This is a genomic window from Vibrio sp. 2033 (assembly GCF_033339735.1).
The window spans coordinates 57,672-108,342 of sequence record NZ_JAWOVC010000018.1; the positions used below are offsets into that span (position 1 = coordinate 57,672).

The following is a 50,671-nucleotide window of genomic DNA, read 5'->3' on the forward strand; positions in this document are numbered from 1 at the left end:
TTTGTGGATTCCTTGTAGGAAAGGCAGGTTCTCGTAGATCGCTTTGGTTAGCTGGTAAACGTCTTCTTCCGAGATATCTTCACGAACTGCCAAGAAGTTAGGCTGTGCAATGGTGGTGATCGGCTTATCTAGACCCGGGTACGTGTTCGCTGGGATCTCGTACTTCGTCCATAGGTTGTAATTGCCGTTCGCCTCTTTGATTTGTTCGTCAGTAAACGAAAGAATCGAAATGTCTTTACCCAACGCAGCAAAAGCTTGAGTGACCGCACCAACAGGTACACCCGCAGGCGTGTTCATGCCGTCAATGGTGCCGTTTTGAAGTGCGCTCGCACTGCCGCCGTAACCCATGTAAGCAAGATTGAATTTATCAGGGTCGACCTTCAGACCTTTCATGATTTGGCGACCCGAGTTCTCAGTACCAGAGTTCTTCTTACCGATAGAGAACTTCTTGCCATCTAGGTTATTCAGATCAGTCACTGTGCCCGTTTTTGCTAGGTCAGAGCGAACAATAAAGTGCTCAACGTTTTGCCACAGCATAGAGACTGAACGCAGCTGCTCTTGGCGACCGCTCTTCTCATAAGGACCTTCACCAGACCAAGCCCATGCACCGTAAAGACCTTGCAGAATCGCGAACTGTGCTTCGTTTTCGTTCAGCAGTTTGACGTTTTCACCAGAGCCCGCAGAGCTGATTGCAGAAAGGGAGAAGTGGTGCTTTGGTGCCAATTTCACTTTGCTTAACGTCGCCAACGCTACGCCCACAGGGTAGTAAGTACCACCTGTCGATGCCGTTGCAAGAATGTAGCTACGATCTTCTGCCGCAGCGTTAGCAGCAATACCAAAAGAAGTCACAGCGACAGCCAAAGCTTTTACCAGCTTATTCATTTTCATTATTACTCTCCGTGTAGTCGTTTCACGATTGGGGATTTACATCATGTTAAACCTTTATTAACAACACATTCCCTAGAGCAATTGAAATGCCAACTTTTAACCCTTTGTATTTATTGAACTAAGCGCTGAAAGACATCAAAAATGAGCAAAATCATGCTGATTTGATAGCAAAGTAATGAGCAAGATCTTGCTCATTGAAGAGAAGAAGGTTGCACGCCTAGATCGCAAAAGGTTAATAAAATGTGATCAAGACAAAATAAATGCACGATTCACTAATAAGCAATATTTTGCCGATGCAATTTTGGATTGAACTGCAACTAATGATCGTCTTAACAATAAGAAGAAAAAGCGCATCATTCTAAACTGCTCACTTGATCAGCGGAGGTTTATAGCCTAAACGACTACAAATAGCACAAAAATACAGCAAAACAAGTCATGTTACAGAAATGAAAAGTCATTTATTCTAATTTTTAATTTAAAAAGCAGTTCGATCCACCAGTTCAGAAACAAACATTGACCGTATCAACTTATTTTCTACTTCGGGGTTGTGCCAATAGCCCTATGTTCGTTAGGGTAACAACACGCCAAGGCAAACGTATTCCTTGGTATTTTTTCGTCTTCAAGGATCACCCATGTCAGCAACTGCGCAATTACAATTCGCTTTAAAACGCCCATCTGGCGTTGCTGCTGCGATCCTCCTGCTCTCTCTGGAACTGATTCAGAGCTGACAGGCTATATCTAAACTTTCTGTCAGCTTGAGAAGAAGCTGACGGGAACACCACATACTCCTCCCATTCCTTTCAGTTTCTTCCAAGCGAAACATAAGAGGAATAACAATGTTAAGCGCACGCAATATCGCCGCTTTGGGCTTCATGACTTTCGCCATGTACTTAGGCGCGGGTAACCTGATCTTCCCTCCATTTTTGGGTTACCAAGCAGGTGAAAACTTTCTGAGCGGGATGTCTGGCTTCCTCTTGACGGGTGTAGGTCTGCCTGCGATGGCACTAGTGATGGTGGCTATCGTAAACGGTTCAGACAAATTAACCGCTGCCCTACCTAAACCTTTGGCGACCAGTTTCTGGGTAATGGTATTTATCGTAATTGGCCCTGCGTTCGTGATTCCACGTGCAATTACCGTGGCTTACCAATTCAGCTTTGCGCCAATGTTTGGTGATGCAGCTTTGGTGCCTTTCACTATTGCCTTCTGTGCTATCACCATTCTATTTGCCCTATATCCGGGTAAATTGGTCGACAACCTAGGCAAGATCTTAACGCCTGCCTTGATGGCAATCTTGATCATCATGTCTGTGACGGCTTTGGTTTCTCCTGCAGGCGAGCTAACTGCCGCAACGGGACCATACGTATCTGGCGCATTTGCTGAAGGCTTGACCCAAGGCTACATGACCATGGATGCGCTAGGTTCTATCGGTTTTGGTTGGATCATCTTCCGTGCGATTCGCAGCATGGGTGTAGATTGCCCGAAAGCGACCGCAAAATACACGCTAATTGCAGCTTTGATGTACGCGGTTGCCATGGCATTTGTTTACATCTCATTGGCTTACATTGGTTCGACAAGCTCATACTTGGGTTCTGAGTTCAGCAATGGTGGCGACATTTTAACGGCATTCACCTTCAGCCACTTCGGCGCATTTGGCTCACTATTACTAGGTGCCGTGATGGTATTGGCGTGTTTGACTACTGCTATCGGCGTAACCACAGCAGGCAGTGAGTTTTACGACAACACTTTCAGCAAAGTGAACTACAAAGGCTGCGTTATCACGACCATGGTATTGGCTGGTTTGATCGCCAACGTAGGTCTAGAGCAACTATTGGCTATCACATTACCAGCGGTTGTGGCGCTTCACCCAGTAGCGATTGCATTGATGATCATGGCACCAGTGCGCGACAAGATGTCGCAAATCATGGTCGTCGCAACCGCGTTCACTGCTCTAATGTTTGGTTGTGTTGATGCGCTGCACATCCTAGGTTACATGCCAAGTTCCACTGATGAGTGGATGGGTAATTACATGCCTCTGTACAATGACTTTGCTAGCTGGATTGTGCCTAGCGTATTTATGATGATTGTTGGTCTGCTGTTTACGACGAAAACCAACCAAACCGAACAATTCGAGCTGGTGAATGAATAGCCGTTTAACATAAGACATCGCTCAATAAGTGCGTTACTATGTAGCTCGCTTATTGATATCAGGCAAAGGAGTTGCCTGAATGAAAGATTGATATGGGTCGCCTATGGATAATCAGTATCTAGACATCAGAACACTGAACTTTATCGTTATTCTGTTCTCTTGCATTTACTCTATTAGTCTGCTTTGTTATCAATACACTCAGGGTAGAGTCAAAGGCTTAAAAACCTTCTCGATATCACTACTGTTTATTGGTTTAGGCCCTTTTTTACTTGGCTTTAGAGGCTCTGCGCCAGACTGGCTGACCATCGTCATAGCCAACACTCTCATATTAGTCGGCTTCTTGCTTACGCTATATAGCGTAAGCATTTTTCGTCAATATCCTTTAAAATTGGCTCACTGTCTTACCTTGTTAACACCTGTTTTCAGTGGTTCATTTTACTATTTCACCTTCCATGACCCTTCTATCAAAAGCCGCATTATTTATCTGAGCATGTATATTTGTATCGTCACCTTCTTTAGTGGTGTCGCCATGCTTAAAGGTACCCAAAAGGACTTAAAGCTCCCTGTTAAAGCAATGGCTTACTCTTTCTTTGGATTTAGTTTTTTTATGGGATTTAGGGCGCTTTGGAGTACTTTTTCAGGTGAGTTACCAAGTTTTATGGTCGCAGGCCTTATCCATCAGCTGACTTTCTTATTTAGCATCTGCCTGATCGTTGCTTTGAGCTTTAGTATGCTGTGGTTAATTAACGGACGCTTGGTGCAATCCATAAATGATCTCTCTCATTTAGATGCACTCACAGGGCTATATAATCGTCGAGCCATGGAAGAAATCGTTCCAAACTTGGTTAGTAAAGCACATAAAAAAAGCCAAGCAATCAGCATTATTATGACTGATGTCGACAAGTTCAAAGCGATTAATGATCACTATGGTCACACGGTTGGCGACTCCGTCATGGCAACGATCTCCACTATTTTTAAAAAGCATCTTCCTGAGTCAGCCTGCATTGTGCGATTTGGTGGTGACGAGTTCATGATTGTTTTGCTCGAAAAAGCACAACAAGCCAAAATTGTCGCAGAGCAAATTCGCCTTGCGGTCGAAACTGAAACCGCTTTGCGATCATTTAAAACTGAAGTGACCATGAGCTTTGGTATCAGTCAGTTATCTGAGGGGCAATCACTTCAAGAGGCGCTTGCTGAAGCAGACGAAGCGCTATATAGCTCTAAACATACTGGAAGGAACCTCGTTACCTTGTTTGGAGAAGGTAAAGACCTAAATTATAAGTTTGTCCCAGCTCCTGCCAAAAGCGCATAACATGTTTGTTATGCCAATGATTTTACATTAGCTAGAAATCGTACTAAGTATAGTCGGAGCGATTCAAACCAAACTTCTGCATCTTTTGGTTAAGGGTTCGACGTGGTAAATCCAACTCCTGCATCACCTCATTGATGCGTCCATGATGCCTGACTAAAGAATCATGTAGCACCTTACGTTCAAAGTTATGTAGCTGAATCGCCAACGGCACGCCCGCATGCGTCTCTTCGGTTGTTGAGGATGGTCGACTAGAGAGAATTTCCATTACGGAGACGGTTTCATCCAATGCAAAACGCATCGCTACATTCCTAAGCTCACGCACGTTACCGGGCCAAGCGTAAGCAAGAATGGCTCTTCTATCGGCTTCACTAAGCGGACGACTCTCAGGGTTACTTTTCAGGGCAAAGTGTTCGAACAAGATCAACGCGTCTTCTTCTCGCTCACGTAGTGGTGGCAAATAGATCTGCGCTACATTGAGGCGATAGTACAAATCCTGACGAAACTCATCATGATCATTGAGATCTTCTTTCGCGGCGGCGATCACTCTCAAATCAACTGAGATCTGTTGATTGCCTCCAACGCGCTCTACTGTATGTTCCTGTAATGAACGCAGCACTTTCACTTGCATGGACAGCGGCATACTCTCGATTTCATCAAAGAATAAGGTGCCTTTATCCGCGTATTCCAATTTACCAATGCGCTTTTTACCCGCTCCAGTAAATGCCCCAGCTTCGTGCCCAAACAGCTCACTTTCAAACAGATTCTCAGGAATAGCACCACAGTTGATTGGCACAAAATGATGGGTTCTACGTTGGCTTTCATTGTGCAAACTGGTCGCTACTAGCTCTTTACCACAACCTGTTTCACCGTAAATGATCACGTTGGTATCAATGCGTGCTAACTTGGCTACTTGTTCTCTAAGCTGTTGCATCACTCGGCTTCGCCCAATCAACACTTCTTCTAAGCCGCTAACACTAGATAGGTACTCTTGGCGATCTTGAGTAGAAGTTTGTGCGCGATAACTCTCGACCGCTTCGGTCACTCGTTGGGATAAGCGCTCAGGTTGAAAAGGTTTCTCGATAAAATCGAACGCACCGTTTTGTAATGCGCCTACCGCCATATCGACATCACCATGTCCGGTGATCAAGATAACTGGTGTTGGAATATGATTGGCAATCAGGCTTTCTAGTATCGACAAGCCATCGGTGTCTGGCAGGCGAACATCACTGACAATCGCATCAAATTCTTGGCTAAGAATGGCCGCTTTGCCCTCTTCGCCTAAACTGAATGCGGTCACATCGAACCCAGCCAGTTGCAACCATTGGCTGGTAGCCTGACGAACAATGTCATCGTCTTCGATAAGTGCAATTTTAGGGGTGTCGTCAAAAGCCATGAGTTACTGCCTGCTTTATGGGGGAAAGAAATCGCTCTTTATTAACGGTAGCAAAAACCACTGAGGAGAAAAGGAGCTAGATCTCACTTCTTGCTTACAAGTCTTTAACATCCAACCAGTTAGGCGCACTCTTTAATGACTGTTGGTGAGAACGCACTAGCTGAATGGAGTCGGTATGCAGCGCAAAAGGAATGGCAAAACATGGCTTGTGGTCGCAATTGCGGCAGTGCTGATGTTGTCTTGCTATAGCGCCAGCAGAGAGGTGGCTCGTCAGTGGTTGAGCGTACAAACTCAAACCGAAGCTCAACAAAAACTGCTCGACTATATTGGTGAAGTTCGCCGTGCACTCAAACGCTTCTATCACCTGCCTTACCTCGTCACCAATAACCCAGAAACCATCGCTTTTGTGAAAGGGAATCTGACTTATTACGAACCGTTGCAAACCCAACTGACTCAACTAGATAAAGCCGCCAATACGGAAGGTTGGCTAATCCTGTCTAACTCTGGCGAAGTATTGGTCTCAAGTCTAATCGAAGAGCGCTTTAGCTTGTCTGACCGAAAAGCCATTGTGGAACAAATTCACAATCAAGGCGGTGGGGTTTCCTTGGTGAACAAAACCAAAGGTTCGAGCCCGTTGTATTATCTTGCAGCCCCTATCTATGACGGTCTAGATATCGCAGGTATTGTCGTGGTGCAAATCAACCTCAGCCTGTTGACCGAACAGACCATTACCAGCCAAGACATCATTACGTTGCAAAATCGCCAGCAACGCTTTTTTCTATCGAGTAGCTCGCTCTATAACGCAGACTGGTTTAACGAACCAAGCAACACCGTTCAGTTAGAAACGCAGCGCTTATACGACAACACCAACATCAGCGTGTGGACGCTCAACCAACAACGCTATTTTGCGCACACCGTAAAATTGGATGATTTGAATTGGTACGTAAGCTATCTCACCCCTTCTAAGCCGATTCAGCAAACCATCAACGTAATTGGTTGGAGCGTAGCAGCGCTACTCTTATTGGTTATATTACTCGTCATCATTGGTCTACAACGTCGCCAAAAGCACATCAATCAACAGCGAATTCAAGCCCTGTTGGAAGAGTCCCAACGCCGCTTGAAACAGATGATCAATAAGACCCACGTTGGTTTGCTATTGATTGATGAACAAGGTCAACTGTTCGATCTCAACCCAATGGCGAAGCGTTTGTTCTGTTTACCAGAAAGCGTCAATCGACACGCTTTTGCTTGGGAGTTATTCGATGCAGGCAATCCCAATTCCACCACACTTAAGTTGCTCAAGGATTTACCTAAACATAAAGAGCTCGCAGAGATCAGCACGGTCGAAACCATTGCCAGACGCAGCGATGGAAGCGTCTTCCCTGTCCTGTTCTCGCTAACCAGTTTCCCTTGGCATGGCGAGCAGTATTTCCTTGCGACGATCATCGACATCAGCAAGCGGAAAAAAGCCGAGCAGTCACTGCAACAGGTCAACCAAGAACTGGCGCAACGGGTAGAGGAACGAACTCAAGCGCTAAAAGAAGCGCAAAGCCAGTTAATTGAGTCGAGTAAAATGGCCGCCTTGGGTCGCATGTCGAGCGCGATTACTCATGAGCTCAATCAGCCACTGACAGGCTTGCGTACCCTGCTCACAACAAATGAACTGTTAGCAGAACGTGGCGAAACCGAGATGATGAAAGCCAACAACGTATTGGTGCAGAAGCTGATTGATCGCATGGCAAGCATGACCAGCCAGTTAAAGACGTTCGCCTATAACAAACCAGAAAGCCTACAAGCAATTTCTCTTACCTCCGCACTCGAAGAAACCCTACGCGTTTATCAAACCCAATTAGACAAAGTGGATGTGCGTGTTCGTGTTCCTCATGACTTACCTAATATCATGGGTGAAGAACAACGACTGCTTCAGGTGCTCGGTAATCTTGTCTCGAATGCGCTAGACGCAATGAACCATACCACCAACCCGCAGCTCAGCTTGATCGTCAACCCAACCGACAATCAGGTCGAACTGATCGTCAGTGATAATGGCTGCGGCGTGTCGAATGAGATGCTTGAATCCATGTTCGAACCCTTCCAAACCTCAAAGAAAATTGGTGAAGGATTGGGGCTGGGTTTAGCGATTACGGCCAACAATATGCGTGATATGCAAGGGAAAGTCAGCGCACAGCTCAACACTACTGAAGGAATGTCCTTCATCTTAGTATTTAAACTCGCTCCTCACCGAAGCTGACCCAACTTCTCCCATATCTCAATCCTTTTCTCTCAATAAGAGAGCAATATAAACCCTGTTCAACTTTATAAAGCGAGTTGCCTAACCTACGCTTAACTTGATGAATCGCCACATACCATTCATCAGAACAATTTTTGGTGGTTGACACCAGTTTTAGCTCCCACCGTCTAATTTAATGATAAGTAATTATTTAAAATAAGAATGGATGCGTTATGAGAAAAATAACTTTAGCTGCAGCAGGAGCGCTTTTTATATTATCACCTTACGCTTTTTCTGCACCTTACGCTGCCGACGCTCGAAGTCATGGTATGGGAAATACAGGCGTCGTTTCTGCTGACTATTTGACCGCACCCCTACATAACCCAGCCTTAGGTGCCCTCTATCGAGAAAATGATGATATCGGTCTGCTCATTCCGGCTGTCGGGGTTAATATCCACGACGAGGATAAAGCGTTGTCAGCCGTAGATGACGCCCAAGACCTTTATGATAGTATTCAGGGCATTCCTACTCCAGCGAACGAGGCCGAGCTTAATCGCCTCCTCGATCAGTTGGATAAGAGCGTCCCAGTTGTCATTAACGGAGGGCTAAGCCTCGCAATTGCTATTCCGACGCGCTACATGTCTGTAAACCTGTTTAGCACTGGTTATGTGGAGATACTTGCTGCACCCGATATCTCAGATTCAACAAACACCGCAGATCGATACCTCAATTCTGCCGTTAACCTAGCTGCTTTCGGTAATGTGGAATATGGTATTGCTCTATCTCGTGCTTACACTATAGGCGAACAACAATTCGCATTTGGTATTACACCAAAATACCAACAACTTAAAACCTACACACAACGTACAACACTAGACGACTTTGATATCGAGGATTACGACAAAAGTGAAGTATCAAAGAATACTTTCAATATGGATCTTGGGGTCGCTTGGTATCACAACGCATTTAGAGCAGGCCTTTCATTAAAAGACGTCTTCGAGCAAGATATTGAAACAAAACTGGGCAACTATACCTACGAACTCACACCACAAGCGACAGTTGGCATCGGTTATGTCGGGAACTATGTAGCTCTGAGCTTAGACGCCGATCTCACCAAACAAAAGCGCTTTAAAGAGCTCGACGATGACACTCAGTTTATTCGTGTCGGTATCGAGGGGAATGCTTGGGGGTGGGCACAACTTCGCGCTGGTTATGAAATTGACCTAGAAAATAATCTCGATGACTCAGTGACAGGTGGCATTGGCATCAGTCCTTTTGATGTGATCAGTTTAGACCTCGCTGGCTCTTACGCTGGCGATAACCAGTTTGGTGCGGCGGCGAATTTAGCATTTACGTTTTGAATATGAATGCCAATCTAAATTCACTTAGGTTGGCATTGTTAACAACCATCCTATATATCAATGTTTATCATTACTGACGTTTGGTGATGAACTGATAAAAATACGATCTCGATACAAGTATCGAGGTGTCTCCTACACTATTCTCAAGCAATAAATCCACAAACATTTCCTAAATATAAAGAGTGAGAAGCATGATTAAGTTTCCTGAACATTTTCTTTGGGGTGGTGCCATTGCTGCAAACCAAGTAGAAGGGGCGTACAACCTTGGGGGTAAAGGGTTATCGACATCAGACATGCTGCCAAACGGTATTTTGAGTCCGCATCAAACCCGTGAAGAGCGTACACCGGGTATCAAAGACGTGGCGATCGACTTCTACAATCACTACCCAGAAGACATCGCGCTGTTCAAAGAGATGGGCTTTAACTGTCTGCGTCTCTCTTTAGCTTGGAGCCGCATCTTCCCGAACGGGGACGAACTAGAACCTAACGAAGAAGGTTTGGCGTTCTACGATAAAATTTTTGACGAACTTGCCGAGCACAACATCCAACCTTTCGTGACCTTATCTCACTACGAAATGCCTTACGCACTGGTTGAAAACTATGGCGGTTGGGGCGATCGTCGCGTCATCGAATTCTTCGAACGTTATGCTCGCACAGTGCTGGAACGCTACAAAGACAAAGTGAAGCTGTGGTTAACCTTCAACGAAATCAATATGTCTCTACACGCACCATTTACTGGTGTTGGTTTGCAAGAAGGCGCCAGTGAACAAGAGATTTACCAAGCGATTCACCACCAGCTAGTCGCAAACGCAAAAGCGGTAAAACTGTGTCAGCAAATCGTACCTAACGGCAAAATTGGTAACATGCTGCTTGGCGCAATCAACTACCCATACACCTGTAACCCTGATGACGTGCTTGCTGCAATGCATGAAAACAACAAGTGGTTGTTCTTCGGTGATGTACAAACACGTGGTCAGTACCCTGGCTACATGAAGCGTTACTTCCGTGAAAACGGCATCGAAATTCAGATGGAAGCAGGCGACTTAGAAGAAATTGCATCGGCAAGTGTCGATTTCATCTCATTCAGCTACTACGCAAGTGGCTGTGCAAGTGCGGATCCGAAACAGAAGGAAGTGGGTAACATTGTCGATAGCGTACCAAACCCATACCTTGAAAAGAGCCAGTGGGGTTGGTTGATCGATCCAAAAGGCCTTCGCGTTCTGCTGAACTTCCTTCACGATCGCTACCAAAAGCCACTGTTCGTCGTAGAAAACGGCTTAGGTGCACGTGATGAAATCGATGAAAACGGTGAGATTCAAGATGATTACCGCATCGCTTACTTGAACGACCATCTTGTACAAGCACATGAAGCAATTTTGGATGGCGTTGAGCTGATGGGCTTCACCAGTTGGGGACCAATCGATTTGGTCGCGAACTCAACCGCTGAGATGAGCAAACGTTACGGCTTTATCTATGTCGATCGTCATGATGATGGGCAAGGAACGCTAGAACGTAAACGTAAGAAAAGCTTTTTCTGGTATCAAGACGTGATTCGTACTTCAGGCGGTTCATTGAAAAGCTAAGCCTGTTGTTTAGGTACAAAGTGCAACTAGGCATTCGCCTAAACCATCAAGCCCTGCAATTGCAGGGCTTGAATTTTAAGGTGTTTATTCATTTAGAGATTAAACTGCAATCTCTCCACCGTCTTCACGGCGAATAACCACTGTCGCCGCTCGTGGGCGCACAGAAACACCAGCAGGCGTTTCTTCGGCTGCATCTTCACTGTATGGCCAGTTGCCTGGGTGCTGAATATTCACAAACAATGATTTGTAATCAGGGCTGATGGTAAAGCCTGTTACTTCACAACCATTTGGTCCGACAAAGAAGCGTTTCAATTCAGCTTGATTATCCGCACCAATCACAGCTTGATCACCATTCTCATCTGTTAGCTTAGATGGCACAACAGCCAACATTTGATCATTGGTGTAAGATGTAACTTCATCTGCGCCGTTATCAGTCTGAATCCACAAAATACCACGGCCATCAAACGCTAATCCGTCTGGACTCGCAAACTGGTTTAACTCATTCAAGCCAGAACGGTTGGTATCTGCATCACCATTTGCTGGCGAACCAAACACAAAGATATCCCAATTAAAGTCAGTTGCTGAAGCACCTTCATCCCAACGAATAACATGACCAAACTTATTATTCAAACGTGGATTCGCAGGATTGGTTTCATCTGTACGGCGCGTATTGTTCGTCAATGTTAAATATACTGAACCCGTGAATGGATCAACCGTACACCACTCTGGTCGATCCATTGGTGTTGCCCCAACTAAATCCGCCGCACCCGCAGTATTGATGATAATTTCAGCCAGTGAATCAAAGTGATCCGCTAATGTACCACCAGCGGTTGTTACGCTATCAAGCGTTAATGGTAACCAAGTACCTGTGCTGTCTTCATTGAAGCGCGCCACATACAGTGTGCCTTCGTCCATGTACTTGTCACCCATCGCCAAGCGGTTATCAGGGTTAGCATCTGCTGGATCCCACGCTGCCGCAGATTCAAATTTGTATAGGTACTCAAAGCGAGAATCGTGACCAGAATAAAATACCACTGGTTTGCCTTCTTCAAGCTTACCGAAAGTACAGCCCTCGTGACGGAAACGACCTAGCGCAGTACGTTTCTTCGCACGTGAGTTTTGCGTGTAAGGGTCAATCTCGACAATGTAACCGTGACCATTGGCTTCATTACGGTAATCATCCATCGCACTTGCTCCTGTTGGAGCCACATTAAAGCGAGAGAACTCATCAAGACGCTCTTCTGCATTTCCTGCTAATGTCTCCCACAAGTAGCGTGTGCTTTGGTCATCAACACCAATGCGATCTTGCTCTTCTGTACGAGTCCCGGCGTTAACAAAGTAACCAGGCCAGTTCTCTTCACACGTTAAGTACGTGCCCCACGGCGTGTAGCCGTTGCCACAGTTGTTTAACGTACCACGCGCTTGGCTGCCATCTGGTGAGAAACGAGTGACAGTTAAAGATGTGTAGGCCACCGGGCCAGACAAATCCATGACTGTCGCACCAGTATAACGACGGTTTAGTGGGTCGGTATCAACCAACTTCCACATGTTGTCTTCCAGTTGAATGCGAACCACTGACACACCGTGCGCGTTAATCTCTTTACGCACTTCATCTACAATGGTACGTACGCCATTTTCAACCGTCGGACCATTTGGATGCAGTGCTGATGTGTCGATGTACTCGTGGTTAATACATAGCAAGCCATCTGTAGTACTATCGTTCAATGGGAAAAAATGCATGCCGTCATGGTGCATGCCTAGCGCATTTAACTGATCGGTACTGGTGTTGGTACCATCATTTTGCCATGCGCTGCCTTGCGCATTAAGTGGTGTTCCCCAAGGTACTAGTACTTGTGCGGTGTAGCCTTGTGGAATTGAAACTGCGTCAGTGAGTGAGCCAGGGATAGATTCAAAGTTAAGAACGGCTTTAGATGCGCCCGAACCACTGCTTACTGTACTCCCTGAGTCAGACGAGTTACAACCAGCCAATCCGAAAGCACCAAACGCTGTCATCGCACTGATACCTAAACCACCTTTCAGAATGCTGCGTCGAGATAGGCTCGCTTCTAATACTTCTTCAAATGGTTTGTTTTCACTTTGGTTATAACGCGTCGCGTCAAAGGTTTCCTTGCTCATTTTTACTTTCCCGATCTTATAGTTTAATTAATAAATAAGTGATTAGTTGAACGGCAAGAAGTTTGGATAAGAAAAATGACAAAAGTGCTTAAAACATATGAAACTTGTGTTTCAACAATACTGCAAACCAACCAACACAGCTAACGAAGCAATTAAATTCTGGTCACATAATCACCAACTGTATCGCTTCATTCTGATTTTACTTGGGCTAAAGTGTGATAGAAGGTATAAGGTGTACGAAATCAAATCATCTACGAGAGATAATCATGAAATTAGACAAGATCGATAACAAGAGCCGTCGTATCCGTAAAAAGCTGTTCTTAGGTGAGTTCGCAATCCTAGGTTTCGAGATCAGCTGTGAAACAGACATTAACGACTTCGACCGTTACGATGCATTCGTTGATGACTTTATCGACTACATTGACGAGCTTGGTCTTTGCTTCGGTGGCGGTGGTCTAGAACTGTTTGAAGGCTTCCTATGTTCTACTGACCGTTACGGCAGTGCGACTGAAGAACAGAAAGCGCAAGTTATTAAATGGTTAGAAGCACGTCCAGAAGTGAAAAGCGCGCAAGCGGGCGAACTAGTTGACGCCAACTACCTGTAACTAAAGGGCAACCTGTAATACGCAGAGCTCAGTAAATGGTAGAGAAAGCTGGTCTTAAGACTGGCTTTTTTATTTTTTGAAGAATGCGATAGTAAAAATAGGGGTTTGGGAAGTTGCGCGGAGTGAATGTGATTGTGGTGTTTTTGAGCTGGCAATCAACGGGAAACTGTGTTCCACAGCCAGCTCGTGCCTTTAGGTATAATTAACTATGATTTTTTAGCTGGGGCGTCTTTCGTGTCTTTCCAGTATTGAATACGCACACGATGTAGCTGAGCTCTTCTAGTCTTTTTCATAGTAAAGTCCCTCATCTTATATAAGTAACGCTCCTCATGGAGCTTATTGTCTAAGGTCGTATCCCCTTCAATCTATAAGGGAATCAATCATTTAACCGTGACATATTTCACAACATAATGATAAATACCGGTTTCTTGCAGCCTGTTTTTACTGGCAAACGGCATATTATCTATCTGACACGGTTAACTTACTCACCAGATATGACAGAAAAATGGCAATCAAGTTCCCTACTTATACTGTCATTGAATCTTAATAAGGATTAACAAGGTGGGCATTTCAGATTTACCATACTGTTTATAAAAACCGCAAGAATTTTTATTTCTTTTCAAACAAATCTCTACTCAAGATCAATTCACTTTCATCTTTATCGTCTCCCTTTTAACGCATTGTGATCCAGTTCAATCCACAGAACTCGGAACAAAAAGCGCACATTAATACATTCACCACCAAACTTGTGCGAGATCTCTTACAAGAGTTGTAAGCAAATAGATTAATCACCTCTAAGAGCAATGCCAGAAAAAACATTAAATATATGATTTAAAAGTAATATTTAAATTCACTTAAAATAATAAGTAAAAATAATTTAGAAAAGTTAATTGAGTCAAATCAGCAAAACATCAATACTCAATTTGTCGACAGGATGTTGGCGGGAACAGGAAAAAAGCCTAAAGGATTGGGTATCTTCAGGATGAAGATTTGATAGCTTAGGATGAGTTGTCAGCAAGGATGTAGTTAAGCTCTAGGATAGAGTTCGCCCGTCAGGATGATAGGCAAGAATGGACACCGCTAGGAAGGCGATGAACAAGGAACTCGGTTAAAGGACTTAGCCACAATCAAGGATAGATGCAGGGAGCACCTATTAGTAGCTGGATTGCTGCGAAAAAGAATAAGCCCCGTCTGGGAAACCAGGCGGGGTTTTATTTTGTCTGTAATGTATTGATAGCGATTCATCTTTATCGTTTAAGTCTTCTCTGTTTTCATAAAACACCGTGCTATCATTTTCTTTACGTCTCCCAACAAAGCTCTCAGAAAATCACACACTATGCTTAATCCTGTTTGGTTACATACATTTAAGACATTGATTGAAGTCGGTCATTTTACGCAAACGGCAGAAAAACTTTTTATGACTCAGCCTGGCGTCAGCCAACACATCAAAAAATTAGAGCAAAGTTGTCAGCATGCCTTGATCAAGCGCGAAAACAAAAGCTTCGAATTAACCGAGCAAGGCAGGATTGTCTACGCATATGCGCTCGAGTTAGAAGATAGAGAGAAGAAGCTGCTCGAAGAGCTCAGTTTTGATGATGCGTTTTCAGGCCACTGTAAACTGGCTTGTTCTGGTGCAATGGCGTTAATGTTGTATGGGCCCATTTTGGAGAAGCAAAAACAGCACCCGAGCTTATCGTTACATTTAGAAGCCGCGCCAAATCAATCTATTCTCAACGCCATAACGCAAGGGCACATCGATATTGGTATCGTGACTGATGTTCCCAACAAAGGTCTGTTTCACAGTGAGCGAATTGGTAAAGAGAGGTTGTGCTTGGTTCTGCCAAAGCATTATCAAAATAAGCAGATAACGCCACAACTCTTGCATGACTGTGGTGTCATTAGCCACCCTGATGCCGAGCATTACATGACGCTGTTTTTTGACCAATGTGAAGAACCACAGCTCCAAGAAATTAAGATGAGCGATTTACCATTATCCGGCTACGTAAATCAATTGAGCCAAATTTTGCTGCCTGTCAGCAAAGGACTTGGCTTCACCGTGCTGCCTCAAAGTGCGGTCGACAATTTTCCATTAAAAGACACGTTATACATTGCTCAACTGAAAAACACTGTATGTGAAGAGCTATTTCTGGTTCGTAAGCGCAGTCGTGCTCTACCTCTGCGCTATCAGACCATCAAAGAAGTGTTATTGGATGTGATCGGTGGTGCGCATCAATGATGCTAGCCACTCTTCGCTGGTAATGCGTTCCTCTTGGCAATCCACCCAATATGGTTTGCCAGATAACCAACTTTTCGACGCAACTTCTTTTATAAACACATCCACGGAATCAACGTCATCTTTGGCGTAATCCCATTTATTGCGCATGTGTTCTGCTGCTTCTTGATTAGTGTACGACTTGCCGTTGCGGATAAAGGTGCAAGAGGATTGCTCAACTCGTGTTATCAACGTCGAGATATCTTGCTCTACTCCTGCTAGTGCAAAGGTAGGCAGAATGCTTAATGTAAGTAACAACGTCCACTTTGCTTTCATCGCACCTTTATCCTTATCCCTGACCAAGTAACTACTAATAAGTGACTTAACTATTCTGATGTTTGGCTGTTTAGCTCAGCCATTATTGCCACCATGCCTTCGCAGGCTGAGGCTCCGCAATCGCCAAGCGTTGACCAATCTCAGGGCTCACTAACGTTACACCGCGCTCTTCACTGATATCTAACGCGCGTTGCATCGGCTCATTCCAATCATGCATCGATAAATCAAACGTACTGTTGTGAATTGGCATCATCACTTTGCCCTGCACATCAATGTGTGCTTGAACGCTTTGCTCTGGGAACATGTGAATGTCTGACCAAAGTTCATTGTATGCGCCGGTTTCGATCATAGTGAAGTCAAACGGACCGTACTTTTCGCCAATCTCTTTAAAGCCATTGAAGTAACCAGAGTCACCACTGAAGAACACTTTATGTTGCTGTGCATTGATAACCCAACTGCCCCACAGCGTCGTATCGCGGTCTGTCAAACCTCGACCAGAGAAATGCTGAGTCGGAGTTAGTGTATATTCAATGCCGTCAACAGAGTGTGACTCCCACCAGTCTAGTTCGATCACTTTCTCTTTGGGTACACCCCAATTCACCAGTAATTGGCCTACTTTTAACGGCACCAAGAAAGTGCCCACCTTGTCGCCTAGCACTTTAATAGAAGCTTTATCTAGGTGATCGTAATGGTCATGACTGATCACCACCACATCGATAGTTGGCAAATCTTCTATCGTGATGGGGGTTTGGTGAAAGCGTTTTGGCCCTGCCCATTGTACAGGAGACGCGCGATCACTGAATACAGGGTCGGTCATTACCAGTTTTCCATCGAGCTTCATTAATACGCTTGAATGACCCAGACGATAGATGACGTCATCTTGCTCTTCTAACAGTTGCCGCGCTGTGATCGCATGCACTGGAATTTCAATCGTTGGTGTTGGGTTAAGGCGCTCAGTCGTAAAATACGCTTTCATGATTTCGAACATGTCGCCCAAACCGCTTTTGTATTCCAACTCTGTATTTGCAAATTTGTCCGGGTATGTTGGCGCTTTTTCAGTATCAACATTAGAACAAGAAATCATTGATGTACCCATCGCGAACGCTCCTACTGTGGCTAGCAAAGTTTTTTTCATAAAAAGTTAACCCGAACAAAAGTAAACTACACGGTGCAGTTTACATTCTAATTATCAAAAGTAAACTACTTAGTGTAAAATAGATCAAGAAATGATCTTCTTAACTTAGCAAGCTTATGAATGTAAAAAGAAAAAGTCGTAGCGAAACCAAAAGAGAAGCCATCTTGTGCGCGGCAAGGCAAGCGTTCCAAGAGTTTGGGGTGCAAAACACCAGCATGGATAAGCTCTCTGCAATCGCACAAGTCTCTAAGCGCACGGTCTATAATCACTTCCCTTCTAAGGAAGCGATCGTGACGGAGTTGCTGACTGAGCTTTGGCGTTCGTCAATAATGGAAAGCGATATTAAACGCTTGGCCACTCTGCCACTCAAAGATCAATTGATTGAATTACTCTACAGCGAGATCATTGTGGTGACGGAACCAAACTATATTGAGCTGGCAAAAGTGGCATTTGGGCACTTCTTATTTAAGCCAGAAGATCTCAAAGAACAAGCAGAACAAATGTCGAAACAGGAAACCGCCCTGTACCGCTGGCTTACGGAGAAATCGAACAGTGGCGCTTTGCAAATTGATGATGTACATATAGCAAGCACTCAATTGCACAACTTACTTAAAGGCAGTGCATTCTGGCCGCAGTTAATGGGAATTCGCCCCTCTTTGTCGAATGAAGAATCTAGGCTGTTAGCTACCCAAACGGCGGAACTTTTTTTAAGTCACTATCAAAACAGCTAAAAACAGCGGTCAAATTGGCCGCTTTTTTAAGCGATAATTCGTGACAAAGCGATGAAATTTTTGCTCAATTTTATTTATCTCACCCTTGACAGTCTCATACCGCAAGGCGTGAGCGTTCGATAAAATATTTTTGTCGTGTCGACGATGCTTTTTCGTTTTCATCTCACAAAAAAACGCCCTAAGGTGCGCACCTCTGACGACGTGGTTGTTCAACCACAATTCTAAATCGTTGAAGTAAGTAGGTTATGTCATAACATGATCACCTGCCTACTGCATTCTATGCTCTATACTTATATTTTAATTTGGTACTGACTTACTAAGGAATTGCCATGCGTATTGCTATTCTCTCTCGTAATGAGAATTTATATTCAACCATGCGCCTAAAACAGGCGGGTGAAGAACGTGGGCATCAAATCGATGTGATCGACACGCTTCACTGTTATATGGACATTACGAGCAACAACCCTAAGATCCGCTACAAGGGTGAAGAATTACCGCAATACGATGCTGTTATTCCACGTATTGGGGCATCTATTACGTTTTACGGCACTGCTGTTGTACGTCAGTTTGAAATGATGGGTACATTTTGTGTCAACGAATCTGTCGCGATCAGCCGCTCTCGTGACAAGTTGCGCTCATTGCAACTGCTATCACGTAAAGGCATCGGTTTGCCACGCACTGGCTTTGCTCACCATCCTGACAACATTCAGGACGTGATCAAAAACGTTGGTGGCGCACCTCTAGTAATTAAATTGCTAGAAGGCACTCAAGGCATTGGTGTTGTACTTGCTGAAACAAATAAAGCGGCAGAAAGCGTGATTGAAGCTTTCATGGGTTTGAAAGCTAACATCATGGTGCAAGAATTTATCGAAGAAGCAAAAGGCGCGGACATCCGTTGTTTTGTTGTCGGAAATAAAGTAATCGCCGCAATGAAGCGCCAAGCAAAAGAAGGCGAGTTCCGTTCTAACCTTCACCGTGGCGGCTCTGCACAACTCGTGCGTTTGAGCAAAGAAGAGCGTGCGACCGCTGTAAATGCAGCGAAAGTGATGGGCTTGAACCTTTGTGGTGTGGATATCCTTCAATCTAAAAATGGCCCAGTGGTAATGGAAGTGAATTCTTCCCCTGGTCTAGAGGGCATCGAACTAGCAACGGGTAAAAACATTGCAGGTATGATCTTCGATTTTATCGAGAAAAACGCTAAGCCAAATTCAAACCGTACTCGCGGTAAAGGTTGATTTTTGTTTAACGCACAAGAGAGCCAAAAACCGGCTCTCTTGTTACTCGTCGCTAGGATGACACTATGAATCAGAAAATGATCATTGGGAATGCCGAAGCTATTTGCTTGCCAGAGTTAGGGATTACTCACCTTGAAGCGCGTATTGATACAGGCGCTCAAACCTCTTCATTACATGTAGACAATATTGATTGCTTTGAAAAAGATGGTCAGTCTTATGTTGCATTCGATCTGCACCCAGATGTATACCATTTAGAACAAGTGGTTCGCTGCACAGCGAAACTAAAAGCAAACCGTAAGGTTAAATCTTCTAACGGTACTTTTGAGCACCGCTGCGTGATCACAACGATGCTGCGTATGGGCGACCAACAATGGCCAATCGACATTACGTTGACTAACCGTGAAAAAATGACTTACATGATGTTGTTAGGTCGTCAGGGCATGGCAGACAAAGTGCTCGTTGATCCTAGCCAATCTCACTTATTGGCATCTTAACCCCGTAGCTTCAGATGAGTGATCGAACGTTTTTGTTGAGCATCACTCGTCTGGCTTTATCTTCGCCTATTTCCTACGAAATAACGCAAACAACAATCCCTTCGCTTTAACTTTTGTCACTCGCCAGTGCGTCATTGGCTTAGTCGGCGCTGTATTCAAAATGTGCTGATACGCTTTTTCATCCAAAGTCACCTCTCCCCCATGTGCCAAAAGCAAACATTGCGGATTCATCTCAAACACACGCTTTAATGATTGCCGATATTGATTCGGATGAAATATGGGAAACGGCGCAATCAGATGCTTTTTCACCTGCACCATTAAATCCGCCACATACAGCACATCTTGTTCAGAATGATAAACCGACAGATCTCGGTCGGTATGCCCAAGCGTTTCTAGCACCTGCCAATCATCAAATCCAGGAATAAACTCTCCATCAATAAGTTCAATATCTGGATTTAACTTGCGGGAATACCAAAGGTTTTGCTTTGGTTTACGCATCCGATTCGCCATCCAGCGTGCTAACATTAAATCGGTCAAATGCATTAGCCAACCGTCTACACCGCTATACCACTGGCTCTCTCGCTTTGCGGCCAATAGCTTACATCCTGTTAAATCACGTAGTTTGTGCGCACCACCAGCATGGTCTGGATGCATGTGGGTCACAACAACCAACTTTAGGTCAGAAAAAGGACGATGGAGTTGATGTTCAATAAAGTCTTTAAGATGAGGAATGTCTGCTCGACTGGCACCATCAAGCAACAATAATTTATCGGGATATTCGGCGAGATACATGGTCTGAATGTACCCCTGAATTCTGTGCAGCTGCAAAATATGTCCTTATTTTAGTGAGATGCTTCATGACCGAATCCTTACTGGTCAGACCAACTATAACAGCAGAATGGACGCTTCGGTAAACAAATATTCACACGTAGCGACGACAACAAATCATAATCGAGATGATAGATTTTAATCATTAGACTCAAGGGCCCTTTTATCCGTTAATGCGCGCACACGGAGTTCGTGTCAGGGTATGAGGTAAATACCTCATGATTTGCTTTTTTGTACTTTTCCTTCTAATTAATTAAGGAGTTAAGTACATTTTTGTGAGAATCGAGTTGGAAAAAGCAACTAAATTAGACCGCATCCGCGCGGACTACAACGTTCACTACTGGAGCCAAGGTTTCTACGGCATTGATGACCAAGGCGAAGTATATGTATCACCACGTAGTGATCGTGCACATCAAATCCCTTTCAGCGCTATTGTAAATGAGCTAGAAGCGAAGCAGTTAAATCTGCCTGTATTAGTACGCTTCCCGCAAATCGTGCACCAACGTGTGCATGGTATTTGCCACGCATTCAACCAAGCAATTGAAGAATACCAATATCCAAACAAATACTTGTTGGTGTACCCAATTAAAGTAAACCAACAACGTGAAGTGGTGGATGAAATTCTAGCGAGCCAAGCTCAACTAGAAACCAAGCAGCTTGGTCTTGAAGCGGGTAGCAAGCCAGAATTGTTGGCGGTACTTGCATTGGCTCAACAAGGTAGCTCCGTGATCGTGTGTAATGGCTACAAAGACCGTGAGTATGTGCGTCTTGCACTGATCGGTGAAAAGCTGGGTCACAAGGTATTCATCGTACTAGAGAAGCTTTCTGAGCTGGATCTGGTACTAGAAGAAGCGAAAAGTTTGGGCGTAAAACCGCGCCTTGGTTTACGCATTCGCCTCGCCTCTCAAGGCGCAGGGAAATGGCAAGCAAGTGGCGGTGAAAAATCGAAGTTTGGTTTATCAGCATCGCAAGTGCTTAGCGTTATTGAACGTCTTAAACGCGAAGGCAACCTAGACGCGATGCAACTGGTTCACTTCCACCTTGGTTCACAGATGGCAAACATCCGTGATGTACGCAATGGTGTGAACGAGTCTGCACGTTTCTACTGCGAACTACGCGCACTCGGTGCAAACATCGAGTACTTCGATGTGGGCGGCGGCTTGGCAGTGGATTATGACGGCACACGCAGCCAATCATCGAATTCGATGAACTACGGACTTGCAGAATACGCACGTAATATCGTCAACACAGTGGGCGATGTGTGTCTGCAATACGAACAACCAATGCCAGTGATCATTTCGGAATCGGGTCGCTCGCTAACAGCGCACCACGCTGTATTGATTTCTAACGTAATTGGTACCGAATCGTACCTACCGGAAGAAGTACATGAGCTTGATGATGACGCTCCGCTTTTGCTACAAAACATGTGGCGAAACTGGGAAAACTTACAAGATGGTACAGACGCTCGTGCGTTAATTGAGATTTACAATGATACCCAAAGTGATTTGGCAGAAGTGCACTCTCAATTTGCTACAGGCGTGCTTAACTTGGAGCAACGTGCGTGGGCAGAACAATTGTCACTGCGCATTTACTTCGAATTAAGCCGCAAGATGAGCACTAAGAATCGCTTCCACCGTCCGATTCTGGACGAGTTGAGCGAACGTCTTGCGGATAAGTTCTTCGTGAACTTCTCTCTCTTCCAATCTCTACCAGATGCTTGGGGTATTGATCAGGTGTTCCCTGTTCTGCCACTTTCTGGTCTGGGCGAGGCGGAAGAGCGTCGTGCAGTGATGTTGGACATCACATGTGACTCTGATGGCGCGATCGATCACTACGTTGATGGTCAAGGCATCGAGAGCACGCTACCTGTACCAGCTTGGAGCAAAGACAAACCGTACCTAATGGGCTTTTTTCTAGTAGGCGCATACCAAGAAATCCTTGGTGACATGCACAACCTATTTGGTGATACCCACAGTGCTGTAGTCAATGTTGATGAACACGGTCAATTTGAGATCAGTTACATCAACGAAGGTGATAGTGTAGAAGACATGATGCGCTACGTTCATATCGACGTGGATGCGATTCGTGACAATTATAAACAATTGGTTTCACAGCGAGTTGAAGCCAATGAACAAACACAAATCCTAGCAGAACTAGAACAAGGTCTAGCAGGATACACCTATTTAGAGGACTTCTGATATGAATGATTTGTTTACTAAAACTGATTATTCGCTTTACTCCAACTCTATGTCGTTTTTACGTCTGCCGTACATTCGTAACCCGGTATCGGCAGACGCAGACGTTGTGGTGTTGGGAGTCCCTCTGGACATGGCAACATCTGGTCGTCCAGGTGCGCGTATGGGTCCAGATGCAATTCGCCGTGCCTCAGTCAACTTGGCATGGGAAGGTAAGAAGTTCCCGTGGAGCTTCAACGTATTGGATAAACTGAAAGTGATCGACGCAGGTGATCTCGTGTTCGATTGCGGTGATGCGGAAGATTTTACTTACCGCCTTGAAGCGGCAACCAGTGAAATTCTAAAAAGTGGTAAAACCATGTTGGGATTGGGCGGTGACCACTTCATCACGCTACCTATCCTACGTGCCTATGCGAAGCATCATGGCCAAATGGCGTTGATTCACTTTGATGCTCATACGGACACCTATGCAAATGGCAGTTCATACGACCACGGTACGATGTTCTACCATGCGCCGAAAGAAGGTTTGATCTCAGCAAAGAACTCAATACAAATCGGCATTCGTACGGAGTACAAACAGCAAGATCACGGCTTCAATGTGATTAATGCGATGCAAGCGAATGACATGTCGGTGAACGAGATCCTAGAAGAAATTCGTCGCACCGTCGCAGACAAGCCAGTATATGTCACTTTTGACATCGACTGCTTAGACCCGGCCTTCGCACCGGGAACTGGTACACCAGTTTGTGGTGGCTTGAACTCAGACAAAGCGCTGAAAATTATTCGTGGTTTAGCCGGCATGAATATCGTGGGTATGGATGTTGTCGAAGTATCGCCTCCATACGACCACAGTGATGTTACCGCACTAGCGGGAGCAACCATCGCACTAGAAATGCTTTACGCATACGCATCTGAGCGCGAATAGACATAATCATTTCTAAGGGAGCTTCGGCTCCCTTTTCTTTCTGATGCCTTCCTCCACCTTTTATTCACTCGTTTCATCTTGAACTCAGATCAACCGAGCAGACGCTTTATTTTTGCACTTTAACCATTAAAACCAGTTACCTATAAGGCTCATTCTATTCACGAAAAGTAAAAGATTTAACTTAATTAGACAAAGAAATGCATCTCTTTTTGAAAACAAAATCGGATTAGTTTTTCTAATTGAAATCATAGATTTTTATCTTGCTCAACTTCACACTTTTCGATTGCTAATTATACAAGCAAGCACTATTATCTCGCGCAAATACCCCCGCAACACAAGAATTCAGTTGGCACTCTATAAAAGAGCGCTAAGGGTTTTTACGTCTTAAATTTTTTGGAGAGATACGCAAATGTCTGCTTCGTTTCCATTAGCGAAACTTACCTTTTTAATCGCTATATTGACTGCCGTGGGTCAAATGACCCAGACAATGTACGTGCCTTCAATCGGTCATATGGCGGGCGAGTTTTTGGTATCTGCGTCATCACTTCAAGCTGTGATGGCTTGTTACCTAATCCCATATGGCTTGTCGCAATTTGCGTATGGCACACTATCGGACCGCTTGGGACGCAAACCGATCATCATCGTCGGGCTGCTTATCTACATCGTGGGTACACTGGTAGCATTATTTGCACATCAATTTGAATGGTTCTTGATTGGTAGCTTTATCCAAGGCTTAGGTATTGGCTGCGGCGGTGCGATGTCACGCACTCTGACTCGCGATTGCTTTGAAGGCTCTGATCTACACAGAGCAAACAGCTTAATTAGCATGTGTGTGATTTTCTCACCATTAATGGCACCAGTATTAGGCGGTTACCTAACAGAAGCTTTCGGATGGCGGTCGAGCTACTTGTTCTTAGCGCTATTTGCTATCGCGGTTGTGATCACCATGATGACAAGCATGATGGAGACGCTACCAAAAGAGAAACGCAAATTCGAACCAGTAGCCAAAAGCTACAAACACGTTTTGTCTGACCGTCGCTTTCAAGGCTTTTTGATTTGCCTGGTTGCAACATTCGCTGGTGTGGGTGTATTCGAAGCGGCGGCTGGGGTGTTGTTAGGTGGGGTATTAGAATTACCAGCAACAACGGTAAGTTTGCTGTTTATATTGCCGATCCCAGGTTACTTGGTGGGTGCAGGCTTATCTAGCTACATCGCAAGACATCGCTCTGAGCGTCGTGCTCTAAATGTAGGCTTGGTCTCTATTTTTGTAGGCTCTGCTATTGTGCTCATCCCAGGCTTGTTTGGTTTAACCACGGCATTAACGCTGGTTGGAGGCGCAACCGTGTATTTTTTGGGTGCGGGTATTCTCTTCCCAGCAGCAACAACTGGAGCGATTGCGCCATTCCCATACCATGCAGGAACAGCAGGCGCGACATTGGGTGGCATGCAAAACTTGGGGGCAGGTGTCGCAACTTTGCTCGCGTCACTATTTCCAGCGCATAACCAGATGCCTTTGGGCATTTTGATGATGGTAATGTCGGTAATTGCAATGCTTGGGTTAATGTGGGTGAATCGAGCACACAATCACTCAAACGAAGTACCGCAAGTTATCTGATCATTATCAGCTTACTTTCAAAATCCAAAAGGGACACACTCAACAAGTGTGTCCCTTTTTTCATATCACACTATATCGATTTCCCGATGAGAATGATTTAACTTTCGAATTGATATTTGTTAAAAATAACAGCTGCTTACACAATGTGTTTTCAGCTTCCTTCAAATTGAGTATCCAACTCGGAAATATTGAGGATTCTCACTTTTTCGGTATACCCCATAACAAAGAATGGACAACTGAAAACCACTAACAAAATGAAAGCCCAGCCCTCAGGATGAGGCCACTTGGGTGTACAATAAGGATAAAATCAGATGCGTTTCACTTTAACTACGTTGGCCGTCTCGGTCGCGCTTGTCGCCGGATGCAGCAATCAAGGAATCCCCAGCATGACTCAATACTCCCAAACACAGATCGTTGCTCAACAAACTCAAGCTCCGGTTGCGAAAAAAGTCCCTCACTCGATGACTATTCATGGCGATACCCGCGTTGATAACTACTACTGGATGCGTGACGACGAACGTAAAGACCCTGAAATTTTACAGCACCTAGAGAAAGAAAATCAGTACGCAGAAACCGTTCTAAAGCACACTGAAACACTTCAAGATACGCTATTTGAAGAAATTAAAGGGCGCATCGCAAAAGACGACAACTCAGTACCTGTTCGTAAAAGCAACTACTTCTACTCCAGTGAAGTGACCGGAGATAACGAGTACGAAGTCCATTTGCGAGCTAAAGACTTTGCAGGCAAAGACAAACAAATCATTTTAGATGTCAATGAACTTGCAAAAGAACATGAATTTTTCAGTATCGGCGGCCTATACGTTAGTCCGAATGAAAACTTATTGGCGTATGGCGAAGACACATTAAGCCGCCGCGTGTACACCCTTAAGATCAAAGACCTGACAACAGGCAATTACCTACAAGATGAAATCGAAGGGGCCTCAAGCGCTGTCGCATGGCAGAACGATAACAACGCCTTTTACTACATCAAAAAAGATCCACAGACCTTATTGGGCTACCAAGTTTATCGTCATGTATTGGGCACACCACAAAGCAGCGATGAGCTGATTTTTGAGGAAACCGACAGCGCCTATTACACCTCACTAAGCAAAAGCAAAGATGGCGAAGATATTTATATCTGGCATTCGAGTACAGAAACCAGTGGGGTCTCTATTATTGATGCGAACAACCCTAAAGCAAAGGCGAAACCGTTCTATCCTCGTGAAGATGGCATTGAATACAGTATTTCTAAGCTAGGCGATTGGTACTACATTTATACTAACTACCAAGCCGTCAACTTCCGTTTGATGAAAGTTCATCAAAATGACATGCATGACCGCTCTAAATGGCAAGATGTGATTGCCGCAGACGACAACACTCAACTTGTCGACTTCGAGTTATTCGATGATCACATCGTCTATGAGCAGCGCTCTAACGGCCTAGCAAGCGTCACTGTACGTCAGCTTTCAACAGGAAAAGAATTCGCCCTCACATTTAATGACGATGCGTTTGCTGCCTATTTGACAGGTAACCTAGAGCTGGATAACGAGAAAGTTCGTATTTATTACAGCAGTTTAACCACTCCAGGAACCTACTACGATTTCGATCTAACAACGGGCGAGTCAGAAATCATGAAGCAAACACCTGTACTTGGTGATTTTAATCCTGACAATTACCAATCAGAACGCATCATGGTCACAGCCCGTGACGGTAAAGAAGTACCCGTTTCTTTGGTGTATCGTAAAGACTTATTTAAGAAAGATGGTACGAATCCACTCTACCAATATGGTTATGGATCTTATGGCGCAACCATTGAGCCAACTTTCCGCTCGACACGTTTGAGTCTATTGGATCGCGGCTTTGTTTACGCCATTGCTCATATTCGTGGATCTGAAATGCTTGGCCGCCCTTGGTATGAAGACGGTAAAAAACTAACCAAGCAAAACACATTCAACGACTTTATTGATGTGACTAAAGGTTTGGTTGAACAAGGCTACGGCGCGAAAGATAAAGTCTTCGCTGTTGGTGGCTCTGCAGGAGGTCTCTTAATGGGGGCTATCATCAACCAAGCACCAGAACTGTACCGCGGTATCGGTGCACATGTTCCGTTTGTAGACGTGGTAACCACTATGCTAGATGAATCAATTCCATTGACCACCAATGAGTATGATGAATGGGGTAACCCAAATAACTCAACATACTATGACTATATGTTGAGTTACTCGCCTTACGACAACATCAAGGCGCAAAACTACCCGAACATGTTGGTAACGACTGGCTTGCACGACTCTCAAGTACAGTACTTTGAACCAATGAAGTGGGTCGCCAAACTTCGTGAAATGAAGACAGACGATAACGTCTTGTTGTTCAAAACCGATATGGAAGCCGGACACGGCGGCGCATCTGGTCGATTTAAGCGATTAAAAGAAGATGCGCTAGAGTATGCCTTCTTCCTCGATTTACTCGATAAAAAATAAGCGTATTAATAAATACTGTATCTCTAACAACAAAAATGCCCGCAAGTTGCGAGCATTTTTTATAGACGCACTCTCTAAACAAGGAGTGGGGTTACCTAAGCACAGAATGACCAGCGTCTCTTATAGCCAAAGGATAGCAGAAAGAAAAACGCCTACTCACAACGAGTAGGCGTTAACACAATAAATGTGTTTAGGCAGTAGAAACTGGCCTATTTATTAGAAGTAGTAACGAGCACCTAGAGTCCAGTAGTCGTTCTCTTCATTGTTGTAGTCGTTACCTAGATCAAACTGGTAAGCTGCAAACGTTACGAAAGCAGGAGTTACAGCGTACTCTGCTTGTAGCGCAGTTTCGCTTGAAACTGTCTTGTTGTCTTCTTCGTCTTCTACGCCTTCGTAGTTAACGCTGAATGTCCAATCGTTTACGCCGTATGCCAAAAGAGCTTCAAGTTGAGAAGTGTCTTTACGCATTTGGTAGAAGTACTCGTTCATACCGTATACTACCGCTGCGTAAAGGCCTGAACCGTATTGACCGTAGTTTACAGAGAATAAGTGTGATTCAGCTGTCTTAGTACCTATAGAAGAGTTCTCAACATCACCGCCGCTGTATACGTAGCCAAGACCGAAGCCCGCAACAGAACCGCTTAGTGCGATTTGACCACGATCTTCAAATACTGTTTCAGGCTTAATTTGATCTGTTACTTTGTATTCGCTAGTTTGCTTACCCTGCCAACCTAGACCAAGGTTGAAAGCAAAACCTTCACCAAATTCAAAACCTTTACGGTAGCTAAGCATTTTATCAGCACGAGCTGAACCTAGGCTACCGTGGTTGCTGTACAAGAAATCGTTCGCAAACGCGATTGGTAGATCCGCAACGCCAGCTACATCGTAGTACGGTGACCATTGAGTACCCGCAACAAGGCGACCGTACTGCTCATGAGTTGCACCGATGTAACCTAGACGCGTAGAAAACGACTGGCTACCACCATTTAGGTAGTTAAGTGCCCATTCGCCTTTAGCATCGATAGTAATACCGTTGCCAATGTCTTTCTTACCCGCAACGTTAATACGTGGAGATACTTGGTGAACTTTTACTTCTTCTTCGAAATACTCACCCACGCCAACTGAAACGTGACCGCCGATCGATAAAGATGTACCATCGCTGTTGTAAACTTCTGCTGCGAAGGCCTGTGAACCACATGCTAGTGCCGCCACTGCAACGGCTAGAGTTTTCATTTTCATTGTTAACATCCGTATAGTTGTTTGTACCGGTTCGCTTAGAAACAGATTAAATCCGAATCAATCGCAACGAACACATAACAAAGTAGTAATGAAATAGAAATGAAACAAACACTTTCTTATGCAACCAGTGGTATTAATGCTCACGTTTTGAATTAAATCACAAAAAAATAGGGAACTTTTCATTCCCCATCATAAAATCTGTGGCTTTTTACGTGTCACATCTCCCAACGTGCGAGTGGCTTCTCAGTTTTGATACCCTTACCGCCCCAGCGGTCAATAACATCAATTTGCAGTATGCGGCTCGGTTTAATAAGCGATGTCAAGGTTTTCGACGGTCGTTTATCCGTCACTAACCACAGCGTTTTATCTTGTTCAAACTGAGCTTTTAAAGATAATTTGTCTTCTTCTGTCCACTCGAGTTCCGGCTTAAATTCGCGCCCAACCACAAACAATTGGCTGCCAGAGGCAAAATCCTCTAGTGACTCACTCATCAGTACCACTGAATCGATGCCTTTATCGAAGATCTCTGCCTGTTGTTGGTTGATCAGTTCACGCACATTGAGCATAAGAGCCTGTTGATTCGTTTGAATCGTCTTTTGGTGTTCAGGATATACACGTTGTAGATCCTCTCCAACAATGCCCGCCATTCGGATTAAGTTTGTAGGGTTAAGCCACGCGTACTTCGATGTTGACCCGTTTTCCAATGTCAGTACTGCAACTCCTTGAGCTCTAGGAGAAATGGCCTGCGATGCATCGATTTCAATCAAGTGAATGTTGCCCTGTCGAGCGTAAACATAAGTCGGGTCTTGTTTCCAAATCGCACCAAGAGTAATAGCAACCGTCGCGGCTTGACCCGCTTGCTTAACTTGCTCTGTACCTTTATTTGCGAACCAGTTTTCAAGACGCTCAACGCCGTAACGCTTTGGAGGCAGATACTGAGTCTCTATCCCTGTACCTTTCATGAGTTGCTCAGACAACATGTACGTGACGGGAGTGCTGGTTAAAATGTCTTTGGCGCTTGCCAACGATGGAAGTGTCGTCGCTATAACCAAACCAAAAGTTATCGCTAATTTTTTTATCTTCATGTTCATTACTTTATAAAAAGGGTTACGCTTTTTGGATAATTCGGTAAACCGTTGCTGTTAGGAAAAATGCCGCAGAAACAATGATGATGGATGCGCCTGATGGCACTGGTAGCTCAAGCTCCATCGGCAGTATGGTTCCTACTAAACACGCAATGGTTGCCAATAAAGAAGAAAGGAGAACAAAACTGCCCATGCGTTTAGTCAATAACCGAGCCGTTGCACCAGGAATCAGTAGCAATGCACCAACCAATACAGCGCCAATAATCTTTACCGCGGCGATGGTGACCAAGGTGATCATCATGACAAATAAGTAATCATAAAAGCTGGTATTAAAGCCGCGTACACGTGCAATATCCGGGCTAATACAAGTCAGCAAAATGCGGTTAAACGTTGGAATAAGAAGCAGTAATATGATCAAACAACTGATCGCTAAAATAAGGATATCGTTGTCCGTCACAGTCAAGATCGAGCCAAACAACACGTTCTCCAACATGTGAATGTTGATCTTGCGAGCAACGTACATTAACAGCGCAGCACCAACCGCTAACGCTAGTGCAAGAAAAACCCCAACCAGTGTGTCGTAAGGTACATTCGTACGATTACGAACAAAGTGAAGCAACAGCGCAAAAATCATACAAAAGCTAAACAATCCGATGATCGGATTCTCTGGCGGCTCACCGAGCAACACACCAATCGCGATTCCGGTAAGCGCAGCGTGCCCAACCGCTTCAGAGAAAAAAGCCAGTCGCTTGGCGATGACTAATGTCCCAAGACCACCAAGTAATGGTCCTAATATCAGCGCTGCCACAATTGCGTTCACCATGAAAGCATAAGAAAAGCTATCGCTTAACCATCCAGCTTCAACGCCGCTAACCGCTAACTCTCGTAACCAATCCATTATGCAGCCTCCACTTTTGCTGTGTAGTGCTTGAATAATGTTTCTATACGATCAGGACTTAACACATCTGAGTGGTGCCCTGACGCCACAATTTGACGATTTACGACATGGACCTGCGCGTCTAAACGGCGCACTGCGGTGACGTCATGGTGTACTGCCAGTACCGTTTTGCCCTCTCCAACGACTTCATGAATCAAACCTTCAAGATATCGAACACCTTGCTCATCCATGCCAGTTGTAGGTTCGTCTAAAACCAATAAATTGGGCTCATCCAGTAAAGCTTGCGCAAACAAAACACGCTGTTGCTCACCGCCAGAGAGTTGCCCCATACGACGGTCGCTACGCGTTGCCATACCCACGCGATCCAGCTGGGCCAGGGCATGTTGAGTTTGTTTCGTTTTACGTCGCCAAAATAGAGGGATACGAGTTTGGTTAAGCAGTACAAAATCCATCACGGTTAACGGGAGGCTTGCTTCAAACATCGCTTTTTGTGGCACATACCCTATCTTCCCCGATGCAGCTGATGGTTCTGGCCAATTGAGCGCTATGTTTCCCGAAAATGGCGTGAGTCCAAGTACCGAACGAAGCAAAGAGGTTTTACCACCGCCGTTCGGTCCCATAATCACGTGACATTTCGCGTTCTCGAATTCGGCGCTGATGTTCTGCAAAATGATATTGTCGGCGTATTTTAGGCCCACGTTACTTAAGGAAACGGAAGGTCCAGTCATTACGCCTTTTCCCCTGCTCGCTTACTCGCCACAAACTTCATGGCTTCGATTAGTGTTTCCACATTATCTCGCATCTCAACCTCGACTTTATCGGCCTCATACTCACCGTGAGTCATGTGAGAAAAGCGATAAAGCTGCACCCCAGTCGCCTCTTCGATGGTATCAACAAAGCGATTCGGCATATTGAGCTCATAAAACAGAACATCAATGCCCGATTCACGAATTTTCTCTATCGTTTCCTGTAGCTGACTTGCACTTGGTTCTACACCATGAGCAGGCTCAATGACAGCGGCAACGTCAACACCAAACTCCTGAAGGATATATCCGTAAGCATTGTGGGTTGTCGCCACCTTCATACCAGCCGTGTCCAACTCACCAAGAGACAACATTGCATCACGCTTCATCAGGCGAAATGTTTTCGCGTATTTACGAGCATTTTGGCGATAGAACGTAGCATTGTCTGGGTCCAATTGGCTTAGCTCACTCGCGATGGTGTAAACCTTTTGAATGGTTGTTGATAGACCGACAAAGGTGTGAGGGTTCACTGCTCCTTGACCAACAGACTGCCCCATAGCGGGCAATAAAGGCACTTCTTTGTTCGCTTCGATAACCACGAGATCATCACGCTGAGAAGCCTTGATCACTTTCAGTGCAAAATCGTCATGACCAATACCATTGATCACTATTACGTCCATTTCATTTAAGCGCTTAAGATCATTAGGTTGTGGCAAATAGTTGTGAGGATTAAAACCAGCATCAACCAAAGGAACGATGTCCGCCTTCTCACCAACAACGGCTTTAACATAGCTGTAATAAGGTTGAAGCGTAATACCAATACTGAGTTTATCGGCAGCAAAGCCAGTAGAAGACACCGTCAATAACGCGGTGGCTGTAAGAATACGACGTAAAAGAGAGCGTTTGATCATAGTACTTATCAATTATGTTGTCTTAATGGGCGTGAGAGTGGGAAGAAGAGTCTGACAGAATGATTTGTTTCCAGCCGAAATCGTGGCGTTTAGCTAGATCGCTTAGTCCCTCCACATTTAACGAACGGCTAGAATCATTAAACCAAATATCAGCTAGAGAACTGCGGCTATCCAACAGCATGGAAGCAGAGCCTTGGGCACTGGTCTTCACGCCAATGTAGACACCGTCATCAATTCGTTGCCACTGATGAGAACCTTTACGCTTCCAGTTTTGGTCTTTCACGAAAGGAGCAATCCAAAGAGCCTCCATATCAGATATCTCAGGCCAAGTTCCGGTATCTAACTGCAAATCACGAATCTCTTCATGAGCGAGCTTAAGTTCAGCGATCAACCCCAACTCGTTTTGATGTAAATCCGTGATTAACACTTGATGAGACTGCATGTCTGGCTTTTCAGTCGCGACCTGATGGTAGGGCATAAGTATGGCTGCTGAACTGAGAATCGCTGCGATTGTCAGTGCGACCCACTTTCCTTCTCGGTTACCATCATCAGGGCGAACTTTCTTTACACTCATTTCTCTTTCAGCTCAACGATATCCACTTCCACCGGGCTTTCATGTCCGGCATCAAATACCAAATAGAAATCTGTTTCAGGGTGAGTAAATTCTGCGATGGAACGCTTATCTGTTTTTTCTTTGGCGATCAGATTGTCGTCGTAATCGTACATTTCGACATCGTAGTCGACCGCTGTCGATCCATCCGAGTAGCCCGCTTCACAAATCACTTTATCTTGCGCCAAGTGACAGCTCATCAGAGGAAAATGTGCAGCAGCGTGAAAGGACGCAAATCCAGAAAAAAGCAAAACCGCTTTTAGAAGAGAAGTGTTATTCATGATAATTCCAAAATGGCCCAGCAATTGCTGAGCCTAATTCGATTAGTTAAGTTGAGTTTCAAACGTAAGGTGAACATTGGCACTCGCTTTATCCGCCAATGGATTATCTTTCAATTCACCTTTGTAGTTCGCTTTCATTAAGTAGCGCCCGGCGACTTCTGGCGTGAAGATCACTTTGCCATCTTTATCGCTCACCACATCGATTTGTTCTTGATGGTTTCGGTACATGGTCCCTTCACGTGTAATCTCAGCAGTAACGCCCTCTTTTGGCTCTCCGTTAAAGAAAAACTGGAAAGTCACAGGCTCACCTTCAATGATGTCCGATGGATGCGTGATCGGTTTCATCTCCAGCATTTTGCCTTCAATCTCCAACGCTTTGTCCGTTGGCATACCAACCGTAATGTAGCTTTCTGCTCGGGTGTAACTTAGTTGAGTAACCACATCACGCGCTTGCTCGGGAAGCACATCACCACGCTCAGCTTTGCTTGCTCGCGCCCATTTCACCGTATCACGACGGCCCGCTTTGTATTGTGTGTAGTAGCTCGGCTGATTATTAATCGCAACTTTGTGCGTGCCTTCTTCTGTAAAAAAGAAATCAAACATAGAGCGACGCTTGCCACGAACAACAAAGTTAGGACGCTCAGAGCGGCCATCCGGCATCACCACAAATGCCTGGTCACTACCCGCAGGCTTATCAAAAACAAACGTTCCGTGAGAGGCAGTAACATCAAATGTCAGCCAGTCACCGCCTTCTTTAGAAACCGTAAAGTGAGAGGGCAGAACCCAACGTGGATGTGCTTGTGCGGTGGTGGTTACAGCCAATCCCATTGCCATTACACTCGCCAATGCCACTGTTTTCATTTTGGTTTTCATTGTTGTGTCCTTTAATCACTTAACTTGATAATTGACGGTGATGACACCCGTCTCTTGTGTTGGTTTAAGCTCATAGCGCACGTCACTGTCCGCTAGCGTTATTTTTTGACGTAAGTAGTTTCGCCCACCGTGTTCACGAACGACCTCGACGTACAACGTGTAATTTCCTTGTTCCAAACGCTTCCCTGCGTCATTGGTTCCATCCCAGACAAAGCGGTATTGACCAGCAGGACGTGTTGCAGAAGTCACCGCATCAACAAGTTCACGATCATAACGACCCGCTTTTCTCCACCAGCTGCGTAGATCTTTTAACCATTCGTCTTTCCCTACCCATAACTGAATGGTTTTAACCGGTTTACGCTGATCGTTTTCAACCCAAACCGCCACATAAGGGCGTGCATACATTGAGGTATCTATCTTTGGAAGTTCGAGTTCGAAGTCGACCTTCGCGTTATCTGGTATAGGCGCCGCGGAAAGAGAGAAAGGAGCAAAAGCCGCGATCAAAGCGGCTTTACAAAAGTGATTACGGCGGAAAAATCTTCCTGTGTTCAACATAAGTGTTCTCTAAAAAAGCTGTTATGGAACAGCAACAAAATAAATTACGAGCGACAGTAACGTACCAAAGCTCATCCATTGCATTGACGTTCTGAGCGTCTTCTTCTTAGGCAGTAATAAGCACACGCCTGTAAGAACAAAAAACACCATCAAAAGCGCAGTGACGTCGATAAACCACTTCCAAATCCCACCACTGTTGCGTCCTTTATGTAGATCGTTCAGCAGCGCAACAATACCGTAGTGCGTCGTTTCGACGTCTGCTGCACCAGTAGTCATATCAATAAAGACCGTAGCGTTATAACCCGGGCCTTTAAAATCCATAGAAAGCTCTCCGAGTAACAACTCACCTTGCTCAACTTCGGTATACACATCTAGTGCGGAGGGAGTGCCGCGAAGCTCGGTTTCTTTAGTCAAGAAAGCCACCAGCCCTTCACGATTAGGTTGAAAGGTATCTGAATGTGAGAATAGAACTGAGTGCGGAACCGTCAGAGTATGTTGTTGAATGATAGGTTCACTGCGTTCAAACAATTCGGGGCGATTGAGGGTAATACCAGTTACTGCAAAAAACAGCGTAACTAAGAGAAGAGCCATCGAAATATAGATATGTAGGCGGCGAGCCCAAGTTTGAACACCTTTGCTTTTAAGCAACATAGAAACAATCATCACCAATAAATGTGGGGCATAATTTAGGTGATAATCATTCGTATTGGCATTTAATTTACATTGTTTACTTTAAACAAAAAAATACCCGAGACTGAGCTCGGGTATTTAATAAAAATGTTCGCTATGAGTCCTGCGTCGATTCTACTTTGCGTAGCTGAGATAGATACTTAACCCAACTTTTTGCCTGATTCGATGGCTTAATCTCATTCGCTCTTTTGGCATTAGCGAGCGCATCGTCAAACCGCTTAAGTTTGTAGTAAGCGCGAGTTTTGATAAGTGCAACATCCGCTTTACGACCTCTGACATTATCGAGCGCGGCAATGGCATCTTTATAATGGCCTTCTTGCACCAGCAGTTGAGAATAGTTCCAGTAATACTGCCTATCTAGCTGAGCTGCAATACGCCAGCTATCAATAGACTCTTCCCACTCTTTTGCCATTTGCCAATACGTTGCTTGCTGAGCTTTTAGCTTACTATTCGAGTTTACATCCTCTAGCTCGTTCATCACCAACGCAGCTCTCTCAGGAATACCTCGTTTCGCGTACAATTGTGCCAGCAGCTTTAAGTCATCTTGGCTAAGTTGTAACCCTTTCAGTTTTGCCAACGCCAAAGAGTCTAGGGCACGTTTGTTGTCATCAACCCGTAGGTATAGAGCAACAAGCTGACGCCACCATTCAATTCGCTCAGGTTCAATCACTATTAAGCGTTTGATGGTCGAGATTGCCGGCTTCCACTTTTTCAGTTCTAGCTCAGCAGAAAGCTTTATCGACAATGCGCCAAGCTTGTCTGGCTGACCAAATTTCTCATAACGAGCCATTGCTGAAAGCACTTTTTGCCACTGACTCAGTTGATAATGAGATTGGGAAATACGTAGCCATAGCTCATGCGCTTGTTGACCTTTAGGAATGTTTTGGCTCAAGGCATAGTAATGAGGTAACGCCTTAGAAAAACGTTGCTCGTTCAGCAGTATATCAGCCAACATTTTTCGGGTTTGCCATGCTTGCTCATCTTGTAGCAAACCACTATTGACTGCCAACTCAAGTTGCTTAATCGCCGCTTGAGTTTGCTCGTTCTGCCAGTAAAAAATACCCAACATTCGAGCGACATAAGCTTGGTCATATCCACGAGAAAGCTCCATAGCTTCAAGAGATGAAATCGCTTCTTTTAGTTTCTCCTCTTGAGCCAAGTTGTGTGCTCGTTGAACTCTCGCTGCGGTGTATTGGCTTAACTCACTGGCAATGGTTGAGAGTGCACTCAGGCTTAATACCGTACCGATTAAGAATTTTTTCATCATTTGGCTAACTTGAACTCCACTTTAGCGGTTTGTCCGAACTGCTCAATTGACACACCATCCTCAACTTTTGGCTGATACTTCCATTTTTTAAGCGCACGGATTGCTTCCCTTTCAAACATGCGCTCGGGCTCAGCCTCGATCACTTCAATATCTTTTGGTCGTCCAGTTGCATCGATCGTGAAACGCATAATGACATAACCTTCCACTCTACGTTTCAGCGCCTTACTTGGATAGCGAGGATCAACACGATACAACGGCAGTGCTTGCTGGTTGCCCATTGTTCCCTTCAAGTTTGGGGCACTGATCGCGATACCTTCAAGGGCAGTGTTTAAACCTAAAGCACTGACTGGCGTCATCTGACTCATTGGTTCCATTTGAGTGTCAGCTTGAGACAGATCCATTGGCTCCGGCGCTTGAGGTGGTTCTGGTTGCTCCGGCACTGAACGTTGACGACGCTGCACGTCTGCGTCATTCTCTACCATCACCATATCAAAACGAACGGCTTCTGAAGCTTCTGGTGCACGCTGGTTGCCTTTATCAACCATCCACGCCATAAAGCTAAACAAGCTCACAGAAATTAACAGTGATGCTGGTAGTGCAAGTAACAGCCTGCCCATTAAGGTTTCTCCGCCGCCAATGCAATGTTCTTCACACCCGCCGCCTTTGCAGCGTCCATCACTTTCACGACAGTGCCATTGTAAGCATGCTCGTCAGCTTGGATAACTAACGAGGCATCAGGCTGATCAAGTAACAAGTGCTCAATAGAGGCCTCAACACGCTCAATATCAACCACTCGTTTGTCGATGTACACATCATTCGCTGCCGTTACTGCGATAAAAATGCCCGCATCTTTTTGGCTTACTACATTAGAAGCCTGAGGGCGATTCACTTCTACACCGGATTCACGTACAAACGAACTGGTCACAATGAAGAAGATCAACATGATGAAGACGATATCAAGCATCGAGGTTAAATCGACTTGAGCTTCATCTTGTTGGTTAGGTCTGCGTCCGAGTCTCACTTTTGACTCCTTAAAGATTGTTCTAACTGGATAGCTTTTCGTTCACACACTTTGCTGAGGCGAGCATGAATAAACATGCCCGCAAGCGCTGCTACCATACCTGCCATGGTTGGCAGCGTAGCAAGTGAGATACCAGAAGCCATCAATTTCGGATTGCTGCTGCCTTGCGATGCCATTACGTCAAACACCGTAATCATGCCTGTCACCGTCCCTAACAACCCTAGCATTGGGCAAACCGCCACAAGTAGCTTAATAGTCGATAGGTTTTGGCGCAGTTCGATTTGCGCTTTTGCAATCCATCCTTCACGGATTTGATGCGCGTACCAAGAGTGGTGCTCTGATCTTGCTTGCCACTGCTCACAAAGCTGTTTTTTTACCCCAGGGAAAACCGTTGTGAGATAAATAACTCGCTCCATAACCAACAGCCAGCACACCGCCACGACGGCGGCCAGCCACCATAGGATTTGACCACCTTGCTGCATAAAGCTCATCAAGGTTGTGGCCCAATCCTCACTGATCAAACCCAATGTGCTGAGTAGGATCTGCTCCATTACGCTGCGTTCTCCGCTAAGGTGTTAGAATGGCTTTTGTTACTCGGCATATCACGCTCAGCTTGTTCTGCAACTAAACCGATGCCTTGTTTTTCTAAGATACTGCGAATATTTTCTGCTTGAGAGCTCAATACGTTGTGCGCTAATAGCAAAGGCATGGCTGAAACAAGGCCAAGTACGGTAGTCACAAGTGCCATTGAAATACCACCCGCCATTACTTTCGGATCACCATTACCAAATTGAGTGATGACTTGGAAGGTTTCGATCATACCCGTTACCGTGCCTAGTAGGCCAAGCATAGGAGCTAGAGCAGCAAGAAGCTTAAGCATCGACAACCCTTTTTCTAGGTGGGTTTGCTCATCAACAACAGCTTCCAAAAGACGTAGTTCTAACGCTTCTACGCTGCGATGCTTGTCTTTCTGGTATACCGCAAGCACGCGACCCAAAGGGTTGTTTCCTGGCTGCGCTGGGGTTTTCAGTTGCTTCATGATTTTCTGGCGCGAAATCATCAGTGATGCACCACGTACGAGCGCAATCAATAGGCCGATAGCCAATAAACCAAGGATTATTTTACCGACAACGCCACCCGCATTTAGGCGATCAGCCAAAGTCGGTGAGTTTGCAAGCTGTTCAAGAAGAATGCCACGTGATGGATCAATGACAAGTGCATCAATGTCACCAGAGGAAATAGTATTCGCTGTTGGACCGTTCTCAGGCTGACGAAGATAGTTTACCGCGTCTCCGCGTTGACCATTCCACTTAACGTAGCCAGTCTCATCCAGCAGCGCCATAGAACCAAGACGAACACCATTAACCGTTTGTTCACGACCTTCGCCATTTAGCAGTGTGAAAGAGACGTTTGCCATTTCACCGCTTGCTTTGATTTGTTCTTCCATGCTGTGCCACATCGCCTGAAGTTGGGTCAACGTTGGCAGTGATTTAGCCGCAACAATAGCATCGATATCTTTCTGATATGAGTTTGCATCTACACCCGTTACTGAGCTCTTGAGCTCTGACTCTAGCTCTTTTGCGTTCTGGCGAACGACGCCAAATAGCTCACCTAAGCTCCCGGTTTCTAGACGTAGCTTTTCTTCTAGCTGCGCCAGTTCCGCTTCGTTTTCACCGAAAGTAACACTTAATGAATCCGCTTCTGCTTGAAGAGCAGCTCGCTCTGCGGCCAATTTATTCTTTATAGCCTGTAGCTCTTGCTCTGTTTTCTTAAAACCTGATTCACGCGTGACATTGTGCGATTGCTGTTGACGATTTTCTTGCTGCGCCTTTTGTAACAACGCATCACTAGCAACAGTTGTATGAGGCATTAATGCGGCTGTCGAGATTAGTGCAACCGATAACCATTTTTTCATCATTTATTTGCCCTCCGCAGCGGTTAACGACACTGGCAGAGTTAACATACTCGGCGCGATCTGTTTATTCGCCATAGCGAACGCTTTATCTAGCTCTGATTTTTGCTCAGAACCCACTTGTTGCCATGCTTGTTGTTGCTGTGACCAGCTCCAGAATGTCTCACCAGATAAGCTACGTGCTACCAAAGACAAACGCCCTAAATAGAGAATGTCCGCCTCCACAGCTTCATTGTCACCCAGGTTAATCTTGCCTTGGTAAACGCCAAGCTTGGTGCCGTAATCCATTTCAATTTGGTACGCTTCTAAAATACGACGAAACTTCTCTGCATCCGCAACGTCTGCACGCGTCATCATGGAATCCAGCTTTGCAATTCGTTCCTCACGTTGCGCTTTGCGTATAGGTTTGTCGTTAGCAACGAGCGCTTTTAAGCCTTCAAGCATGTGATACATCAAAGGCACGACACCTTGACGAGTTTGAGCAATCTGCTCAATTTGCTCGTTCAAGCTATCAACTTCTTGATTTTGGCTCTCAACAAGGCTTGCAAGATGATCGCGATAAATCTTCAAGTTACCGACTTCCTCTTGCAGCTGCTCAATTTCAGCTTCTAGAGTAAGTGATTTTTCTGCGCTTGCATCAATACGTTTTTGGCTTACCGCCGACGACTGGTTTGTTTTACTCTGCACAGCTTGTGCATCGTTTAAGTTCGCCGCGTGAGCGGGAATCAAAACCGATGATATCAACAGAGCGATACTTGATTTCATTAGATTCATACGAGTTATATTTCTGTGTTCCAAAAACGACCAAAGGGGAAGACTACCCTTCCCCTTTAATAATCAAATTGTTATCAGTACTTGAACTGGATTGTTGCCATGTAGTTGCGGCTTTCTCCAACCACAACCCCACTCGCACCTTTTTGCTCGCCATTCGTGCTACCACCACCTGCGAAGTAGTCGGTATCGAATAAATTCTCGACATTGAATCGAGCGATGATATCCAAGTTTTCATCGTACTTATGTTTGTATGACACGCCCATATCAACGCGAGCGTAGCCATCTTTCTTGAAGGTGTTTTTTGCATCACCGTAGCGATCACCTTCATAAATCAAACCAAGGTTTAAGTTAGTGTTGTCTTGAACCTTGTAGCTAGACCATAGGCTTGCCGAGAACTCTGGCACGTCTACAGGGCGGTTGCCCTCATATCTTTCTGCCTTCTTAAGCTCTGCATCCAAATACATTGCAGAAGCGGTTAGCGACAACTCTGGGGTCACAAAACCTTGAGCCATTAACTCAGCGCCTTTGTGAACTTGCTCACCACCTTGCGTTTTCTTGTGTAGGAGATTGCCGCCCGCGTCTTTGCCGCTTTCAACATCCAGCGAGATGTTCTCTAACGTGATATCAAACACAGCACCAGATACAAATAAACGCTGATCAAACAGTTCCCACTTCGTACCGATTTCATAAGAGATACCACGCTCAGCGTCGAGTTTCTCACCTTCATTGATGTAGGTACGACTACCGTTGCTGACTTCACCTTGAGGCATGAAGCTTTCAGAATACTGAACGTAAACCGAGCCATTCGTCGATGGGTGGAAAATGACACCAAATTTTGGAGAAACCTGGTTTTCGGTCAGTTCATCATCACGCTTTTCGTCATAACGAACACCTGCAAGCACTTGCCAGTAATCATTAATCGTCATCATATTTTGCGCGTAGATACCCCAAGTATCGTACTCAGCAGTTGGTGATTTCTTCGAACTACGATAGCTAGGCTTAGGCACCGTTTCTCCTGGCGCAATACTCGCCTCATTATGAAATGCCATAAAGCGATCATAACTGTAATCTAAGTAGTTAGCGCCCACTAACAACGTGTTTTCCGTACCGAACAAAGTAAAGTCCGTCGTCACATCTATATATGCAGTATCAAATACCCAATTATCGGAGCGATCGTTGCCTCGATGCTTAATCGTATTTAACTCTTCATACTGATCAAACTTAGGGTAAGACTCTACATCAAAACGCTTAAAGTCTTGGCGGTTGTAACCTGCTTTTACGTTCACGTTATCCGTGACTTGCGCATTAATATCGACACCGTAGTTTTCTACTTCGTTATCAATTTCAGACCACTGCGCATCCCAAATGTACTTATCACCGCGAACCGCTTTGCCATCAACAATGTATGCGCCAGAGTCCACGCTACCATCGTCTTTCGTGCGATCGTAATGCGCTGACACCATAAAGTTGTCGGTGATGTCGTACTCAACCACTAGGCCTGCTACCGTACGATCCGTTTCTGGCTCAGTGCCATCACCGTATCTGCGCCAAGAGCCGTAGCTTTCTTTGGCAAAAATTGCGCGCGCGCGCAGTGTCTCTGCATCATTTAGCGCGCCACTCACATCAAGCACAGTACGTGAGTGATCATTCGAACCTAGATCTTGACTCAAACTAGCTTGTGTTTGAGTTGTTGGTTTTTTCGAAACCATGTTTACTAAGCCACCCGGCTCAGATTTACCGTATAGCAGGCCTGATGGACCTTTAAGCACTTCAACACGCTCTAAAAGCTCAATTGGCTGACGGTAGTGTGACCAGTGTTGACGGCCATCACGAAGAAAACCGTCTGAACTGCTAAGCTCAAAACCACGTAGAGAGAAACGTTCGCGGTTACGGCTTGTACCACCCGCGCTAACACTTGCATCGTTACGTAGCACTTCACCAAGTGTACTTGCACGCTGCTCATCAATTACCGTTTCATCGATAACCGCTACTTGTCCTGGCGTTTCCAGCTGCGTCATTTCCATGCGCATTGCTGTACTGTTTGTATCCGCCTTGTAGCCGAACTCTCGACCTTCTACAACTACATGTTCGTCTGTTTGAACGTCCGCCACTGCAGGTGTTGCTAACACCGCACCGATCACTAGCGCCAAATGGCTCTTAGTAAACATATCCTTTCACTCCGATTATTATTTTTCGGGTCACATGCTTGTTGAATGCGATTCCCTCTTAATTATTTCGCGGGTGAATATAAGTGATAAGTATTACCATTTGCATTAAATTTACATTCTTTGCATTTGCAAACTTTTGTAAAGTACTCTCTGATGACGAGCCACAATAACGTGATCAACATCACGGTTAATAAGACTTAACCATACTTACTGCTTGAACACCAAAGTAACACTCAGACCTCCTTGTTCACGATTTTTCGCCGTAACGGATCCACCCATAATACGCATGGATTCTTTGACAATCGCAAGACCTAAACCGTAGCCACCAAGCTTTTTATCTCTAGAAGCATCTAAGCGTGTAAACGGATCAAAAATATCGACCAGCTTGTTCTCTGGAATACCAGGCCCATTATCAGATACTGACATGGTGGTGAATTGCTGCCCTTCTTTGACATAATTTTCCAGAGAAACTTCTATCTGAGATGCTTGTCCTGAATATTTAATGGCATTACCAATAAGATTGTTCAAACAACGAATGACCAGCGTTTCTTCACAAATGGCTTTAGCACATACAGCTTCTGAGCGGAAAGACAACGTCTGTTCTGACTTCAAATCTATTTTGCAACGTTCTACTTGCGGGGAGAGCAAAACTTCTAAATCACAGCGTTTCGTGGCTTTGTCGAAGCGCGCATTTTCCAAGCGACTGAACTCCAATATATCGCTGATCAAATGGTTTAGCTCTTTTGCTTCATCTTCTAGCCTTGTCACTAGGCTTTGCTCACTTTCTCCAACACGCTTTCGCAAAAGATGCAGAACCAAGTTCTGCCTCGCTAACGGCGTTCTCAATTCGTGAGAGACATCTCTTATAAGCAGTCGCTGCTTTTCAGCGAGAGAATGAATCTGTTGCGTCATGTGATCGAAGTCTTGCGCTAACTCGTTAAACTCACGCGTGCTCGACTTCAGCTCTTTCACGACACTAACATTAAAATCGCCATTAGATAGCTTTTTGCTTGCTTCTCTCAATCGATCCAATGGTTGCTGTAAGTTACGTGCCATTAGCAGCGAAAAGAGCGCCAAAATAACCACTGCAATCACGACTTTGAGAATAGAGAAATACAGAATGAAGTCATTTGCAGGGTGCAGTCGATGTGGCAATTGAATCACTAAAGTATTGCCATGAACTAAAGGAATATTGATGATGGGGCGATTCACTTTCCCCTCAAGTTGATCATCAATGCTTCTCTTAAATTGAAGTTTGAACTCGAAGTGCGGATGCATCAGACGGTGCGTAACTGGTTGCTGATGTTCATTCAACACAAATAAATAAAAGTTTTGCGCATTTGCCCAGTCAGCAAGTTCGTCCATGTCTCCGTGCTCAATCAATACATTGGCTTGATGTGCAAGGTCTAGCATTTCTTCTCGCACACTATCGGGCACTTTCAACATGGCTTTCACCAGAGCTTGTTCCGCTAAGGATTGCACGACCAAAATGCTAATGACAATTGCGGTCATACAACTAAATAACTTGAACGCTAAGCTGTCTTTACGTTTTGCAATAAAAGGTGGACACCGGAGCTTCATTAACGGTTTACAGCCTCTAAATAACTGTAACCTTTGCCACGGAAGGTTTTGATATGTTGCTTGGAAAGCCCCGCTTCAACTAACTTGCGACGTATGTTACTGATGTGCATATCAAGGTTGCGATCAAAAGGACTCAGCTCTTTCTTTAACACTTCGGTTTGAAGCTCTGCTTTTGAAATCACGACTCCTTGGTTTTTTACCAAGTAGCTCAATAGTTCAGCTTCCGTACTTGTGAGGGGTAAGCTATTAAGCTGGTCACTGATCGTTTGAACGGTACTACACATCGTCTGACGCTGACGTTCTAAGCCAACACGACGAAGAATCGCTTTGATGCGCATTAGAAGCTCAGCGACATTAAAAGGCTTTCCGATATACTGATCGGCCCCCGCTTGGTAACCATCAAGCATCGAGTTTTCATCGTTGAGAGCGGTAAGCATTAGAATAGGTGTCGCGAAGCGCTGACAGATCCTACGAGCAACTTGCATGCCGTTAAGGTTTGGTAACATGACATCAAGCAATACAAGATCTACAGGCGTTTTTTCCATATATTGCAGCGCACTTTCACCGCAATGCACAGAAGAGACGATGTAGCCCTCCTCTTGCAAAACCGCTTCTAACAGCTCACACAAAGGAACGTCATCATCGACTATCAAAACTCGTGACATTACCACTCACCATTCAAATAAAAATGGTTCGCATTTTATTACTCATTTACCAATTAAACAACTACACACTCTAAGGCTTTAAGTCCACAGGACTCAGTCCAAGAAGCAGCAACGTACTATTAGGGTTTAATGTTCACTTTTACTAAAAGTTCCTAACAATATGCACCTAGATATATCTTCATAGAAAAAACGAGTACAATCTGGCAACCGCAAAGCAAAAGATAAAGCGAATGGAAACGTTATTAATTGGTCACCGTGGCGTGGCAGGTTCATACCCTGAGAATACAAAAATAAGCATTCAGGCAGCCATTGACCTGGGGTTGAAGTGGGTGGAAGTGGATATACAACCTACCAAAGATAATGTTTTAGTGGTTTGCCATGATCATACCGTCAATCGATGCAGCAATGGACAAGGGCGTGTTGATGAGCTCACCCTGGAAGAGTTAAAAGCATTAGATTTCGGTAGTTGGTTTAGCACAGACTTTTCAGGCGAGAAGATCGTGACACTAGATGAACTGCTCACTTTAGCTACTGAGAATAAGCTTAACTTGAATATCGAAGTTAAAGTAGACAACCATCCAGCGGAAGAAGTGGCGCAGACTCTCGCCAATGCGTTAACAAAAAGTCCAATGCCGCAAGAGAATGTACTCCTATCGAGCTTTAGTCATGACGTCATTAGAGCGATGCACAAATACTGCAGTGGCTACCGATTGGGTGTGTTAAGTGAATTCTTTACGAGAAAAGATAAACGCCTTTTGGAGGAAGTTAGTGCCTATAGCTGCAACCTAAACATTAACTGGGTTCGTACTCGCCAGATAAACAAACTCCAACAAGCCGGTTACAAAGTGATGTGCTATACGGTAAACAATCCAAATAAACTGAAATACCTACCTCAATTAGACGGTATTTTTAGTGATCATCCACAGCGCTTTATGCCATAGCCTATAAGAGCCAGAACATTAAAGGGGACCTTTTATTACCACTCAATCTGAATTGGTGTCCCCATCTCGACAAGCTGGATAAATTCGTCCATCTCCTCGTTGGTAATCGCAATACACCCATTAGTCCAATCAAAACTTTGGATATAAATCGGCAACTGACTCTCACCGTTTTTTAAGCCATGAATTTTGATGTTCCCTCCAGGGGACACACCTCGGCGCTTCGCTTCCAACGTATCAATCGCATCAGGGTAACTGATATGCACAGAACGATAAAAAGCAGAGTCCTCTATAACATAATCTAGAGTGTATTCGCCCTCTGGCGTGCGATTGTCTCCCTCTTCTTGTTTATGTCCTTGCGGGTTCGCTCCTAAAGCAATTCGGTATTCTTTTAGCACTGCTCCTTGTTCCATCAAATACATTCGACGCTTAGACTTGTCGACTTTAACAAGGTCAACAGCTGCGTGAGTGCCCGAAGCAAACACACAACACAAGAACATAGAGAACCATTTTACTGACATTGTCGTAACGCCTAAGCTAATAAAGTGAACAAGAAAAGAGCGATAATGCTAGTCAGTTAAGGCTCGTAAAGCAAACAGTATCTAATGCGGAACCGTAAGATAGCACTCGCTGAAAGGCGTACTTCTTATCGTTATTTGATACAACAAAGTCAAAGAGAAGATTTCTCTATTCATTGCGGCTAAGTTGCATTACTTTATAAGCATATTTATTTATAAAGTCCGTACTTTTTGAGAGGGAACCATGATTAACATTGCTTTTTTTAGTGCAAAATCCTACGACGAAGCCTCTTTTAATAAAATTAAAAATAACCGCGATTTTGAATTTCACTATCACGACTTCCGACTAACCGAAAAAACAGCCAAGATGGCGCACGGCAGTGATGTTGTATGTGCGTTTGTTAATGATGATCTTTCAGCTCCTGTCCTTAAACAGCTTTCTCTGGGCGGGACCAAGCTTATTGCTATGCGCTGCGCGGGATATGATAAAGTTGATCAACAAGCAGCCAAAGAACTAGGCTTACAAGTGGTTCGAGTTCCTGCTTACTCACCAGAAGCAGTGGCAGAGCACACGGTTGGTTTAATGATGTGCCTAAACCGCCGTCTTCACAAGGCCTACCAACGCACACGTGACGCCAACTTCTCGCTAGAAGGTCTTGTTGGCTTTAACTTTTTCGGAAAAACCGTTGGTGTTATTGGTACGGGTAAGATTGGTATCGCGACGATGCGTATCTTCAAAGGGCTTGGCATGGAACTGCTTTGCTACGACCCCTACGAAAACCCATTAGCGCTAGAAATGGGAGCCCGTTACTGTTCGCTTGAAGAAATCTACGCTAATGCGGATATTATCTCTCTCCATTGTCCAATGAGTGAAGAAAACTATCACTTATTGAACGAAAAAGCCTTCGCGCAAATGAAAGATGGTGTAATGATCATTAACACCAGTCGAGGCGAGTTGCTAGATTCACTAGCGGCGATAGAAGCGTTGAAACAAGGTAAGATTGGTGCGCTTGGCCTAGACGTGTATGACAATGAAAAAGACTTATTCTTCCAAGATAAATCTAACGATGTCATTGTAGATGATGTTTTCCGCCGTTTATCGGCTTGTCATAACGTGCTGTTTACTGGCCACCAAGCATTCTTGACTCACGAAGCACTGAATAATATTGCCTCTGTGACGCTTGATAACGTCGAAGCCTTTTTCTCTGGTAACGTATCGGGCAATGAACTGATTAACTAAAGCCAGACAATCGAGAAGTATAGTAGAGCGTGTGATCTCAGCTATGCTATACTCCTCGACTATTTAAAATTTGAGCCAAATTACCATGAGCATAAAAACTGATATTCAAAAGCTGCACAACCGTTTAGATACATGCCAACGTAAACTTGATGCGGCACGTTCTCGTGGTGATCACGAAATGATTACAAAGTTCACGGATGAAGTAGAACAGCTTACCAAAAAGCTTAACCAGTTAAAGCACAAGCAAAACTATGAGCTGAACAAAGAACGTAAAAGCTTACTTGATATGCCTTTCTCTCGTGAAATCACCAAAGCAGAACAAGCGGACATCGGCAAACTGAAAAAACGCGTACGCGGCTTAGTAATCGTTCACCCATTAACAAAAGTTGGTAAAGAACTTCGCCTTGATGTGATGACAGGCTTTGCGCCAAAAGAGTTTTAAAACTCGCATTAACATTTATTGAGCCTAAGCATTTGCTTGGGCTTTTTATTTTGTACTGCTTCATTAGATTTCATCGAAATATCAATCCATAAGCTATTAAAAAGGCCAGCGACAAAAGCCACTGACCTATTTCGACCAATATCGTCCGCATTACATCTCAACGTTACGACAGTTGCTGCAACTTGTGCTCCACAACGGGATCATTCGGAACCAACTGCTGAGCGACTTCCAAAAGCTGTACTGCATCTTGCGGGTTGTCATACTCATGCTTAAGTGCAATATCAACAAGTGGCTGAATATCGATTTGTGCTTGATGCTCCTTCACATGTTCTTTCTTTTCTTCAATTAGTACATTATGAGCGGTACTCAGTAAGTTTAAACGATGCTGTGAGCTCGCATTCGCCTTGTTAAGGCACTGATAGTAATCTTCTTTTAAGCGCAGCGTTTTGGTCTGATGACGAAACTGCGCTATATCTATCTTCTGATAACGTATAAAGTCTACGGCCACTTGCTTATAAAAACCGAATTTATTCAAATACGTCGCGTGGGTACCATGCCCCATCCCGAAGACTCTTAAGTGAGTGAGCTCTGGGTAGCGTTTGGCGTGAAGGCGGTCGATTTCATTAGTTGGATCATAAATGATATAGCCTTTTGCATCGCCAAGGTCAAGGTCGTGATACTTTCCTTCCCAATCAAATTGTTGGGCTAGTTCAGTACTTGGCCTATCATCCCATGGCACCAAAACTTTGTTTTTTGTGCTGACCGGGTGAAACATCAATACTTGATCCAACTTTAATAGATTGGAAAAGGCACCAATAGCAAAACCACCGCGGCTAAGTCCATAGCCTAAACGACATTCAAAGGGCTCAAGTAAAGTCGACAGTTGCTCTAGAAAGAAAATTAAATTACGGCTACGAAACCAGTTACTTTTCCCAAGGTGCTGAAATGAAATAATATTTACTTTTTGTTTCTGGGCTAAGCGATAGCCCCAAGGCGCAAAGTCTGAGTGTAAGTCCTGTACTTGTAGATTCGTACCAGCAGGGGAAAAGGTGAACAACAACGGTTTATTGCGGTCGACAAACTCATACTTAACAAATACATCATCAAGTAAGTCCTCCCCGGACATCGGTAGCCTGGTTTGCTGTTCTTCACGAGAAAGAGCCAGCCATTCATCCAACCAGTACAGTAACTTCATTAATCCTCCATCTAAATTGCGCCTAGCAATTGTGTTAAAAATCTAGTTTTTAGTGTGTGATCATCTCCCCCTGGTTACAGGGGACTCTGATATCAGTCCTCTTTTAAAACAAAGCGTGAATTTGCTTATTAAATTGGTCAATATCTAAGGTTTGATGGCGAACAAACTCCTGCGCCACCAGATTAAAAAATTCTAATTTATCTAATTGTGTGGATTGAGTGCCGTGTCCCATACCGACGACTTTTAAATGGGTAAGCTCTGGATAACGTTCAGCATGAAGACAATCAATGCGATTGGATGGGTCATAAATAATATAACCTTTGGCATTGCCCAAATCTCGATCATGGTAGCCGCTTTCCCAAGCAAACTGCTGAGCAAGCTCAGTACTCGGCCGATCATCCCAAGGCACCAACGCTTTATTTTTTGTGCTAACAGGATAAAACAACAAAAGATGTTCTAGTTTCAGCAAGTTAGCAAACGCGCTAATTGCAAAGCCACCTCGACTTTGCCCATAACCCAAACGACATTTGAAGGGGTGAAGCAACTCAGATAGCTGCTCCAGAAAGAAAATCAAATTCCGACTACGGAACCAATTACTTTGTCCTAAATGTTGAAAGGCAATAATGTTTACTTGTTGTTGTATTCCGAGCTCGTAGCCCCAAGGAGAAAAATCCGGAGTTAAATCTTGTACCTGCACATCAGTACCGGAAGGAGAAAATGTGAACAACAATGGCTTGTTAAGATCGACGAGTTCATACTTCACAAACACATCATCAAGTAAATCGTAGCCAGAGATAGGTAAAGCCATCTCTTGTTCTTGTTGAGTAAGAGCTTGCCATTCATCTAACCAGTAAAGTAGCTTCATTTTTTTCTCCAAGTGCATCCGCAGTATTTAGACTGGAACTCTATCAAAATGCGTTTAAGCATCCCACGTTGAGACTTAACAAAGCTCTATTTGAAGCCCAAATGAGACGTATGGAAATGTCTTCGATTGAAGGTATTACTGCGTAAACTAAACCCAAAGTAGGTACGCAAAAACTTGGAGAAAGAGCTAGAGAAAAACCAATTAGAAGTTTCGATAACAGCGGTTAAAAAACAGCAGATAAAAAAAACCGCAGATAAAAAAAACCGCTGTAAGAACAGCGGTTTTTTTTAAAAGTGGCGGAGAGATAGGGATTTGAACCCTAGATACGCTATTAACGTATGCCGGTTTTCAAGACCGGTGCTTTC

General features: G+C 44.6%; 45 protein-coding genes (1 of these 45 running past the window's edge). 17 read left to right on the top strand and 28 right to left on the bottom strand.

Annotated features, from left to right (window positions below; all coding sequences use genetic code 11):
• Window positions 1–888, bottom strand: partial view of a TAXI family TRAP transporter solute-binding subunit gene (locus R7P74_RS19630; RefSeq protein WP_005374185.1) — the 5' portion only. Its footprint begins 123 nt before the window's first position; the window shows 888 of its 1,011 coding nt (coding positions 1–888); it begins with the start codon at window positions 886–888; its stop codon lies beyond the left edge, outside the window.
• Window positions 889–1,724: 836 nt separating this feature from the next.
• Between R7P74_RS19630 and brnQ the strand changes: the two genes are divergently transcribed.
• Both brnQ and R7P74_RS19640 read left to right on the top strand, forming a co-directional pair.
• On the top strand, window positions 1,725–3,035 hold the full coding sequence (gene brnQ / locus R7P74_RS19635) for a branched-chain amino acid transport system II carrier protein (protein WP_104980348.1): 1,311 nt from the start codon (window positions 1,725–1,727) through the stop codon (window positions 3,033–3,035).
• 103 nt (window positions 3,036–3,138) lie between these two features.
• Window positions 3,139–4,347: a GGDEF domain-containing protein gene (locus tag R7P74_RS19640; protein ID WP_318123100.1), complete on the top strand. Its 1,209-nt coding sequence runs from the start codon at window positions 3,139–3,141 to the stop codon at window positions 4,345–4,347.
• Window positions 4,348–4,390: 43 nt separating this feature from the next.
• On the opposite strand, the gene R7P74_RS19645 is transcribed toward R7P74_RS19640, so the two are convergent.
• Window positions 4,391–5,740: a sigma-54-dependent transcriptional regulator gene (locus tag R7P74_RS19645; protein WP_318123101.1), complete on the bottom strand. Its 1,350-nt coding sequence runs from the start codon at window positions 5,738–5,740 to the stop codon at window positions 4,391–4,393.
• Between the two features lie 175 nt (window positions 5,741–5,915).
• Here R7P74_RS19645 and R7P74_RS19650 point away from each other — a divergent pair, with 175 nt between their 5' ends.
• The 3 genes from R7P74_RS19650 to R7P74_RS19660 all read left to right on the top strand — a co-directional run bounded on the left by R7P74_RS19650 (window position 5,916) and on the right by R7P74_RS19660 (window position 10,911).
• Window positions 5,916–7,988, top strand: a complete 2,073-nt coding sequence (locus R7P74_RS19650) for a sensor histidine kinase (RefSeq protein ID WP_262634465.1) — start codon at window positions 5,916–5,918, stop codon at window positions 7,986–7,988.
• Between the two features lie 212 nt (window positions 7,989–8,200).
• Window positions 8,201–9,328 (top strand): conjugal transfer protein TraF, encoded by a 1,128-nt coding sequence (locus R7P74_RS19655; RefSeq protein ID WP_225474143.1) that lies wholly within the window; start codon window positions 8,201–8,203, stop codon window positions 9,326–9,328.
• A gap of 191 nt (window positions 9,329–9,519) precedes the next feature.
• Complete coding sequence (locus R7P74_RS19660; RefSeq protein ID WP_225474142.1) at window positions 9,520–10,911, top strand: glycoside hydrolase family 1 protein; 1,392 nt, start codon at window positions 9,520–9,522, stop codon at window positions 10,909–10,911.
• Window positions 10,912–11,010: 99 nt separating this feature from the next.
• Here R7P74_RS19660 and R7P74_RS19665 read toward each other — a convergent pair whose 3' ends face one another.
• Window positions 11,011–13,047, bottom strand: coding sequence for a PhoX family protein (locus R7P74_RS19665; RefSeq protein ID WP_213893597.1), 2,037 nt, complete (start codon window positions 13,045–13,047; stop codon window positions 11,011–11,013).
• Between the two features lie 266 nt (window positions 13,048–13,313).
• On the opposite strand from R7P74_RS19665, the gene R7P74_RS19670 reads away from it, so the two are divergent.
• Both R7P74_RS19670 and R7P74_RS19675 read left to right on the top strand, forming a co-directional pair.
• On the top strand, window positions 13,314–13,652 hold the full coding sequence (locus R7P74_RS19670) for a YggL family protein (RefSeq protein WP_005374208.1): 339 nt from the start codon (window positions 13,314–13,316) through the stop codon (window positions 13,650–13,652).
• A 1,336-nt stretch (window positions 13,653–14,988) separates the two neighbouring features.
• Window positions 14,989–15,888, top strand: a complete 900-nt coding sequence (locus R7P74_RS19675) for a LysR family transcriptional regulator (RefSeq protein WP_017635526.1) — start codon at window positions 14,989–14,991, stop codon at window positions 15,886–15,888.
• Here R7P74_RS19675 and R7P74_RS19680 read toward each other — a convergent pair.
• A complete protein-coding gene (locus R7P74_RS19680) occupies window positions 15,856–16,200 on the bottom strand; it encodes a DUF5329 family protein (protein WP_213893598.1) in 345 nt (114 codons plus the stop codon). The two genes, R7P74_RS19675 and R7P74_RS19680, sit on opposite strands and share 33 nt — an antisense overlap.
• Before the next feature lie 82 nt (window positions 16,201–16,282).
• Complete coding sequence (locus R7P74_RS19685; protein ID WP_031780877.1) at window positions 16,283–17,296, bottom strand: MBL fold metallo-hydrolase; 1,014 nt, start codon at window positions 17,294–17,296, stop codon at window positions 16,283–16,285.
• A gap of 155 nt (window positions 17,297–17,451) precedes the next feature.
• Here R7P74_RS19685 and R7P74_RS19690 point away from each other — a divergent pair, with 155 nt between their 5' ends.
• The 3 genes from R7P74_RS19690 to R7P74_RS19700 all read left to right on the top strand — a co-directional run bounded on the left by R7P74_RS19690 (window position 17,452) and on the right by R7P74_RS19700 (window position 19,795).
• On the top strand, window positions 17,452–18,066 hold the full coding sequence (locus R7P74_RS19690) for a TetR/AcrR family transcriptional regulator (RefSeq protein WP_137282875.1): 615 nt from the start codon (window positions 17,452–17,454) through the stop codon (window positions 18,064–18,066).
• A gap of 329 nt (window positions 18,067–18,395) precedes the next feature.
• Window positions 18,396–19,301 (top strand): 30S ribosomal protein S6--L-glutamate ligase, encoded by a 906-nt coding sequence (rimK, locus tag R7P74_RS19695; protein ID WP_005374224.1) that lies wholly within the window; start codon window positions 18,396–18,398, stop codon window positions 19,299–19,301.
• A 65-nt stretch (window positions 19,302–19,366) separates the two neighbouring features.
• A complete protein-coding gene (locus R7P74_RS19700; RefSeq protein WP_005384193.1) occupies window positions 19,367–19,795 on the top strand; it encodes an ATP-dependent zinc protease family protein in 429 nt (142 codons plus the stop codon).
• Between the two features lie 66 nt (window positions 19,796–19,861).
• Here R7P74_RS19700 and R7P74_RS19705 read toward each other — a convergent pair whose 3' ends face one another.
• The gene (locus R7P74_RS19705; protein ID WP_005384195.1) at window positions 19,862–20,587 is read right to left on the bottom strand and encodes an MBL fold metallo-hydrolase; all 726 of its coding nucleotides are present in this window, start codon (window positions 20,585–20,587) and stop codon (window positions 19,862–19,864) included.
• Window positions 20,588–20,910: 323 nt separating this feature from the next.
• Between R7P74_RS19705 and speA the strand changes: the two genes are divergently transcribed.
• The 4 genes from speA to R7P74_RS19725 all read left to right on the top strand — a co-directional run bounded on the left by speA (window position 20,911) and on the right by R7P74_RS19725 (window position 27,835).
• Window positions 20,911–22,821, top strand: a complete 1,911-nt coding sequence (gene speA / locus R7P74_RS19710; RefSeq protein WP_047102851.1) for an arginine decarboxylase — start codon at window positions 20,911–20,913, stop codon at window positions 22,819–22,821.
• A gap of 1 nt (window position 22,822) precedes the next feature.
• On the top strand, window positions 22,823–23,743 hold the full coding sequence (speB, locus tag R7P74_RS19715; protein ID WP_005374233.1) for an agmatinase: 921 nt from the start codon (window positions 22,823–22,825) through the stop codon (window positions 23,741–23,743).
• Window positions 23,744–24,152: 409 nt separating this feature from the next.
• On the top strand, window positions 24,153–25,358 hold the full coding sequence (gene emrD / locus R7P74_RS19720; protein WP_225474141.1) for a multidrug efflux MFS transporter EmrD: 1,206 nt from the start codon (window positions 24,153–24,155) through the stop codon (window positions 25,356–25,358).
• 311 nt (window positions 25,359–25,669) lie between these two features.
• Window positions 25,670–27,835 carry a S9 family peptidase gene (locus R7P74_RS19725; protein WP_318123103.1) on the top strand — a complete coding sequence of 722 codons (2,166 nt, stop codon included), beginning with the start codon at window positions 25,670–25,672 and terminating at the stop codon, window positions 27,833–27,835.
• Between the two features lie 216 nt (window positions 27,836–28,051).
• Here R7P74_RS19725 and R7P74_RS19730 read toward each other — a convergent pair whose 3' ends face one another.
• The 19 genes from R7P74_RS19730 to R7P74_RS19820 form a co-directional block, all read right to left on the bottom strand.
• Window positions 28,052–29,074 (bottom strand): porin, encoded by a 1,023-nt coding sequence (locus tag R7P74_RS19730; RefSeq protein ID WP_318123105.1) that lies wholly within the window; start codon window positions 29,072–29,074, stop codon window positions 28,052–28,054.
• 215 nt (window positions 29,075–29,289) lie between these two features.
• Window positions 29,290–30,159, bottom strand: coding sequence for a metal ABC transporter solute-binding protein, Zn/Mn family (locus R7P74_RS19735; RefSeq protein WP_318123107.1), 870 nt, complete (start codon window positions 30,157–30,159; stop codon window positions 29,290–29,292).
• 22 nt (window positions 30,160–30,181) lie between these two features.
• Window positions 30,182–31,057, bottom strand: coding sequence for a metal ABC transporter permease (locus R7P74_RS19740; protein ID WP_005393560.1), 876 nt, complete (start codon window positions 31,055–31,057; stop codon window positions 30,182–30,184).
• Window positions 31,057–31,785, bottom strand: a complete 729-nt coding sequence (locus tag R7P74_RS19745; protein ID WP_017635536.1) for a metal ABC transporter ATP-binding protein — start codon at window positions 31,783–31,785, stop codon at window positions 31,057–31,059. The genes R7P74_RS19740 and R7P74_RS19745 overlap by 1 nt, the downstream gene beginning before the upstream one ends.
• Window positions 31,785–32,711 carry a metal ABC transporter solute-binding protein, Zn/Mn family gene (locus R7P74_RS19750; protein ID WP_005374249.1) on the bottom strand — a complete coding sequence of 309 codons (927 nt, stop codon included), beginning with the start codon at window positions 32,709–32,711 and terminating at the stop codon, window positions 31,785–31,787. The genes R7P74_RS19745 and R7P74_RS19750 overlap by 1 nt, the downstream gene beginning before the upstream one ends.
• A gap of 22 nt (window positions 32,712–32,733) precedes the next feature.
• Window positions 32,734–33,285 carry a DUF6162 family protein gene (locus R7P74_RS19755; protein ID WP_054729635.1) on the bottom strand — a complete coding sequence of 184 codons (552 nt, stop codon included), beginning with the start codon at window positions 33,283–33,285 and terminating at the stop codon, window positions 32,734–32,736.
• Entirely contained in the window at window positions 33,282–33,602 is a 321-nt protein-coding gene (locus tag R7P74_RS19760; RefSeq protein ID WP_005374251.1) for a hypothetical protein, read from the bottom strand. Before R7P74_RS19760 ends, R7P74_RS19755 begins: the two co-directional genes overlap by 4 nt.
• A 42-nt stretch (window positions 33,603–33,644) precedes the next feature.
• A complete protein-coding gene (locus R7P74_RS19765) occupies window positions 33,645–34,475 on the bottom strand; it encodes a DUF4198 domain-containing protein (protein WP_213886237.1) in 831 nt (276 codons plus the stop codon).
• Window positions 34,476–34,490: 15 nt separating this feature from the next.
• Entirely contained in the window at window positions 34,491–35,030 is a 540-nt protein-coding gene (locus R7P74_RS19770; protein WP_053349400.1) for a DUF2271 domain-containing protein, read from the bottom strand.
• A gap of 21 nt (window positions 35,031–35,051) precedes the next feature.
• A complete protein-coding gene (locus R7P74_RS19775; RefSeq protein WP_005374254.1) occupies window positions 35,052–35,681 on the bottom strand; it encodes a PepSY-associated TM helix domain-containing protein in 630 nt (209 codons plus the stop codon).
• A gap of 133 nt (window positions 35,682–35,814) precedes the next feature.
• A complete protein-coding gene (locus R7P74_RS19780) occupies window positions 35,815–36,987 on the bottom strand; it encodes a tetratricopeptide repeat protein (protein ID WP_213886239.1) in 1,173 nt (390 codons plus the stop codon).
• A complete protein-coding gene (locus tag R7P74_RS19785) occupies window positions 36,984–37,604 on the bottom strand; it encodes an energy transducer TonB (protein ID WP_213872764.1) in 621 nt (206 codons plus the stop codon). Before R7P74_RS19785 ends, R7P74_RS19780 begins: the two co-directional genes overlap by 4 nt.
• Window positions 37,604–38,008, bottom strand: a complete 405-nt coding sequence (locus tag R7P74_RS19790) for an ExbD/TolR family protein (protein ID WP_005374257.1) — start codon at window positions 38,006–38,008, stop codon at window positions 37,604–37,606. The genes R7P74_RS19785 and R7P74_RS19790 overlap by 1 nt, the downstream gene beginning before the upstream one ends.
• Window positions 38,005–38,559 (bottom strand): MotA/TolQ/ExbB proton channel family protein, encoded by a 555-nt coding sequence (locus R7P74_RS19795; protein ID WP_017635540.1) that lies wholly within the window; start codon window positions 38,557–38,559, stop codon window positions 38,005–38,007. Before R7P74_RS19795 ends, R7P74_RS19790 begins: the two co-directional genes overlap by 4 nt.
• Entirely contained in the window at window positions 38,559–39,926 is a 1,368-nt protein-coding gene (locus tag R7P74_RS19800) for a MotA/TolQ/ExbB proton channel family protein (RefSeq protein WP_065275095.1), read from the bottom strand. The genes R7P74_RS19795 and R7P74_RS19800 overlap by 1 nt, the downstream gene beginning before the upstream one ends.
• Entirely contained in the window at window positions 39,927–40,694 is a 768-nt protein-coding gene (locus R7P74_RS19805) for a DUF3450 domain-containing protein (RefSeq protein ID WP_054574483.1), read from the bottom strand. It abuts the gene before it with no gap.
• A gap of 74 nt (window positions 40,695–40,768) precedes the next feature.
• Window positions 40,769–42,862, bottom strand: coding sequence for a TonB-dependent siderophore receptor (locus tag R7P74_RS19810; protein ID WP_318123109.1), 2,094 nt, complete (start codon window positions 42,860–42,862; stop codon window positions 40,769–40,771).
• A gap of 207 nt (window positions 42,863–43,069) precedes the next feature.
• The gene (locus R7P74_RS19815) at window positions 43,070–44,443 is read right to left on the bottom strand and encodes a histidine kinase sensor domain-containing protein (RefSeq protein WP_318123111.1); all 1,374 of its coding nucleotides are present in this window, start codon (window positions 44,441–44,443) and stop codon (window positions 43,070–43,072) included.
• A complete protein-coding gene (locus R7P74_RS19820) occupies window positions 44,443–45,108 on the bottom strand; it encodes a response regulator transcription factor (RefSeq protein WP_005386018.1) in 666 nt (221 codons plus the stop codon). Before R7P74_RS19820 ends, R7P74_RS19815 begins: the two co-directional genes overlap by 1 nt.
• A 230-nt stretch (window positions 45,109–45,338) precedes the next feature.
• Between R7P74_RS19820 and R7P74_RS19825 the strand changes: the two genes are divergently transcribed.
• Window positions 45,339–46,049, top strand: a complete 711-nt coding sequence (locus tag R7P74_RS19825; protein WP_005374268.1) for a glycerophosphodiester phosphodiesterase family protein — start codon at window positions 45,339–45,341, stop codon at window positions 46,047–46,049.
• 35 nt (window positions 46,050–46,084) lie between these two features.
• On the opposite strand, the gene R7P74_RS19830 is transcribed toward R7P74_RS19825, so the two are convergent.
• Entirely contained in the window at window positions 46,085–46,567 is a 483-nt protein-coding gene (locus tag R7P74_RS19830; protein WP_005374271.1) for a L,D-transpeptidase family protein, read from the bottom strand.
• 241 nt (window positions 46,568–46,808) lie between these two features.
• On the opposite strand from R7P74_RS19830, the gene R7P74_RS19835 reads away from it, so the two are divergent.
• Together R7P74_RS19835 and R7P74_RS19840 are read left to right on the top strand one after the other, a co-directional pair.
• Entirely contained in the window at window positions 46,809–47,804 is a 996-nt protein-coding gene (locus R7P74_RS19835; RefSeq protein ID WP_054579202.1) for a 2-hydroxyacid dehydrogenase, read from the top strand.
• 85 nt (window positions 47,805–47,889) lie between these two features.
• On the top strand, window positions 47,890–48,246 hold the full coding sequence (locus R7P74_RS19840) for a YibL family ribosome-associated protein (RefSeq protein ID WP_005374274.1): 357 nt from the start codon (window positions 47,890–47,892) through the stop codon (window positions 48,244–48,246).
• 163 nt (window positions 48,247–48,409) lie between these two features.
• On the opposite strand, the gene R7P74_RS19845 is transcribed toward R7P74_RS19840, so the two are convergent.
• On the bottom strand, window positions 48,410–49,441 hold the full coding sequence (locus R7P74_RS19845) for a hypothetical protein (RefSeq protein ID WP_005374275.1): 1,032 nt from the start codon (window positions 49,439–49,441) through the stop codon (window positions 48,410–48,412).
• 103 nt (window positions 49,442–49,544) lie between these two features.
• Window positions 49,545–50,306, bottom strand: coding sequence for a cytosolic protein (locus R7P74_RS19850; RefSeq protein WP_225474135.1), 762 nt, complete (start codon window positions 50,304–50,306; stop codon window positions 49,545–49,547).
• Window positions 50,307–50,671 lie beyond the last annotated feature (365 nt).

What these genes read in the sequence shown, in the direction of transcription:
- R7P74_RS19670 (WP_005374208.1), top strand. Translation starts at nt 13,314, where the DNA reads ATGAAATTAGACAAGATCGATAACAAGAGCCGTCGTATCCGTAAAAAG.
- R7P74_RS19700 (WP_005384193.1), top strand. Translation starts at nt 19,367, where the DNA reads ATGAATCAGAAAATGATCATTGGGAATGCCGAAGCTATTTGCTTGCCA.
- R7P74_RS19650 (WP_262634465.1), top strand. Translation starts at nt 5,916, where the DNA reads ATGCAGCGCAAAAGGAATGGCAAAACATGGCTTGTGGTCGCAATTGCG.
- R7P74_RS19770 (WP_053349400.1), bottom strand. Translation starts at nt 35,030, where the DNA reads ATGTTGAACACAGGAAGATTTTTCCGCCGTAATCACTTTTGTAAAGCC.
- R7P74_RS19750 (WP_005374249.1), bottom strand. Translation starts at nt 32,711, where the DNA reads ATGATCAAACGCTCTCTTTTACGTCGTATTCTTACAGCCACCGCGTTA.
- R7P74_RS19825 (WP_005374268.1), top strand. Translation starts at nt 45,339, where the DNA reads ATGGAAACGTTATTAATTGGTCACCGTGGCGTGGCAGGTTCATACCCT.
- R7P74_RS19805 (WP_054574483.1), bottom strand. Translation starts at nt 40,694, where the DNA reads ATGAATCTAATGAAATCAAGTATCGCTCTGTTGATATCATCGGTTTTG.
- R7P74_RS19820 (WP_005386018.1), bottom strand. Translation starts at nt 45,108, where the DNA reads ATGTCACGAGTTTTGATAGTCGATGATGACGTTCCTTTGTGTGAGCTG.
- R7P74_RS19725 (WP_318123103.1), top strand. Translation starts at nt 25,670, where the DNA reads ATGCGTTTCACTTTAACTACGTTGGCCGTCTCGGTCGCGCTTGTCGCC.
- R7P74_RS19795 (WP_017635540.1), bottom strand. Translation starts at nt 38,559, where the DNA reads ATGGAGCAGATCCTACTCAGCACATTGGGTTTGATCAGTGAGGATTGG.
- R7P74_RS19685 (WP_031780877.1), bottom strand. Translation starts at nt 17,296, where the DNA reads ATGGGTACATCAATGATTTCTTGTTCTAATGTTGATACTGAAAAAGCG.
- R7P74_RS19645 (WP_318123101.1), bottom strand. Translation starts at nt 5,740, where the DNA reads ATGGCTTTTGACGACACCCCTAAAATTGCACTTATCGAAGACGATGAC.
- speB (WP_005374233.1), top strand. Translation starts at nt 22,823, where the DNA reads ATGAATGATTTGTTTACTAAAACTGATTATTCGCTTTACTCCAACTCT.
- R7P74_RS19760 (WP_005374251.1), bottom strand. Translation starts at nt 33,602, where the DNA reads ATGAATAACACTTCTCTTCTAAAAGCGGTTTTGCTTTTTTCTGGATTT.
- R7P74_RS19755 (WP_054729635.1), bottom strand. Translation starts at nt 33,285, where the DNA reads ATGAGTGTAAAGAAAGTTCGCCCTGATGATGGTAACCGAGAAGGAAAG.
- R7P74_RS19740 (WP_005393560.1), bottom strand. Translation starts at nt 31,057, where the DNA reads ATGGATTGGTTACGAGAGTTAGCGGTTAGCGGCGTTGAAGCTGGATGG.
- R7P74_RS19835 (WP_054579202.1), top strand. Translation starts at nt 46,809, where the DNA reads ATGATTAACATTGCTTTTTTTAGTGCAAAATCCTACGACGAAGCCTCT.
- R7P74_RS19815 (WP_318123111.1), bottom strand. Translation starts at nt 44,443, where the DNA reads ATGAAGCTCCGGTGTCCACCTTTTATTGCAAAACGTAAAGACAGCTTA.
- R7P74_RS19675 (WP_017635526.1), top strand. Translation starts at nt 14,989, where the DNA reads ATGCTTAATCCTGTTTGGTTACATACATTTAAGACATTGATTGAAGTC.
- R7P74_RS19735 (WP_318123107.1), bottom strand. Translation starts at nt 30,159, where the DNA reads ATGAAGATAAAAAAATTAGCGATAACTTTTGGTTTGGTTATAGCGACG.
- R7P74_RS19665 (WP_213893597.1), bottom strand. Translation starts at nt 13,047, where the DNA reads ATGAGCAAGGAAACCTTTGACGCGACGCGTTATAACCAAAGTGAAAAC.
- R7P74_RS19780 (WP_213886239.1), bottom strand. Translation starts at nt 36,987, where the DNA reads ATGATGAAAAAATTCTTAATCGGTACGGTATTAAGCCTGAGTGCACTC.
- R7P74_RS19840 (WP_005374274.1), top strand. Translation starts at nt 47,890, where the DNA reads ATGAGCATAAAAACTGATATTCAAAAGCTGCACAACCGTTTAGATACA.
- R7P74_RS19765 (WP_213886237.1), bottom strand. Translation starts at nt 34,475, where the DNA reads ATGAAAACCAAAATGAAAACAGTGGCATTGGCGAGTGTAATGGCAATG.
- brnQ (WP_104980348.1), top strand. Translation starts at nt 1,725, where the DNA reads ATGTTAAGCGCACGCAATATCGCCGCTTTGGGCTTCATGACTTTCGCC.
- R7P74_RS19800 (WP_065275095.1), bottom strand. Translation starts at nt 39,926, where the DNA reads ATGATGAAAAAATGGTTATCGGTTGCACTAATCTCGACAGCCGCATTA.
- R7P74_RS19850 (WP_225474135.1), bottom strand. Translation starts at nt 50,306, where the DNA reads ATGAAGCTACTTTACTGGTTAGATGAATGGCAAGCTCTTACTCAACAA.
- R7P74_RS19690 (WP_137282875.1), top strand. Translation starts at nt 17,452, where the DNA reads ATGAATGTAAAAAGAAAAAGTCGTAGCGAAACCAAAAGAGAAGCCATC.
- R7P74_RS19680 (WP_213893598.1), bottom strand. Translation starts at nt 16,200, where the DNA reads ATGAAAGCAAAGTGGACGTTGTTACTTACATTAAGCATTCTGCCTACC.
- R7P74_RS19745 (WP_017635536.1), bottom strand. Translation starts at nt 31,785, where the DNA reads ATGACTGGACCTTCCGTTTCCTTAAGTAACGTGGGCCTAAAATACGCC.
- emrD (WP_225474141.1), top strand. Translation starts at nt 24,153, where the DNA reads ATGTCTGCTTCGTTTCCATTAGCGAAACTTACCTTTTTAATCGCTATA.
- R7P74_RS19785 (WP_213872764.1), bottom strand. Translation starts at nt 37,604, where the DNA reads ATGGGCAGGCTGTTACTTGCACTACCAGCATCACTGTTAATTTCTGTG.
- R7P74_RS19660 (WP_225474142.1), top strand. Translation starts at nt 9,520, where the DNA reads ATGATTAAGTTTCCTGAACATTTTCTTTGGGGTGGTGCCATTGCTGCA.
- R7P74_RS19730 (WP_318123105.1), bottom strand. Translation starts at nt 29,074, where the DNA reads ATGAAAATGAAAACTCTAGCCGTTGCAGTGGCGGCACTAGCATGTGGT.
- R7P74_RS19705 (WP_005384195.1), bottom strand. Translation starts at nt 20,587, where the DNA reads ATGTATCTCGCCGAATATCCCGATAAATTATTGTTGCTTGATGGTGCC.
- R7P74_RS19775 (WP_005374254.1), bottom strand. Translation starts at nt 35,681, where the DNA reads ATGTTGCTTAAAAGCAAAGGTGTTCAAACTTGGGCTCGCCGCCTACAT.
- R7P74_RS19810 (WP_318123109.1), bottom strand. Translation starts at nt 42,862, where the DNA reads ATGTTTACTAAGAGCCATTTGGCGCTAGTGATCGGTGCGGTGTTAGCA.
- R7P74_RS19845 (WP_005374275.1), bottom strand. Translation starts at nt 49,441, where the DNA reads ATGAAGTTACTGTACTGGTTGGATGAATGGCTGGCTCTTTCTCGTGAA.
- R7P74_RS19830 (WP_005374271.1), bottom strand. Translation starts at nt 46,567, where the DNA reads ATGTCAGTAAAATGGTTCTCTATGTTCTTGTGTTGTGTGTTTGCTTCG.
- R7P74_RS19655 (WP_225474143.1), top strand. Translation starts at nt 8,201, where the DNA reads ATGAGAAAAATAACTTTAGCTGCAGCAGGAGCGCTTTTTATATTATCA.
- rimK (WP_005374224.1), top strand. Translation starts at nt 18,396, where the DNA reads ATGCGTATTGCTATTCTCTCTCGTAATGAGAATTTATATTCAACCATG.
- R7P74_RS19640 (WP_318123100.1), top strand. Translation starts at nt 3,139, where the DNA reads ATGGATAATCAGTATCTAGACATCAGAACACTGAACTTTATCGTTATT.